Annotated in this window: 40 protein-coding genes, 1 tRNA gene and 1 pseudogene; 15 read left to right on the plus strand and 27 right to left on the minus strand. The window is 60.6% G+C overall.

The window, feature by feature from the left end:
- The 14 genes and pseudogenes from ACR3FF_RS15145 to ACR3FF_RS15210 form a co-directional block, all read right to left on the minus strand.
- Window positions 1-146 (minus strand): annotated as a pseudogene (locus ACR3FF_RS15145) (IS5/IS1182 family transposase); the annotation flags it as partial.
- 512 nt (window positions 147-658) lie between these two features.
- A complete protein-coding gene (locus ACR3FF_RS15150) occupies window positions 659-2,122 on the minus strand; it encodes a flippase (protein ID WP_458188923.1) in 1,464 nt (487 codons plus the stop codon).
- 5 nt (window positions 2,123-2,127) lie between these two features.
- Window positions 2,128-3,933, minus strand: a complete 1,806-nt coding sequence (locus ACR3FF_RS15155; RefSeq protein WP_458188924.1) for a hypothetical protein — start codon at window positions 3,931-3,933, stop codon at window positions 2,128-2,130.
- Window positions 3,934-3,958: 25 nt separating this feature from the next.
- Window positions 3,959-5,011 (minus strand): DUF354 domain-containing protein, encoded by a 1,053-nt coding sequence (locus tag ACR3FF_RS15160; RefSeq protein WP_458188925.1) that lies wholly within the window; start codon window positions 5,009-5,011, stop codon window positions 3,959-3,961.
- A complete protein-coding gene (locus tag ACR3FF_RS15165) occupies window positions 5,011-5,937 on the minus strand; it encodes a glycosyltransferase (protein WP_458188962.1) in 927 nt (308 codons plus the stop codon). The genes ACR3FF_RS15160 and ACR3FF_RS15165 overlap by 1 nt, the downstream gene beginning before the upstream one ends.
- Window positions 5,938-6,083: 146 nt before the next feature.
- The gene (locus ACR3FF_RS15170) at window positions 6,084-7,157 is read right to left on the minus strand and encodes a hypothetical protein (protein WP_458188926.1); all 1,074 of its coding nucleotides are present in this window, start codon (window positions 7,155-7,157) and stop codon (window positions 6,084-6,086) included.
- A complete protein-coding gene (locus ACR3FF_RS15175) occupies window positions 7,154-8,227 on the minus strand; it encodes a lipid II:glycine glycyltransferase FemX (RefSeq protein ID WP_458188927.1) in 1,074 nt (357 codons plus the stop codon). The genes ACR3FF_RS15170 and ACR3FF_RS15175 overlap by 4 nt, the downstream gene beginning before the upstream one ends.
- Window positions 8,228-8,319: 92 nt before the next feature.
- On the minus strand, window positions 8,320-9,213 hold the full coding sequence (locus tag ACR3FF_RS15180; RefSeq protein ID WP_458188928.1) for a polysaccharide deacetylase family protein: 894 nt from the start codon (window positions 9,211-9,213) through the stop codon (window positions 8,320-8,322).
- A complete protein-coding gene (wecB, locus tag ACR3FF_RS15185) occupies window positions 9,203-10,258 on the minus strand; it encodes a non-hydrolyzing UDP-N-acetylglucosamine 2-epimerase (RefSeq protein ID WP_458188929.1) in 1,056 nt (351 codons plus the stop codon). Before wecB ends, ACR3FF_RS15180 begins: the two co-directional genes overlap by 11 nt.
- On the minus strand, window positions 10,255-11,217 hold the full coding sequence (locus tag ACR3FF_RS15190) for a glycosyltransferase family 2 protein (RefSeq protein ID WP_458188930.1): 963 nt from the start codon (window positions 11,215-11,217) through the stop codon (window positions 10,255-10,257). Before ACR3FF_RS15190 ends, wecB begins: the two co-directional genes overlap by 4 nt.
- Window positions 11,218-12,573, minus strand: coding sequence for a nucleotide sugar dehydrogenase (locus ACR3FF_RS15195; protein WP_458188931.1), 1,356 nt, complete (start codon window positions 12,571-12,573; stop codon window positions 11,218-11,220). It lies immediately after the preceding gene.
- Window positions 12,570-13,547: a Gfo/Idh/MocA family oxidoreductase gene (locus tag ACR3FF_RS15200; RefSeq protein WP_458188932.1), complete on the minus strand. Its 978-nt coding sequence runs from the start codon at window positions 13,545-13,547 to the stop codon at window positions 12,570-12,572. Before ACR3FF_RS15200 ends, ACR3FF_RS15195 begins: the two co-directional genes overlap by 4 nt.
- Window positions 13,540-14,628, minus strand: coding sequence for a DegT/DnrJ/EryC1/StrS family aminotransferase (locus ACR3FF_RS15205; RefSeq protein ID WP_458188934.1), 1,089 nt, complete (start codon window positions 14,626-14,628; stop codon window positions 13,540-13,542). Before ACR3FF_RS15205 ends, ACR3FF_RS15200 begins: the two co-directional genes overlap by 8 nt.
- Window positions 14,625-15,203 (minus strand): acyltransferase, encoded by a 579-nt coding sequence (locus tag ACR3FF_RS15210; protein ID WP_458188935.1) that lies wholly within the window; start codon window positions 15,201-15,203, stop codon window positions 14,625-14,627. The genes ACR3FF_RS15205 and ACR3FF_RS15210 overlap by 4 nt, the downstream gene beginning before the upstream one ends.
- Window positions 15,204-15,618: 415 nt before the next feature.
- Here ACR3FF_RS15210 and ACR3FF_RS15215 point away from each other — a divergent pair, with 415 nt between their 5' ends.
- Entirely contained in the window at window positions 15,619-16,170 is a 552-nt protein-coding gene (locus ACR3FF_RS15215; protein ID WP_458188936.1) for a DUF7344 domain-containing protein, read from the plus strand.
- On the opposite strand, the gene ACR3FF_RS15220 is transcribed toward ACR3FF_RS15215, so the two are convergent.
- Together ACR3FF_RS15220 and ACR3FF_RS15225 are read right to left on the minus strand one after the other, a co-directional pair.
- A complete protein-coding gene (locus ACR3FF_RS15220; protein ID WP_458188937.1) occupies window positions 16,171-16,380 on the minus strand; it encodes a hypothetical protein in 210 nt (69 codons plus the stop codon).
- The gene (locus ACR3FF_RS15225; RefSeq protein ID WP_458188938.1) at window positions 16,377-17,855 is read right to left on the minus strand and encodes a hypothetical protein; all 1,479 of its coding nucleotides are present in this window, start codon (window positions 17,853-17,855) and stop codon (window positions 16,377-16,379) included. The genes ACR3FF_RS15220 and ACR3FF_RS15225 overlap by 4 nt, the downstream gene beginning before the upstream one ends.
- 535 nt (window positions 17,856-18,390) lie before the next feature.
- On the opposite strand from ACR3FF_RS15225, the gene ACR3FF_RS15230 reads away from it, so the two are divergent.
- From ACR3FF_RS15230 to ACR3FF_RS15240, 3 genes are all read left to right on the plus strand, one after another.
- Window positions 18,391-20,004, plus strand: coding sequence for an alkaline phosphatase family protein (locus ACR3FF_RS15230; protein WP_458188939.1), 1,614 nt, complete (start codon window positions 18,391-18,393; stop codon window positions 20,002-20,004).
- Complete coding sequence (locus ACR3FF_RS15235; protein ID WP_458188940.1) at window positions 20,001-21,017, plus strand: lipid II:glycine glycyltransferase FemX; 1,017 nt, start codon at window positions 20,001-20,003, stop codon at window positions 21,015-21,017. The genes ACR3FF_RS15230 and ACR3FF_RS15235 overlap by 4 nt, the downstream gene beginning before the upstream one ends.
- A 71-nt stretch (window positions 21,018-21,088) precedes the next feature.
- Window positions 21,089-21,367, plus strand: coding sequence for a hypothetical protein (locus ACR3FF_RS15240; protein WP_458188941.1), 279 nt, complete (start codon window positions 21,089-21,091; stop codon window positions 21,365-21,367).
- Between the two features lie 11 nt (window positions 21,368-21,378).
- Here the strand turns inward: ACR3FF_RS15240 and ACR3FF_RS15245 are convergent, their stop codons facing one another.
- The gene (locus ACR3FF_RS15245) at window positions 21,379-21,948 is read right to left on the minus strand and encodes a metal-dependent hydrolase (protein ID WP_458188942.1); all 570 of its coding nucleotides are present in this window, start codon (window positions 21,946-21,948) and stop codon (window positions 21,379-21,381) included.
- Window positions 21,948-22,967 carry a DUF1616 domain-containing protein gene (locus ACR3FF_RS15250; protein ID WP_458188943.1) on the minus strand — a complete coding sequence of 340 codons (1,020 nt, stop codon included), beginning with the start codon at window positions 22,965-22,967 and terminating at the stop codon, window positions 21,948-21,950. Before ACR3FF_RS15250 ends, ACR3FF_RS15245 begins: the two co-directional genes overlap by 1 nt.
- A 305-nt stretch (window positions 22,968-23,272) precedes the next feature.
- Here ACR3FF_RS15250 and ACR3FF_RS15255 point away from each other — a divergent pair, with 305 nt between their 5' ends.
- Entirely contained in the window at window positions 23,273-23,431 is a 159-nt protein-coding gene (locus tag ACR3FF_RS15255; protein WP_458188963.1) for a DUF7556 family protein, read from the plus strand.
- Between the two features lie 204 nt (window positions 23,432-23,635).
- Here the strand turns inward: ACR3FF_RS15255 and ACR3FF_RS15260 are convergent, their stop codons facing one another.
- From ACR3FF_RS15260 to ACR3FF_RS15280, 5 genes are all read right to left on the minus strand, one after another.
- A complete protein-coding gene (locus ACR3FF_RS15260) occupies window positions 23,636-25,474 on the minus strand; it encodes an FAD-binding protein (RefSeq protein ID WP_458188944.1) in 1,839 nt (612 codons plus the stop codon).
- Window positions 25,475-25,490: 16 nt separating this feature from the next.
- Complete coding sequence (locus ACR3FF_RS15265; RefSeq protein ID WP_458188945.1) at window positions 25,491-26,357, minus strand: succinate dehydrogenase/fumarate reductase iron-sulfur subunit; 867 nt, start codon at window positions 26,355-26,357, stop codon at window positions 25,491-25,493.
- Complete coding sequence (locus ACR3FF_RS15270; RefSeq protein WP_458188946.1) at window positions 26,358-26,723, minus strand: succinate dehydrogenase/fumarate reductase transmembrane subunit; 366 nt, start codon at window positions 26,721-26,723, stop codon at window positions 26,358-26,360.
- Window positions 26,724-27,116 carry a succinate dehydrogenase, cytochrome b556 subunit gene (gene sdhC, locus ACR3FF_RS15275; protein ID WP_458188947.1) on the minus strand — a complete coding sequence of 131 codons (393 nt, stop codon included), beginning with the start codon at window positions 27,114-27,116 and terminating at the stop codon, window positions 26,724-26,726.
- Between the two features lie 244 nt (window positions 27,117-27,360).
- A complete protein-coding gene (locus tag ACR3FF_RS15280; RefSeq protein WP_458188948.1) occupies window positions 27,361-27,672 on the minus strand; it encodes a hypothetical protein in 312 nt (103 codons plus the stop codon).
- A 6-nt stretch (window positions 27,673-27,678) separates the two neighbouring features.
- On the opposite strand from ACR3FF_RS15280, the gene ACR3FF_RS15285 reads away from it, so the two are divergent.
- The gene (locus ACR3FF_RS15285) at window positions 27,679-28,050 is read left to right on the plus strand and encodes a hypothetical protein (RefSeq protein ID WP_458188949.1); all 372 of its coding nucleotides are present in this window, start codon (window positions 27,679-27,681) and stop codon (window positions 28,048-28,050) included.
- 122 nt (window positions 28,051-28,172) lie between these two features.
- Here ACR3FF_RS15285 and ACR3FF_RS15290 read toward each other — a convergent pair whose 3' ends face one another.
- Window positions 28,173-29,249 carry a succinylglutamate desuccinylase/aspartoacylase family protein gene (locus tag ACR3FF_RS15290; protein WP_458188950.1) on the minus strand — a complete coding sequence of 359 codons (1,077 nt, stop codon included), beginning with the start codon at window positions 29,247-29,249 and terminating at the stop codon, window positions 28,173-28,175.
- 134 nt (window positions 29,250-29,383) lie between these two features.
- Between ACR3FF_RS15290 and ACR3FF_RS15295 the strand changes: the two genes are divergently transcribed.
- A complete protein-coding gene (locus ACR3FF_RS15295) occupies window positions 29,384-30,742 on the plus strand; it encodes an ATP-grasp domain-containing protein (protein ID WP_458188951.1) in 1,359 nt (452 codons plus the stop codon).
- A gap of 61 nt (window positions 30,743-30,803) precedes the next feature.
- Window positions 30,804-31,391 carry a DNA-3-methyladenine glycosylase family protein gene (locus ACR3FF_RS15300; protein ID WP_458188952.1) on the plus strand — a complete coding sequence of 196 codons (588 nt, stop codon included), beginning with the start codon at window positions 30,804-30,806 and terminating at the stop codon, window positions 31,389-31,391.
- A 287-nt stretch (window positions 31,392-31,678) separates the two neighbouring features.
- Here the strand turns inward: ACR3FF_RS15300 and ACR3FF_RS15305 are convergent, their stop codons facing one another.
- Together ACR3FF_RS15305 and ACR3FF_RS15310 are read right to left on the minus strand one after the other, a co-directional pair.
- Complete coding sequence (locus ACR3FF_RS15305) at window positions 31,679-32,038, minus strand: DUF7344 domain-containing protein (protein ID WP_458188953.1); 360 nt, start codon at window positions 32,036-32,038, stop codon at window positions 31,679-31,681.
- A gap of 68 nt (window positions 32,039-32,106) precedes the next feature.
- Complete coding sequence (locus ACR3FF_RS15310) at window positions 32,107-33,261, minus strand: acyl-CoA dehydrogenase family protein (RefSeq protein ID WP_458188954.1); 1,155 nt, start codon at window positions 33,259-33,261, stop codon at window positions 32,107-32,109.
- 115 nt (window positions 33,262-33,376) lie between these two features.
- Between ACR3FF_RS15310 and ACR3FF_RS15315 the strand changes: the two genes are divergently transcribed.
- From ACR3FF_RS15315 to ACR3FF_RS15330, 4 genes are all read left to right on the plus strand, one after another.
- Window positions 33,377-35,350: a 3-hydroxyacyl-CoA dehydrogenase/enoyl-CoA hydratase family protein gene (locus tag ACR3FF_RS15315; protein ID WP_458188955.1), complete on the plus strand. Its 1,974-nt coding sequence runs from the start codon at window positions 33,377-33,379 to the stop codon at window positions 35,348-35,350.
- Between the two features lie 123 nt (window positions 35,351-35,473).
- Window positions 35,474-35,548 (plus strand) — tRNA-Glu (locus ACR3FF_RS15320).
- 156 nt (window positions 35,549-35,704) lie between these two features.
- Window positions 35,705-36,805, plus strand: coding sequence for a tyrosine-type recombinase/integrase (locus ACR3FF_RS15325; protein ID WP_458188956.1), 1,101 nt, complete (start codon window positions 35,705-35,707; stop codon window positions 36,803-36,805).
- 422 nt (window positions 36,806-37,227) lie between these two features.
- Complete coding sequence (locus tag ACR3FF_RS15330; RefSeq protein WP_458188957.1) at window positions 37,228-38,220, plus strand: DUF6414 family protein; 993 nt, start codon at window positions 37,228-37,230, stop codon at window positions 38,218-38,220.
- A 256-nt stretch (window positions 38,221-38,476) separates the two neighbouring features.
- Here ACR3FF_RS15330 and ACR3FF_RS15335 read toward each other — a convergent pair whose 3' ends face one another.
- On the minus strand, window positions 38,477-38,713 hold the full coding sequence (locus tag ACR3FF_RS15335) for a helix-turn-helix domain-containing protein (RefSeq protein WP_458188958.1): 237 nt from the start codon (window positions 38,711-38,713) through the stop codon (window positions 38,477-38,479).
- Between the two features lie 177 nt (window positions 38,714-38,890).
- Between ACR3FF_RS15335 and ACR3FF_RS15340 the strand changes: the two genes are divergently transcribed.
- The 3 genes from ACR3FF_RS15340 to ACR3FF_RS15350 all read left to right on the plus strand — a co-directional run bounded on the left by ACR3FF_RS15340 (window position 38,891) and on the right by ACR3FF_RS15350 (window position 40,981).
- Window positions 38,891-39,385 (plus strand): SWIM zinc finger family protein, encoded by a 495-nt coding sequence (locus tag ACR3FF_RS15340; protein ID WP_458188959.1) that lies wholly within the window; start codon window positions 38,891-38,893, stop codon window positions 39,383-39,385.
- Between the two features lie 388 nt (window positions 39,386-39,773).
- Entirely contained in the window at window positions 39,774-40,133 is a 360-nt protein-coding gene (locus tag ACR3FF_RS15345; RefSeq protein WP_458188960.1) for a hypothetical protein, read from the plus strand.
- A gap of 275 nt (window positions 40,134-40,408) precedes the next feature.
- Entirely contained in the window at window positions 40,409-40,981 is a 573-nt protein-coding gene (locus ACR3FF_RS15350; RefSeq protein WP_458188961.1) for a hypothetical protein, read from the plus strand.
- The last annotated feature ends 112 nt before the right edge of the window (window positions 40,982-41,093 follow it).

Below are 41,093 nucleotides of genomic sequence, written 5' to 3' on the forward strand. Positions count from 1 at the left end.
ACAGCGTGCTTCCAGCCGGCAAACCCGTTGCCGGCTGGATGGCTAAGCTGGATGAGAGCCGCGTCAGTAAGCTTTTGAGCGAGTGAAGCCACTTGCTTCACGAAGCGGAAGAGTGTCTTTTGCACAACTGCACTCTCCCGCTTCAGTACACTGATTCTGACGACTTATCCCGCCGTCTTCTGCGGATTCAATTGAGCCGTATCGTCCACTACTGCTCGAGCAAAGCCACGCCCTCACTCGGGCAGTCGCTCGTGGCAGAGCCACTCGCTACTTTTCTCATTCGCCCGTTGTCACCAGGCCCGTAAGTGATTGGTCGGCCTGCCACCGCAGGTCGGTCTATCGGCTTTCTGCTGGAAATCGCCCGGGCGAGAACCCACCGAAATCGGTTAACCGGATTAGAATTGGCCGGATCCGCTGGAGCGCACCTGGCCTGCTGTCCTGGTATCTTGAAAATGCGGCGCGTTTTCAGCGGCAAGGAAGAACGAAGTTTTCCCGAGTGAGGGCGTGACTGAGCACTAGCGTTAGCAGTCACGGGAACTCAGCCTTCACTTTCGGAAGCTACCCCGAGTTCACATTTACTTTCGCGAGTCACACTGCATCCACTCACTCCCCGTATCCTGCCGACGAGAAATCGTCCTCACCGTCACCGTCACGACCGTCAGACCAACACTCGCATCACCCGTCGTACGTCGAGCAGTCCGCTCGCGGTCGCTAGTCCGACCCAGACGCCAGCGCCGAGTGCCACGACGGCGAGCAACGAGAGCAGGCCGGAGACGAACGAGAGCGCGATTATCACGACGGTAGACATGGCCAGCGTGATGGCGCAGACGAAAGCGACGTGTCGGAGCAGGCGCGACAGGGACAGCTCCAGTTCCTGATGGACGACGGCGAGGTTGACCAGCGAGTACGCCGAGTGTGTGACGACGGTGGCCCACGCCGCGCCAACCGCGCCGAAGGTCGGGATGAGCAAGAGGTTGAGGAGGAAGTTCGCCACCGAGGTGACGCCCTTGGCCCACGCCCGCTCCCGTGCCCGCCCGAGGTAGTCCAGCGCGTCGCTCGTAATGAACATCACCGCTTGCAAGACGACGTAGCCCGCGTACACCTGCACGACGGGGATCGCTCCGGCGTACTTCGCGCCGAATACTTGCGTCACGGCAGGGTCGGCGACGAGCACCAGCCCCGCCCCCGCTGGAACGTAGAGCAGGAGGGTGTGCCGAAACGTCGTCTCGTAGAGGCGCGCCGCCGACTCGCGTTCGTCGCCCGCCTTCTGCTCGCCGTAAGTCGGCGAGATGGTGAAGCCGAGCGAGGCCGCCGGAGCCTGCAGGAACGTCGAGATGTTCTTGGCGAGGAAGTAGTGGCTCACCGCGACCGGTCCGACGAGTGCCCCGACGAGGATGGTGTCTATCTTCTTGTCGAGGACGTTCGCCCCCTTCGTCGCCGTCAGCGGAACGCTGTAGCGGAGCACGCGCCGGGAGAGCCCGTCCTCGCGGTCGTCCGGCTCGTGGGTGGTGTAGAACTTCGAGTAGAGCACGCCGATCCCGACGACGGTCGCCAGCGCGTAGCTCACGACGTAGCCGACGAGTGCGCCGACCGCACCGCCGACCAACAATACCCCGCCCACGACGAACACGAGCAGGCTCACGCTCCCCGTCGCCTTCGTCACCGCGCTCCAGGTCACGCGATTGAACCCCTGGAAGACGACCACGGAGAACGTCGAGAGCGAGTGGACGGCGAGATAGGCACCACCGAGCACGAATAACGGGGCGAGTTCAGGCTGATTGACCAGTCGCGCGATGGGGTCGGCGAGGAGAGCGAACGCCGCAGCGACGACGACGATGGCGACGAGTCGGTATCGGATGGCGGCCCGGAGGACGTGCGGAACCTGTCCCGGGTCGCGCTCGCGGTACTCGGTGACGTACCGGGCCGCCGACTTCGCCGTGCCGAGGTCGGCGAACAACCCGGCCACGCCGAGCACCGCGAGGGCACTGCCGAGCAGTCCGTACTCCGCCGGCGTGAGCAGGTATCGAGTGAGTAAGATGACGAGCAATCCGCTTGAAACGACGTGGAGTGCGCGGGCGGTCAGCGTCGCCTTGAATCCTCGGGCGAAGCTCTTCGAGTCCATCGTGGTCACCCCGTCGCGTTCAGGTGGTAAAGCTGAAATTCTCCACCCGACTGCACCCGGGAGACGCGGGGGTTGCTGTCGAGCGTTCTGAAGCCTCGTTTCGGGAATCTGAGTCCGTTGTACACGTCGAGTTCGCGCGCTTTCGCGGAGTCAGTTACCGGCAGGTAGCGAGGGTCTTCGAAGGCAGTGACGAGTCGACGGGCAGTGAAGTTCTCGCCCGTCGCGTTCAATTCACTGCCGTATATCGGTTCCCCCCGGAAGTCGTTTCGTTGGCTCTCGTTGTAGCCCAGGATCGCATCCGAATATCGGTCCCCCGGCGACCGAAGCCCGGTAAAGAGGGCGTCGCCGCGCTGGTCGAACGCCGTCTCGTACCCCGCCATCTGGCTCTCGGAGACGTGCCCCGAGGGCTGGTACATGTACGGCGAGTGAAATAGCGTCGGCACCGAGAGCACGAGCAAGAAGAGGAACACTCCTGCTGTGAACCCCGCGACGGGGTCTGCGTTGGGGAGCCTTCGCTCGACGAGGCTCGTTCCGCGGGCGAATGCGACGCCACCGAGCACCGTCACCGGAACCATGATAAATCCCATCACGCGGAAGTGAAACTGGCCGAGACTCGCGACGAAAAAGACGCCGAAGAGCCCGGTCAGCGGAATCATCCCGATGGCGAAGTACTTGACGAACGCGCAGGTGTCGGTTCCCTTGACCCGGTCGAACAGTCCACCGAGCATGAAGAGTCCGGCGACGACGCTAAAGAGCAAACTTACCAGAAAGAGTTTCACGAACAACAGGCGGATGCTGCCACCGAGTTGCGAGAGGCTGGCGGCGGCCTGTGTCGCGTCGGCTCCCGCCGTCGGGTCGTCGATCAGACTCGAGAGCAGCGAACTGACCGCACCGCCGGACCGTTCATGGAACGGAGTCCACATGAGAAACGTCGCCATGAGAAACAGGGTCTGTGCGTACATCGGTCGGTGACGGGCAATCGCGTGTCCGTCATGGAATAGTCGATAGACGAACTGGACGACGACGACGCCACCGAACAGGAGGATGACGTTGACTGCCTGCTGGGGGTGGACGAGCACCATGGCCAGAGACGTCAGCGCGAGGAGCGTCCCCGCAGCAGTGCCGAACAGTGGCAGCCGCCGCCCGTCGGACGACGTGACGTACTTCGCGACGAGATAGAGGACGAGGGGAAGGAACAGTATCGCCTGGGAGGTCGGATGTGGCATGACAAAGACGCTGATGGCGTTGATGGGGAGCAAGAGAAACCCCGCGAGCGCCGCGAACGTCTCCGCCCGGTCGTCGTCCGTCACGACGCGCACCGTGAGCGGGACGAACAGCAAGTAAACGAGGACAAACGCGGAGACCATCATCAAAAGCGACCGCCGGAGCGACAGCCCCGTCACCTCGCTGAGAACGATAGCAATCGTGTGCGTGCCGGGATAGAGCAGTTCGTAGACGGCCATGTCGCCCGAGATGATATCCTTGGCCCAGCCGAGGTGGGTCAGCGCGTCACCGGGTCCGTAGAAGTGGTAGCCTCGGAGGAGGGGAAGCGACGCGATGGAGAACATCGCCGTCCCGCCGAGGACGAGACCGAGCGACCGATACCAGTCGGGAGACGAAACCGCGACGGCGGTTCCGACGAGGAGTGCGACCGCGGCACCGATCCAGAAGGACGTGGGCGTCGCTCCGTAAATCGACAGTTCGTAGCCGGTTGCTGGCGACTCGTGTGCCACGAAGACCGCCATAGCAAGCGAGCAGAACCCGACGACGAGCGCACTCTTCTCCAGTCGGTGTGTATAGGTCCGTGCCATTCGCTCGTCTCCGGCGTCGGCCGGTTCACCCTTTGTTATGGACTTCCTGATTTCGCCCGGTACGAACGATGAGGTCTGTCGCGTAGCCGGCGACGTCGATCTTGTCGTCGAGGAGTCGTGCTCTCCGGCGTTGGAACGTGTTCGGGTCGGCAGTGTGGACGAGCGATTTCGCCTTGCCGACGGCCTCACGGTCGTCTGCCGTAGAGTAGAGGAGACCGTACTCCGCCAGTTCGAGGAAGTTCGTCATGTCGTCGGCCCCGGCGAACGACTGAGCGCGTACTGCGGGCGTACCAAGGACGGCTGCCTCGGTCGCCATCGTCGCGGAATCACCGACGTAGAGGTCTGCGTGCGCGAGCAGGTCGTGGACAAGGTGCGGCGGCACCGGGAGTCGGTACTGCCTGAACTCGGGGGGAAGCGGGGATTCGCTCGTGACGTACACCTCGCCGTGTTCGTCCAGAAACGAGACGAGGTCGCGTTTGGCCTCGCGCGAGAATCCGTTCTCCCCCACGTCGTGCAGGGCCGACCACTGCCGAAAGCGAACGAGGAAGTATCGTTCGTCCGGGTTCACGCCGTGTTCGCGGAGGCTCTCGGGGGCCGGGCAGAACCGGTCGGGATGGAGGTACGCCAGTTCGTGATAGCCGTCGTACCGAACGTGGTTCGAGCCGAAGTCGTCCCGGAATCGACGCGGAGTGCAGATGACGTGTGCCAGCGGCGTTGTGATTCGGTGTGACTGTGCGCCTTCGTTGTCTATCCAGACTACGCTTTGTGCGCCGACCAACGGCGCGACGTGCGAGACGGCGACGCCGCCGATAGCGGTCATTACGTCCGGGCGAATGCGCAACGCCTCGCGGAGCAATCGCGTCTCGTAGGTGGCCTGTACCCGCGCCAGTCCCGCGAGCGAGTCGGCTTTGCCGGCGAGCACCGTGTGTTCGATACCGTATCGGTCGAGCAGGTCGAGCGCGATGTCCTTGTCACGGGCGAAGACGTGCACTCCGTGCCCTCGGCCCTCTAGCGCGGCGATGATGTGCCGGTAGAAGTGGACGTGCGCCGGGTGTTGGATGGTTACGATGACGTGCATCAGAGGACAGTTTGGTACACTTCGTAGATTCGTTCTCCCATGCGTTCGAGACTCAGGTCGCGGACGTGTTCGCGGCCGTTCGACGGCCGCGGGTCCGAGAGCACGTCCACCAGCCCCGCCACGAGTTCGTCGTCCGAGGAACAGACGTACGAGGGCGATACCCCCGACAGTCTGCTTCGGACGTCGCCGACGTCGGTCGTCACGACCGGCACGTTACATGCCATCGCCTCCTTGACGGAGTTCGGCGACCCCTCACTCTTCGAGGGGAGCAAGAGCACGTCGGCGGCGTTGTAGTAGGTCGACATCTCGTCGTGTGGAACGCCGTAGACGCTCTGCAGTTCGACCGGTCCCGAAACCTGCTCGGCCGCGTTGGCGACCACTCGCTCCGCCCGCGGGAAGTCTTTTATCTCACGCGAGGGAGGGTAGGGAAAAAGGACGTGGGTGCCGTCCCGACTCCAGCCGACCGCCTCGCGCGCCGCTCGCTTCGACTGCGGGGCGAACCGCGAGAGGTTGATGCCGTGGGGGACGACGTGACACGGTGCGTCGAGTTCGCGTGCCATCTCCTCGGACATCACGATGACGGCATCGCAGTGGCGAGCGCACTGTTTGCTCAACCAGCCGTACTCGCCGAGGAGGTCAGACCCCCACAACGAAAGGACGACCGGCAGGCGATGTTGGGCCAGCGCCATCGGTGCGGTGAGTCCGTAGTTGGCGTGAATCAGGTCGTACTCACCGAGGGCGTGCCGGAAGACAGTCGGGAAAAAGCGCAGGTAGTCGGTCGGCGACCGCCGAGTGACGGATTTCCGTGCCCGATGCGTTCCCGGCGGTGAGAGTGTCTCTTCCGTGACGCCGCGTTCACGAAGTACCCGCACTTGCTCCCGAAAGAAGCGAGCGTCGGTGTTCGTCACGAGATTCAACACCCGCATCGAACTGGTGCTGGCGCTCGATTTGATGGTTCCTCTCGACACAGTAGCCGAAGACTCTCCCGAGATAGCCTTTGTTATCCGCCGCTTTATCGGGTCACGACAGAGAATAGGCTGGTCGTACCGCTCGACCGGAAGACGGGTCGCCCTCATCGTCTCGACACCGCCGCGACTCGTTCCATTGGGTCGCCTTCGGGTGTGGCGTTCGTGGCGATGTTCACGATTATCTCGGTGAGGTTCACCTTGTCTGCCAGGTATGCGTCCCGGCGGGCGCGCAGACGGTCGTTCTCCGAATCGTCGGCAAGGATGGTGAGCGACCGTGCCAGTACGTCCTCGAACGAACGCAGGTTGTCGATGAGACCCTCGTGCTCGAGTTCGAGGAAGTTTCCCATATCCGATTCCCCGACGAAGGAGTTCGAACGAATCGCCGGTGTTCCGAGCAGTGCCGCTTCCGTCACCATCGTCTGCGTGTCCGCGACCAGCAGCGACGCTTCTGCGAGCGCGTCGTGGAGGAGGGCGGGATGGAGGTCGAACTGCCGGGCCTCTCCGGGTGCGGGATTCCCACCTTCGTCCGAGACGAACACCGTGACCCGCTCTGCCAGTGCGGAGACGAGCTGTCGCCGTTTCGCTGGCGAGAACCCCGAGTGCCCCACGTCGTGGTGTGACCCGAAGGCGTTGAACCGGACGATGGCGTACTCCTCGTTCGGGCCGACGTCCAGTCGCTCACGAATCGTGGGGTCGGGTTCGTACACCTCAGGGTGGAGGTAGGCGAGTTCTTTGAAGCCGTGGAACTCGTAGTGGTTCGCTCCGAGGTCTTTCCCAAAGGTGTGTGGCGTGAGGAACGTATCGACGAACGGACGGGCCGCGAGGTGGTCGATCGTGGTCGGTTCCGAGTCGGCGACGACGACGACCGGCGTCCGCGAGATAGCGCCGGCATGGGCCGCGTACGAACCCACACCGAAGATGAGGTCCGGGTCGTACCGCCGGGTTCGCCGGAATATCTCAACGTAGTGTTCCGGTAGCTCTCGAAACAGCGAGAATTTCGTCGTGTCACACGTTCCGTATATCTCGTGTGGCAGATCGTAGTACGAAAGCAGGGCACGTGTACAGCCATAATCACGCCCGAGCACGAGCACGTCGTGACCCTTCTCGCGGAGTCGTTCCACCGCGTGTCGATAGAGGTGGACGTGTGCGGGCGTGTTGGTGAAAAAGAGGTATCTCATCCCCTGACGAACTCGTAGGCTCGTTTCGCGGCGTCCATCGTCTTTCCGTTCGATTCCACGAGATAGTACGGGACGAGGTCGGCACCGAACTTCGCTTTGTACCGACAGAGGCGCTCGGTGTTCGCGCCCATCAGGTCGTAGGTCGTCACCGATTCGACCGGCGACCCCTCGACGATGTCTTCGATGATGTGCCAGTGGACGAGGCTGTTCACGCTCGTCCCCTCGTAGACGGCGCGAGCGCCGCCCTGCCAGAAGTACGCCGCGTCGTTCGAGTAGAGGGCGGTGATACCGCTCAGGTAGTCGCCGGACGAGTCGCGGGCGACGTACGTCTGGGCCCGGTCGTCCAGCCCCTCCCAGAGGTCACGGACGTACTCCCACGAGAGACCGAGCGTCTCCCCTTGTTCGTCGTATCGGTCGACGGTGTCCTCGTAGACTTCACGCGCCCCGTCGATTCCCTCGCGGGTGATCGTCACGTCCAGGTCTTTCGCGTCCCGAATCTCTCGTCGAAGACTCTTGCTGAACGACTTCATGACCGCGTCCGGGGTGGTTGATTCGAGGTTCAGGTGGTACGTGAAAAAGGGTTCGACGTCCAAGTCGTCCCAGACGTAGGGGCGGGGGTCTCCGTACTCCGTCCCACAGAGCATTCGAAACAGGGTCAGCCCGGACCCGATCTGTTTCCCGACGCGCTGGGCGACCGGCGAGTCGAACCCCACCTGCGCCAACTGTTCGGTGTAGTCGGTTCGAATCCGGTCGAGCACGCGCTCGGTGAACTCGCGGTTTACTTTCTCCTGTTTTCGCCGTTTCGGACTCGTCGGCATCATTATCGGCCCGAGTCGCGGCACCGCCATCCCTGGCGGCGGCGAAAGAGCGGCAGTCCCGAGCGGCCCATTCCGGACGACGACGGGGAGCAGCGCGATGGCTTGCTGTCCCTTGAACCCCCCGTACAGGCGGAGTTCGCCGGCGGCGTGGCGGTCGATTGCAGCCAGCGCCGCCGACTGATGAAACACCTCGAATCCGCCCGAGGGAAGTGCGTCGTCCCATTCTGTGAGGTCTAGACGTTCGACTCTCATTCGTCCTCTCGTCAGTCGATACTGGTGGTTTTCACTTTGTTATCCCCCACCTGTCGGTGGAACAGTGCGCTCGAAGGCGAATCAGGTGCGGGCTACGACCGCCGTAGGCGCGGCGTACCGGTCGACGTTCGATTCTGTGTGGCGAGCAGGTCGTAGAAGTCACGCGGCGGACCGACCCACGCACCGTTGTCCAGTGCGGTCTCGATGAGTCGGCGATAGAGACGACGGTGACCGGGGAACTCCTCGGAGAACATCCTCGGGTGCCAGAGGACGGTCATCACGGCGTCGTTGTCCGCCGCCTCGGAGAGCAACGTTTCGCAGGTCTCCCACGCGCGGTCAAAGTCGGTGCCGGGGTCGGGAACCGCGATGTCCATCATCGTGAGCGGGAAGACGAGGAAGTCGTCGTCGAAAGGCCGTTTGACCTCGTACCCGTGCTGGAACCCACAGTCCGTGCTCGACCCGAGCGAGGCGTCGTAGTCGAGACCGATGGCGGCGTGGTGTTCCCACGTGGACTCGGCGCGGTTCAGGTGGTGCTGGCGACCGCCACGAACACGGTGGCCCAGCGCGGCCTCCAACGCCGCTTTCTGTTCGCGCAGCGCGTCGCGGTCGTCGTAGGAGTCGTACGACCCGTGGAGACCGACCTCCCAGCCCCCGTCATCCAGGTCGTGAAGCACGTCGAGGATGGCGGTGTCGAACAGGTCGTACCGCCCGAGATGTTCGATCCAGTACCGGGGCGTGAGCCACTTCTCCGGCGGTTTCTGGACGATTGACTCCTCTTGCAGGAAGTAGAACGCAGACCGCACGCCGAGCGACTCCTCGAGTTCCATTATCTCCTCGAACTGCCACCACGGATTGACACCCGGAAGCAGCGACCGCAGATGGTCCGGGTCGCGGTCCTCGAGTGCGTAGTAGAGCGCCTGAAGTCGCTTGTACGGCCGATCGACGTCGTGCGTGAGACAGAGTTCGAACTCGAACTCAGAAAGCATCGGTGAGCACCTCCACGATTCGTGCGGCAGCGTCTCCATCGCCGTAGGGCGTGGGTTTTTCGTCGGGCGTCGTCGCCCCCGCGACGGCGGTCCGAATCGCGTCCCCGTCGGCACCGACCAGCGTGTTCCAGTCGTTCTCGACCGTCTCGACCCACTCCGTCTCCTCGCGGAGCGTGACACAGGGCGTATCGAGGAAGAATGCCTCCTTTTGAACACCGCCCGAATCGGTCGCGACGACCGTGGCCGCATCGAGCAGAGCGACGAACTGGCGATAGCCGACCGGGTCGGTCAGCGTCAGGTTCCGATCGGCAGTTTCGTACAGTCCGAACTCCCGTAGACGTTCGACGGTTCGGGGGTGTGCTGGAAGGACGACTGGCCGTGGGTCGTCAGACAGCGCGTCCAAGATGGCTTCGAGACGCTCTGGGTCGTCGGTGTTCGTATCGCGGTGGACGGTGGCGAGGACGAACTGCTGGTCCGCGACGCCGAAATCCGAAAGCACGCTTCTGTCGGCACGTTTTCGCGCCCACAGCAACGCGTCGTAGCCCACGTCACCAGTGAAGTGGACGCCTTCGGAGATTCCTTCGTCGGCGAGATTGTCCATCGCGTCCGGGGAGGGTGCAAACAGGAGGTCGGCGGCGTGGTCGGTGAGCACGCGATTGGTCTCCTCGGGGATGTCGCTTCCGCTCCGCATCCCGGCCTCGACGTGTGCGAGTGCCGGGTCCATCTTCGACGCCGCTATCGCCGCCGCGAGCGTTGAGTTGGTATCACCGTAGACCAGCACCGCGTCCGGTTCCGCGTCTTCGATTCGCGCTTCGAGACCGGCGAGCATCGCGGCCGTCTGGCGTCCGTGGGAGTTGGACCCGACGCCGAGGTTGCAGTCCGGACGTGGGATGTCGAGTTCCTCGAAGAACACCGCCGAGAGTTCGTTGTCGTAGTGCTGGCCGGTGTGGACGAGCACTTCGTCGTGGTCGCGTCGGAGTTTCCGCGAGACGGCGGCGGCTTTCACGAACTGCGGGCGTGCGCCGACCACGGTGAGCACCTTCATTTGTCGCGCACCTCCAAACCCTCGTTTTCCGCCCTGTCGAACACCATCGCCAGCGCGAGACACATCCCACCGAGCACCATCGCGGTCAGGCCGTCACACCTCTCGCGGCGTCTCCGAAGCATCCCGAGCGCGCTTCCGCCGACACCGACCGCGCCGAGACCGTACAGAAATGTGAGAGGATGGAAGTCCCGAACGACGTACTTCGATTTCAACCGCCGGAGAAACCCGACCAGAAGCAGGCCCGAGAGTTTCGGAACGAACGTTGAGTACCGAATCGAACTCTGTTCGTTGCCGTACACGGCCGGCATCGCCACGTCCGCGACGCGCATATCGTGGACGTTCAACCTGACCAGGAGAGCGTTGGCGAATCCGTAGTCGTCGTAGACGGTTTCGATGTCGAGCGCCGACAGCGCCCGCTGGGAGATAGCCGTGTAGCCGTTCTGCGGGTCGACCATCCCCCAGTAGCCACTGGCGACCTTCGTGAGGAAGGTCAAAAGCCAGTTGCCGAAACTCCGCCACGCCGACATGTCGTCCCGGAATCCGGGCGTCGAGAGGCGATTTCCTTTCGCGTAGTCGGCCCGCCCGTCGACGATGGGCTGGATGATGCGCGACAGCATCTCGGGGTCCATCTGCCCGTCGCCAGCCATCACCGCCGTCACGTCGATGCCGTCCTCGTGTGCGCGAGAGTAACCGGTCTTGATGGCCGCGCCGACGCCTCGATTCTCCGAGTGGCGAATCGGGACGACGCGCCGGTCGAACGAACTCACCGGCCCGCCGTCGGTGACTGGCGCGTCGCGGTCGGCGTGTGCCTGAATCTCCTCCCACGTTCCGTCGGTCGAGCAGTCGTCGACGGCGTACACGCGGTCGACAAAATTCGGGAGCGTATCGATGACGTGGCCGACGAACCCTTCCTCGTTGTACGCCGGAACGACCACGGCGACGGTGTTGCCCTCGTACATTCAACCCCCTCCGATGGTGTAGACGCGGTGAGCAGACCACGAGAGGTCCAGGGCGTTACGTCCGTCCACGACGACCATCGGGTCGAACCCGGCCCAGTCGATGCCCGCGAACTCATCGTGGTCGGTCACGAGCACTGCCGCGTCGAAGTCGTGGTCGCGGAGCGACTCGAGCGGGAGTTTGGTGGCGTCGAATCCCGTCGCGTCGTCCAGCATCGGGTCGACGGCGAACACGTCCGCCCCGCGTTCGGACAGGTCCGCACAGATGGGTCTGGCTGGCGTCGCCCGCGTCTCCTCGACGCCGGGGCGATAGGTCAACCCGAGCACGAGAACCCGGGCGTCGGCGACCGTCTTTCCCGCTTCGGCCAACAGTTCGGCGACTTTCTCCACGGTGAAGGCGGGCATCGAGTCGTTCACCTCCCGGGCAGTCCGCAGGAGTGGAAAGTCGGCGTCGAACTGCTGGATGAGGAAGTACGGGTAGTAGGGAATACAGTGGCCGCCGACGCCCGGTCCCGGTTCGTGGATGTCACAGAAGGGCTGGGTGTTCGCCGTCTCGATGGCCCCGTTGACGTCGATGCCCGCGTCGTCGGCGACGACGGCGAGTTCGTTCGCCAGCGCGATGTTCACGTCCCTGTAGACGCCTTCGAACACTTTCACCGCCTCCGCGGTGGTCGCGTTCGGCACCGCGATGACCTCGTTGTCAGTGAGTTCGTCGTAGACGAGCTTCGCGACCCGAGTGCTCTCGTCGTCGACGCCACCGACGACCTTCGGGTACGCACCCCGAATGTCCTGCAGAGCACGCCCGCTGGAGGTTCGTTCCGGGCAGACGGCGACACCGAACTCGTCCCGCGAGAGGCCGCTTTCGGCCTCCAGTAGCGGGAGCAGTTCGTCGCGGGTCGTCCCCGGTGGGACCGTACACTCGACCACGACGAGGTCTCCGGGTTCGAGTCCGTCGGCGATGTCGCTCGCGACCGACCGGAGGATGGCGAGGTCGGGGTCGCGGTCGTCGGTGATTGGCGTCGGAACGATGACAACGTGAATCGAAGCGACGCGGGCGGCCTCGCTCGGCGAATCGACCGCTCGAAGCGCGCCGGATTCGACCGTCTCGGCGACGATATCTTCGAGACCAGGTTCGCGCTTGACGTGACACTCGCCCCGGTTGATGGTCGCCACGACGTCCGGGTCGACGTCCGCACCGACGACGTTGCCACACGTCTCTGCGTACACCGCGGCGAGCGGGAGTCCCATCTTGCCGAGTCCGTACACGGCGACCGGAATCTCCCCGGTTCGAAATGCCTCGCGCTGGTCGTCGGCGGGGGCGTCGGTGGCGTAGAGCGTCTGGAGTTCTCGCAGACTCACCCGAGACGCACCTCCGTCTCGCGCAGACCGGAGGCCAACCCGTCAATCTTTCGGGCAATTTCGAGCACGCGGAGACCGTCTTCGCCCGTCACGACGGGCGTACCACCCGACTTTACGGTGCGAACGAACGACCGAATCTCGTTTTTCAGCGGTTCGCCGTTCTCGACGGTTGGGCGTTCGACAATGCTCTCGTGGCGGTAGCGCAGGTCACCGTTGTCCTCGATGTACTCCGGCATCGAATGGCGGTGAATCTCGACGGACTGGTCGGTGTAATCGACGTTCACACGGCAGTCTTCTGCCGTGATGGAGAGCTTACGTACCTTCTCCTGGGTCACTCGACTCGCGGTCAGACCGGCGACGACACCGCCGTCGAACTCGATGCTCGCGCTGGCGTATCGATTGTCCCGCGTGCCGAGCGCCGCGACCGAGGCGATGTCGTCGTCGACGATGGACAACAGCACGTCGAGGTCGTGAATCATCAGGTCCATCACCGCGCTCACGTCCACCGCCCGACCCTTCGGTGGCGGGCCGAGACGCTGGGCGTCGATGGCGATGATGTCCAGTTCGGAAACGATTTCCGAGAGCGTCCGAATCGCCGGATTGAATCGCTCGATGTGGCCGACCTGAACGATTACGTCCGCCTCTTCCGCGCGTGCCAGCAGGTCCCGGCCCTCCTCGATATCGGCCACGAAGGGCTTTTCCACGAGGACGTGCACGCCGCCCTCGATGCACTTTCGCGCCGTCTCGTAATGGTAGGGCGTCGGGACGGCGATGGAGACGACGTCCGCGTCGTCGATGGCCGTCTCGAGACTGACCGCCCGCGTTCCGTGGTCTCGGGCGACCTCGGTGGCTCGCGTTTCGTCTACGTCGTGGATGCCGACGAGCTTTACGTCCGGCAGTTCGCTGTAGACGCGAGCGTGGTGGCGACCCATGCTTCCGACGCCGACGACTGCCGCGGTGATTGGTTCACTCATAGCTGGTGATAGCAGATGCGATAGTTTCCACGTCGTCGCCCGACAGTCCGGGATGCACCGGGAGGGAGAGGACCTCCCTCGCGGCGCGTTCCGCGACCGGAGCGTCGTGGTCGACGTGTTGGTACGCTGGCTGTTCGTGGATAGGAGTCGGATAGTACACGCCAGTCCCGACCCCCCTCTCTTCGAGATGGCTCTGAAGTCCTTCGCGGTCATCCGTCCGCACGGTGTACTGGTGATAGACGTGCCGACTGCCGGCCGGTTCGTACGGTGGCTGCACCGCCGCATCTCGAAGGCTGTCGGTGAGGTAGGCTGCGTTGGCATGTCGCGCCTCGTTGTAACCCGGCAGGCGCGACAACTGCACCCGACCGATGGCCGCCGCCATACTGGTCATCCGGAAGTTGTGCCCGAGACGGACGTGATCGTACGAACTATACCCTCCCTCGGCCGTCTGTCGCCCGTGGTTGACGAAACTCGCCGCGCGCTCGGCGACGTCCTGTCGGTCGGTCGTCACCATCCCCCCTTCTCCGGTGGTCATGTTCTTCGTCGGATAGAACGAAAAGCAGGCGGCGTCGCCGAACGACCCCACGGTTCGGCCGGCGTACTCCGCTCCGTGTGCCTGCGCGGCGTCCTCTATCAGCGCGAGGTCGTAGGTGTCGGCGATGTCCTGGAGGTGATCCATCTCGGCCGGAAGCCCGTAGAGGTGGACCGGGAGGATGGCGTCTGCATCGTGTTCGCGGACCGCCTCCTCCACGGCGTCGGGGTCTACGGTGTACGTCTCCGGGTCGATGTCGGCGAACACCGGTTTCGCCCCGGCGAGCCGAATCGCGTTCGCGCTGGCGACGAAGGAAAACGGCGAGGTGACGACGCGGTCACCGGAGCCGATTCCGAGCGCGGCGAAGGCGGCATGGAGGGCGGTCGTCCCGTTACTCGTGGCGACGCCGAACTCGGTCCCACAGAACGTTGCGAACTCGTCTTCGAACGCTCTGACCTCCGGACCGTCCGCGAGTTGTCCGCCTTCGAGACAGTCGACGACTGCCGTTATCTCCTCGTCGCCCATCTCCGGGTCGGCGATGGGAATCAAATCTCGTTCCCTCCCTGTAGCGTCTCCGGCAGCGGTCGATGCTCGGCCGGTGCCCCGACCGCGAGTACACCGGGCGGAACGTCGTCGGTCACGACGGCACCGGCGGCGACGAACGCACCCTTCCCGACCGTGACACCGGGCAGGAGGGTGGCGTTCGCACCGACGGACACGTCGTCTTCGAGCGTCGGCCCTTCGAGGTCCTGTTCCCGACGAATCGGGTAGGGGTCGTTGGTGAAGGTGGCGGCCGGACCGACGAACACCCGATCACCGATGGTGGTGTTCGTCGGCACATAGACGTTCGTCTGCATACTCACCCGCGAACCGACGGTCGTCTGCCCGTCGATGACCGTGTTCGTTCCGACGACGACGTCGTCGCCGATAGTCGTCTCTTCTCGGACGAGCGCGCCGTGGCCGGTCGTGAAACCGTCGCCGATGGTCACGTCGTCGTAGATAACCGTCCCCGAACGGATGGTCGCGTCGTCACCGATGACCGGTGGCGTCGAGTCGTCTGCGTAGGCGTAGCCCACCGTTGCGTCCGAGTGGACGTTCCGGTTTCGACTCTGTGGCTCGGTCACCGACGACCACCCCTGTGGGGACACGAATTGCAGGGCGTGTCAGTGGATGGTAGTGAGTTCATAGGTTGGGTCGTGAATCGCCCGATTCCGCCGCGAACGCGACGGACAGGCGTTATCCCCTCCATGCCTACCAGTCCTCTTTGTTATACGCTCCTTGGCGGACGGTAGTTCGAGGCTAGCCTTCCACTGTCGCTTGAATCGGAGTAATCAACATTACGAAAGTGAAACGTCGGCGTATCCTCCGGTACACCGATTGTATGGTTGCGTTACCCGGAAACAGTACCGGGGTAACAAAGTGGAGAAGAGGTGATAACCGGTGTATGCGGTGGTGGCATTCGTGACTACAGACTGGTCACGTACACGAATGGGGGTGTACTGGTTCCGATGAGTGGGTGTCGACTTCGTTCTCCATCCGATGGCTAGCTCTGGGCTCTCACAAGATCAGGTGTTCGAGGTTCTGAAGAGCCCTCGCCGACGATACGCGATCTACTATCTCCGGCGCGAGGGAGGAACCGTCGACCTCTCCGATCTGACCGACCAGGTGGCAGCGTGGGAAAACGACACGACACCGGCCGGGTTGACGAGCGAGCAGCGAAAGCGAGTGTACATCTCGCTCTATCAGACGCACATGCCGAAACTCGACGACGCTGGCATCATCGAGTACGAACGAGAGGCGGGGAAGGTACACCTCTCGCGGCGTGCTCGGGAACTCGACTCCTATCTCGGTGACGTATCTCGCCCCGAGATTCCGTGGGACCGCTACTATCTCGCCCTCTCGGCCGGGAGCATCTTACTCGTCGTCGGCGTCTGGTTCGAAATCTACCCGTTCACGCTTCTCTCCGGTCTCATGACCGCGACCATAATTCTGGTCGCGTACGGTATCTCGGCAATCTTTCAGTATCTCTACTACTGGCGACGCACGGTGCGTGGAACGCCGCCGGAACTGCGACGTGTCGAAGGGCAGTAACTACTGCCGGTGTTCGACGTTACAGACCGCGTCGGCGTCCGCGAGGATGAACGCGTCGTCACGAAGCATCTCTTCGTCTTTCGGGAGAAACATCAGGTGACCGGTTCCGTTCTTGCGCGCCCGAATCGTCTCCCACTCGTCAAGTTCGTAGCCGAAGTCACCTTCGAGGTCGGGGTCGGATGGAAGCCGTTCCCAGGTGAAGCGGTTCATCGCGAACCTCCCAGTGAGACCCAGACCTGAGCCGTACCGTCGATTTCGAGGCGGTCGAGTTCGCCGGAGAAACGATACGCGTCCTTACCGCCGATGACTCGTCCTTCGACTCGCGTACCGGAAACGGTGTCGAACGAGTTAATCGAGCCGAGGTCCTCGGCCTTCGTGACCGACCCACTCACGTCGAACGAGTACTTGCTGGCGTCGTCGGCGTCGCTACTGCCATCGATGACGATAGTTTTCGGAAGGCCGAGTTTCCCCGGTGTAACGCGCTCGCCGTTGAGGAAGATGGTCGCGTTTCCGTCGAGGCTAAACTTCGTGAGAGTGCCGGAGAACCGATAGCTGTCGGTGCCGCCTGCGACCGTCCCCGCGACGGACTCGTTTTCTAGCGTGTCCTCGTCGTCTTTCGACGCCCCACGGTCGGTCGATTTCGAGACCTTTCCAGAGACCTCGAACCTGTAGCTCGCTTTCTTCGAGGCGTTCGAACTTGAGATGCTTAGCACGTTCGGGAAGCCCTGCGCTTTCGCTCGCTTCTGCTGGATGCGCTGGGTGCGATTGCCCGACTCATCGCCCGAACGTGGTTTCAAACCGCCGTTCGACCGACTGCCAGAACTGCCCCCGCTCGCGGCCTGCTTCGCGGACATCGGAACACCCTTCGGCGGCGTCAAATCAGCGTCGCTGCCGGTTCGCGTGTTTGTCTTCGTGACCGACCCACCCTTGGTGGTGACGATGGAACCGAGGATGTCGCAGTTGCGGAGGTGGGTCTCACCGTACCACGACCAGATGGCGCGGGTGGTCGTCGAACCGGGCGAGGAACAACCGATACGACACGGCTTGTTTCCGCGAGAATCGACGACCGTGTTCGTGACCTGGCACGGTCGTGCTTTTCCGTTGAGTCGGACGTTCGAGATGGTGTTGCCCTTGAAGTACGACGACTCGACGTGGAGGTTCCCGCCGTACCCTTGCGCTCCCGGTCCAGAGCCGTACAGGCCGTTGTCGATCATCCCCGCGACGTGGACGTTGCGGAAGGTGATGGTGCCACGATGCGGGAGGTTCGCGTTGACCCAGACGCCGCCGCTGTCGGAGCCAGCGACCTGCCCGTCGCCCATGTAGACGTTCTCTACAAGTCCGGAACCGTTCGGGTCGGAGACGCCGGGGTTCAGCAGGTAGTGGTCACCCGGGTGGATGCCTTCGAACCCGACGTTGCGGATCGTCCATCCGGAGCCGCTGGTACGCACGAGCGCCGATGCTCCGTCGGCCGTCATGTCGATGAGAACGTTCTCGAACGTCTCGCCGTCGCCGATGTCGATGGTTTTCGTCTCGCCTGCGGGGACAGTAATCGTTCGGTACTCCGCGCCAGTCGCCGTGCCCGCAGCTGCGAAAGTCGCTGCAGTCGCGCCTGCGAACTTCAGGTACGAACGTCGGTCCAGCAGACCGTCGTCTGGTGAATCGCGTGCCGTTTCGTCGCGTGCCATGGATTCAATGCTGTATTACCGATTTAAGTAGATTCCGATTTTGACTCAATGCAACTCATTCAATTTAAATGTAGTTAGTGGCGAGCGGTCTGCAAGAGAACGGGCTGGCGCTCGATGGAAACGAAACCTTACCGAAAGAGGTGAGGCCGATATCGCTTCGGGCGTGCACGAACGCCGCTGTCGGTGCTAGCGTGCGTATCACACCTGTACCGCATTGTCGCGTGCCATCGCGTATTCAATGCTATCTTGCTTATTAAAGTAGATTCCGATTCGCTCCCCGAAGCGGCATCTCGGATTTAAGTGTGGTGGCCGAACTCGACAGCGGACTCGGACGGTACAGAGAGCGCACGGTCGACGTGGCAACCGAGTCGTGTTAAATACCGGCGTTGCTCGTCCTCGAGACACGTCGGGAAACGCGGGCTTGAAACGCAGGTTGGACGAAATCGGCTCCCGTCTAATTCCGCCAGTACGGATGGTCTACGTCGGTCGAAATGAACGCATAACAAAGCCCGCGGGTAGACACTTCGAGGACAGCATGGACACTCAAATGAAGACGCTCCTCGTCGGAATCGACGCTGGCTGTCGGTCGGTTCTCGACCCACTGTTCGAGGACGGGGCGCTCCCTACCCTCCAGTCCATCTTCGACGAGGGGTCGTCCGGGCCACTGGAGTCACAGATTCCGCCGTGGACGCCCAGTGCGTGGCCCTCGCTGTACACCGGGGTCAACCCCGGCAAACACGGCGTGTTCGGGTTCCTCCACTTCGACGGATACGACTGGGACGTGATAAACGCCAGCCGAATTCACGAACACACGCTCTGGGAACTGCTCGACCAACACGGCTTTTCGAGCGTCGTCGTCAACGCCCCCGTGACACATCCACCGCGAGCGTTCGATGGTGCGATACTGCCGGGGTACACCGCACCCGAGAATCCGACCTGCCATCCCGACGGACTGTTAGACGACGTCCGGAACGAAATCGGTGGATACCGGGTGTACGCACCCCGGAACCTGCCCGAGACTAAGTCAGTCGAGTGGTACCGCCGCCTCGTGCGAATGCGGGGCGAAGCGTTTCGGTACCTTGCAGACCGCTTCGACCCCGACTTCGGGTTCGTCCAGTTTCAGAGCACGGACACGGTGTTTCACGAACATCCCGGCGAGGACGACGTCGTTCGGACGGTGTACGAGGGGGTCGACGAGCAGGTGGGACGAATCGTCGACGAGTGTGACCCCGACACCGTCCTCGTCGCCAGCGACCACGGCATCGGCGAGTACGGCGGCTACGAGTTCCGCGTCAACGACTTCCTGCGCGATGAGGGGTACGTCGAAACCGTCCGGGGTGGTGAGGGGATGCCCTCGTGGTCGACCATCGCGAACGACCAGTTACAGCGAGGCGAGGAGAGTTCGCCTCGCGAGTTCGGGGTAGCGGAGCGCGGATTCGCGCTCGCCGCGCGGGTCGGCATCACCAGCCAACGAATCGGCGGCCTGCTCGAACGCGCCGGATTGGACGAGTTCGTGGCGAAACACGTCCCGGAACAGTTCATCCGCGCCGCCACCGAGCAGGTCGATTTCCAGAACTCCGTGGCCTTCATGCGCGACCGAATCGAGTGCGGTGTCCGCATCAATCTCCAAGGGCGCGACCCGGCGGGCGTCGTCACACCCGAGCGATACGAGGACGTCAGGTCGGAACTTGTCGAGAAACTCCAGGGCGTTCGCACGTCGGACGGTCACCCGGTCTTCGAGACTGTCGCGCCACGCGAGGCGTTCTTCGAAGGCCCTAACAGCGAGAACGCGGTCGATATCGTCACGGTTCCCGCCGACTTCGACCATTTCCTCTCGGCGCAACTGCGCGGAAAACAGTTCGGCGCGCCGCGTGAGCCGTGGAACCACAAGCTGGAGGGAATCTTCGCTGCGGCAGGCAGTGGAATCGACCTCGACGCGGACTGCACGGACGCCCACCTCTTCGACGTGGCACCGACGGTTCTGGCGACGTTCGGCGTCCCCGCGAGCGACCGGATGGACGGGCACACTCTCCCGGTGGTCGAGTCGGCAGGCGAGCAACGCTACCCCGCGTTCGACGCGGGTGAGACGGTCGAAACGGACGACGAGCGCGTGGAAACGCGACTCGCAGACCTCGGATATCTCGAATGAGCATCACGATAGAGAACGACGGCATCAGAGTGGAACGGGCGGACGATCTCGAACGCTGGAACGACTACGTGGAGCGGTCGCCACAGGGTGACGTGTTCCACCGACTGGAGGCGCTGGAAGTCCAGGCCGAACACACTGGTGCGACCTTCCATCCCCTCGTCGGGTACAAGGGGCAGGAACCGGTCGGTCTGTTTCCCGCTTTCACCATCTCGAAAGGCGGCGTCACGACGGCGTTCTCGCCGCCGCCGAACCTGTGGCTGCCGCACCTCGGCCCGGTGTTGTTGAACATGGCGAAGCTGAAACGCCGGAAGGCCGAGCGCAGACACCGCCGGTTCATCGACGGCTGTCTGGACTGGCTGGACCGCGAGGCCAGCCCGAAGTACGTCCACGTCCGGACGGGTGGCCGGTACGAGGACATCCGGCCCTTCGAGTGGAACGACTTCGACGTGCTGCCGCGTCACACCTACGAAGTCGACCTCACGCCCGGCGAAGAGAGCGTGCTGTCGAGTTTCAGCAGCGACGCCCGGAGCAACACCCGAACCGACGAGAGTCGCTACGACATCCGCGTCGGCGGGCCACGGGCCATCCGGCGAATCATTCGACAGGTCGAGGCTCGTCACGACGAACAGGGCGAACCGTACCGCCTCTCGGCCGAGTTCGTCGTCGACCTCTACCGAAACCTGCCAGGGGGTGCGGTTCGTCCCTACGTCTGCGACGTGGACGGCGAGTTCGCGGGGGGAATGGTCGCGCTGGCCGACGACGAACGGATATACCGCTGGCAGGGCGGCGCAAAACACGACCACGACGTTCCGATAAACGACCTCGTAGACTGGGCCATCATGCGCGACGCTATGGACGAAGGCATCCCACGCTACGACCTCGTCGGCGCGAACGAACGCCGACTCTGTGGCTACAAGGCGAAGTTCGACCCCGAACTCGTGCGCTACTACAGTCTGGAGCGTGGAACGCGGATGATGAACCTGCTGACGGACGTGTACAAGCGGTTCAGATAGAGTCGTGCTGTCGATGAGATAGTATCTGTACTGCGGAGAAGATTTTTATCGCTCAGGCCCGCGCGAGACGCATGGACGAATCGCTGGTCGAAGCGGGAATCGTGCTGATGGCTGCGGCGGTCGGCCTGTTCTTCGGCGGTGCCATCGGCGTCTTCGTGGTCGGATTCGTTCTCGTCATCGTCGGACTCGTGTTATCCGACGACAGACACGACACTGACGGGCGACACGACGGCGGAAAGCGAGTCGAAGGAGACGGTGAGCACGAGACGAGTTGTCCCGACTGCGGTGCGAGAAACGACCACGGCCGAACCACCTGTTACTACTGCGGCAGCGGTCTCTCCGAAGTGTGAGTATCGGCCGATTACCGCCGAGTAACGGCAATTTTCCGTGGAATCCCCGGCATCCCGTCGACCAACCAGAGGACGAGCACGGTGAACAACAGGCCGAGTTCGAGCGCGAGATACCCCCTCACGGCGGGGTCACCGAGATACACGAGGTAGTCGCCGAAGTACTCCCGAAACCGCGCCAGAAATCCCATCTTCGACTGGTCGGCCGGGACGCGAACGAGCGGCCACAGGAGGTATCCCGGAGAGGGCTCTTTGCCGACCGCGACCGGGTAGATAACGTCGCCAGCGAGGTGCGAGAGGTAGCCGACGACGAACGCGACACCGACGTCGCTCCGGCGTGCACGGTGTGCGAGCGCGAGCGCGAGCACCGAGAGCGGAAACGCGGAGAGAAGCGAATGCGCCAGCGAGTGGCCGCTCGGCAGAACCGCGAGCGACCACGCGAGCGGCTTGTCGACGAGGTCGGGGAGCTGGGTGGCGACAGCGAGCACGACCACGGCGTCGCTCCGTGGCGACCGACCAGTCCCGACGTGGCGCAACACCGAGTAGAGGAGATACCCGAACGCGAGGTGTTCCCACGGCCACATTATACTGCCACGTCTATCCAGATGTACGCGTGTTCGTCTGCGTTACCTGTCGTCGGGTCGGTCGGGGGGTCGCCCTCGTAGAGTAGAAACACCACTCGCAGGTCCTCTCCGGCCATCGTCGGCCCGATGTCGTACCGCGTTCGCCACGACTCGCCGGCCGCCACGCGATGGCTGAACCGCCCGATTTCTTCCTGTTCGACGATTCGTGCACTCCCTCCCGACCGTTGTTCGACGCGCTGGAGTTCGACGACGACGGTGTACTCGACCGTCTCGTCTTCGTGATTTCCGATGGAAACGTACACCGGTTTCTGCTCGCCCGGGTCGAACGATTCCGGATAGCCTTCCGTGACGAACTCCCCGCCGGACCGCGTGAGCAAGGAGAGCTGTGAGAACTGCTCGCCGTCCTGCGGCGCAGTGACGGCGTACCCCACCGCGGACAGCGCGAATACGACGGACAGCGCGAGCACGACGTTCAGGACGACGTCGGCACTCGATTCGGTGTCGAAGAGAGCCCCGTACAGTTTGGAACCGACACCGCGAAAGGAGACGCCGAAGCGATTTTCAGGGGGGACGCTAGTACGCCGAACCGCCGCGGGAACGGAGAGGACGAGCGTGACCGAAAAGATGGCGACGACGACGGAGAAGGGTTCGAACGGAACGCTGGCGAGCGAGAACGCGATGCCGATGATGGGAACGAGCGCAAGACTGACGCCGAACGACAGCCCAGCGCGTTCGCCCGGTGTGATTCCTCCCCGCTGGAACCGCGTCGGACTCGACCAGCCAGAAGGCCGTGACGGGCCAGACTGCGGAAACAGGAGCGAAACGAGGCCGTATCCGGGGGCGAACAGGACGAACGGAAGTCCCAGTGCGACCGCCAGCCAGGTTCCGCGCACCATCGGCCGGGAGACCACGACCGAGACGACCGCGGCCCCGACGACGAGTCCCACGAGGTCGGCGGGAAGTTCGAACACTGGCCGCGTCATCCGCCGCCACAACGACTCCGTCGTTTCGTGACTCATACGAACCCCGCCGTCGCCGAGTGGTGGTCGGCCGCTATGTGTTCTCCGAGAGACATCGAAATCAGTCCGTGAACGACGTAGTCTGGAGTGGTACTTTGTTATCCTGCGCGTACCGCTCCCCCCGCCGTGAACTCGGCGCGTATACGGTCGTTGACCCGACCAGAACCCGCCGGTCGCGGAGACAACGCGCGACTACTCCTCCGGAAGGCGCGACATAACAAAGAGGGTTTGCACCCCAGAATGGGGCGTGCCCTGACGAGGGTCGAGTCGAACGACGGTGATTAACTCTGAACTGGACACGCGCAATCAACGACGGAGAAGCACAGGTACCCGACGACGTCATGTTCGCCGTCGACGAAGACGAAAACGGTGGAAAGCTGGCCGTCATCGCAGACGTGACACGAGACGGGGCGTGGATTTCGATGCCGCTCTCGGCTGCCCGGACACTCTCACAACACCGCTGAAATCGGAACGACTTTTCCGTCGGTTTCTCCGGCGCTTTCGGCGAACCTCGTACCGACGGCTCTAGCACCGCTGGCCGGACTGCTCACCGTTCGTTTCACTTCGTCGGCATCCCGATTTCGCCCCACCAAAACTCCCCGGTCTGATGGGCATCGTCGGTCGCTCTCTTTCTCGACCACTCGAAAGAGAGACGAAAAAAGTCGGCGTTAGTAGCTTCGAATCTTCGGCTCGTACTCTTTTTCCTCGCCTTCGAGTATGACGGGCTTGAACCAGAGTTCCGGCGTGCCGTCGTTCCACGAGAGCAGGGTGTGTTTGAGCCACTGCTCGTCTCTCCGCTCCTGGTGGGCCTCGCGCCAGTGGGCGCCACGGAACTCGTCGCGGGCAAGCGCACCGAGCGTGATGGCTTCTGCGAGGTCGATGAGGTTCTCCATCTCGATGGTGTGGATGAGGTCTGTGTTGTACGTCCGCGAGGGGTCGTTGACGTACACGTCCTGATACTCTTCGCGCACCTCGCGGATGTCACGAAGCGCCTGTTCGAGGCCCTCTTCGTTCCGGAAGACGTTGACGTTCTGCGTCATCGACTTCTGGAGCTTTTCGCGCAGTTCGGCCTGCTGGATTCCCTCGTCCTTTTCGAGGAGTCGCTCGACGCGGGCACGTTCCGCTTCTAGCGCCGATTCGACGGTCTGGGTCGGGTCGGCGAGCGTGGCACCGCTTCCGTCGGCCACGGCGTCTTCGTCCGTCGCTTCGACGGCACCGGGTTCGACGGGGGTCTGGAGTTCGCCGACTTCCGTGTCCTCGGTCTTACCGGTTGATATCTCGGCCGTACCGAGGTCCGTCCCCGCGGCGTGCCGCCCCGCGCGCGCGCCGAAGACGATGAGTTCCGGGAGGGCGTTGCCGCCGAGGCGGTTCGCGCCGTGGACCGAGACGCAGGCACACTCGCCTGCGGCGTACAGTCCGGCGATGCAGGTTTCGCCGTTCTCGTCCGTCTCGACGCCACCCATCGCGTAGTGCTGGCCGGGCTTGACCGGCATGGGTTCTTCGAGCGCGTTGACGCCCTCGAAGTCCTCTGCCAGGTGGAGGATGTTCTCGAGGCGGTCGATGATACGCTCTTCGCCAAGGTGACGCATGTCGAGGTGGACGTACTCGTCGTTGATTCCCCGACCCTCGTTCACCTCGGTCAGTTCGGCGCGGGAGACCACGTCGCGGGAGGCGAGTTCGCCGACGTTGTTGGCGTACCCCTCTTCGAACATGAACCGCTCGCCGTCCTCGTTGTAGAGGATACCACCTTCACCACGCACGCCCTCGGAGATGAGAACCCCGGTCGAGGGAAGCGTCGTGGGGTGGAACTGGATGAACTCCATGTCCTCCAGCGGTACACCGGCGCGGTAGGCCATCGCGGCCCCGTCGCCCGTGTTCGCCACCGCGTTCGTCGTGTGGTCGTACACCTGTCCGAGACCACCGGTCGTCAGAATGACGCCGTCTCGGGCGACGAATCCCTCGACGTTGCCAGACCGGATGTCGTAGGCGATGACGCCGTGGCACTCGCGTTCCTCGGGGTCGTCTTCGTTCGTGACGGCGAGTCGGCTGACGTACCACTCGTCGTACACCTGGATACCGCGTTTGACCACCTGCTCGTACATCGTGTGGAGCAAGTGGTGACCGGTCTCCGCCCCCGCGTAAGTCGTCCGCGGGAACGAGAGACCACCGAACGGTCGCTGGGACACTCTCCCGTCGTCCTCGCGCGAGAACGCCATCCCCCAGTGTTCGAGTTGGACCGTCTCTTTCGGGCTATCCTGACAGAGCGTCTCGATTGCGGGAGCGTCGCCGAGGTAGTCCGAGCCTTTCATCGTGTCGTAGGCGTGAGACTCCCACGAGTCGCCCTCTCGGAGCGCCGCGTTGATGCCGCCTTCTGCCGCGCCGGTGTGGCTTCGCACGGGATGGAGCTTCGTGACGAGGGCGACGTCCGCACCCTCCTCGTGGGCCGCGATGGCCGCACGAAGTCCCGCACCGCCAGCACCGACGACGATTACGTCGTGTTCGTGCATTGTCTGTGAGTTTGGCTTACCAGAACTTGAGGTTGTTCTTCACCGCTTCCCGTTTCAGTTCCTGGATGTGGTCGGTTAGCGGGATGTCTTTCGGACAGACGTTCGTACAGGAAAACTGCGTCTGACAGCGCCAGACGCCGTGTTCCTGGTCGAGAATATCGAATCGGTGTTCGCGCATCGCCTCGCCTTCGCGTTCGTCCATGGCGAAGCGGTAGGCCTTGTTCAACGCCGCCGGGCCGAGATACTGGTTGTCGCCCGCCGCGATGTTACACGAGGACATACACGCGCCACACCAGATACAGCGCGTGGACATCTTGACCTTCTCGCGGTTCTCGCGGGACTGGCGCTGTTCTTCCAGTTCGTCGCTCGGCGTGTCGTCGGTCTGGAAGTACGGTTCGACGGCGTGCATCTGGTCGTAGAAGTGCTCCATGTCCACGACGAGGTCTTTGACGACTTCGGCGTGCGGAAGCGGTTCGATGCGGACCGGTTCGTCCATCTCGGAGAGCTGTGTCTTACAGCCCAGTCGCTGTCGACCGTTGACGAACAACGCGTCACTGCCACAGATAGCCTGCCGACAGGAGTGACGGAACGTCAGCGTCGTGTCGAAGCGGTCGCGTGCGAGCATCAGCGCGTCGAGGACGGTCATCCCCTTCGTGAAGGGGACGTGGAAATCGTCGAACCGGGGTTCACTCTTCCCCTCTACCTCGGGGTCGTAGCGGAACACCTTGAGGTGAACCGTCTCCTCGTCCGCCTCGGCGGATTCTTGCGCCCCGGCGGATTGGCGCTGGCGAGACCGCTTTTCTGCTCGCCTGCGGTCGCCGGGGGTTTCGGTTCGCTCCGACTCGGTCTCGGTCTCGGATTCTTCGGGTAGTTGCGTACTCATTTAGATCATCCCGTTCATGACGAGTGCGACGTAGGTTCCCTGCGCCGCGAGCACCACGCCAGCGACGACGAGTACCCACTTCACGGCGGTCTTCTGTCCGCCGGAGAGTCCCTGATTCACGAGTGCAGCGTAGACGCCGTTCACGCCGTGGAACGTCGCCGTCAGGAGGAATAGCGTCATCGTGAGGAAGTACCCCCATTCGGACATTCGCGCCTGCGTCCCAGCGAACTCGATTTCGGACGCGTGGTTGACGAAGTGGAGCAGGAAGAAGTGGAACGCCAGCACCACGACGAGGAACGCCGCCGTGACACGCTGGAGGAACCACGTGAGACTCCCGCTCTGGAACGACGAGTATCGTTCCGCCATCTAGAACGCCCCCTCCATGAACGTCGGAACGCTCGCCAGCACGATGACAGCGGTCACCACGAGCGAGGCATAGAAGCTCTTGTCCTGCGATTCGAGTCCCACGCCGAGGTCGACGAAGAGGAGCCTGACGCCGTTCAAGATGTGAAAGACAGCGACGGCGAGCAGGCCGACCTCACCGACCCGGACGATGAGAAGACTTTCGAGGCCCTGAATTGTATCGGTGTAGACCGCATTACCCGCGGTGGCGGTGCTCAGAACGGCGATGTGCGTGAACAGGTAGCCGATGAGCACCCACCCGGTGAATTTGTGGAAAATCCAGGCCCACATCCCGGCCGTGAACTCGCGCCAGCGGCCGAAGTCCTCGATGAGGCCTCGGTTGTACGATTGACTCATACCAATCCGATGGTCGGTACCGGGGACAAATAGAAGTTACTACCTGTCCGCGTTCTCATCCGGAGGTCCGGTCGCGATGGGGCCGGGTTCGTTCACGTTCGTTTGAACGTTCCGTCGATAGAAATAGATTATAATTCCTCGGTGAAGGCGTAAATGTTCGAAATATATTGGAAATTAATATTCTCCAATGGAATATATTTCATAGACAGGCCAGTATTTTTACTAAGATAGGGCAATTGTATTTCTACGCATCCGGCGGATTGATGTGGTGTTTTGAAAGAAAGAGCACGACCAGTCTCCGGAAGATTCGGTTCGACGCACAGTTCTCAAGGCGTTCGCAGCGACAGGCGCTATCGGTACCGGTGTCGCCGGCTTCGGCGGCAGCGCCGCTGCCGAGCAGCCCGGCGGGAAACTCCTGAAGAAACTCGACGTCAGTGGTACCCTCTCCGAGACGGCCGAGAAGTCCGTCGGTGAGGCCTTCGAGGGAGGGACGTTCGAGGGGACGCTGACGATTACGGAGTTCGTCGTCGACGAAGCGGCGGCAGAGGGCGAGCAACTCGCTGTGAGCGGCGTTCTTAAGGGAACTGCGTTCGGTGATGGCGGGCAGAAACAGAGCATCAAACAGTCGTTCGAGGGGACTCCACTCGCACTCTCAGAGGGAGGCTCCAGTGGAGCGAGCGTGCAGGCGACGAAGACGTGTTCCATCCTCGACCTGGACCTCGGACCCATTCATCTCGACCTCCTCGGATTGGTCGTCGACCTACAGGAAGTCAACCTCGACATCACGGCCGAGACGGGCGAGAGTAAGTTGCTCGGGAACTTGTTGTGTGCTGTCGCTGGTCTCCTCGACCCCTCCACCGGCGGAAGCCTGTCAGACCTCCTCGACATGCTCGGTGGTCTGCTGGAGGACCTGTTGAACAACCTCCTCGGTTGAGACGCCGGCCTTCCTTTTTTGCGGAACCAACCGCCCGACGGGTGAACAAGACCGTCGCGAACCGTTCGGTCGGCGAGGAGTCGTTATCTGGTAACCCGAACAGAAAACGAAAGGACGAAGCGTTACTGCTCGGCCGGTTCTGGCGTTCCGACATACGCTGGTGGTTGCACGTCACTCTCAGTTTCCGCCCGCGACCGGTCGCGTTTCAGTGCCCGTCGGGTGTCAGCGTTCAGTCCCACGATGTGACAGATGGGGTTGCCGGGGTACACCACCGGGTTCTCGAGGACGCCGACGAGGAGACCGGTGAAGGGTGCTTCGACGGTCTCGCTCTGGGTCTTGAACGGGTTGGTGATGGTACAGATGGGGGTTCCCTCGTAGACGAGCGAGCCACGGTCGTAGTGCATCTCCACCAGTCCACCTGCGTCCGCGCGAAGCCACGTCTTCTCTTTCTCGTCGTCGATGACCGTCCGCCAGCCCGGCCACTTCACCGGACTCTCCGGGTGGAGGTTGTACTCCGCGAAGACGCTCATCACGCCTTCGAGAGCCTGGTCGATGAAGTGACGCTGGAAACGGTGGGCCTCGCCCATCTCGATGGTGATGGTCGACGCGCCGGCTTCACTCGCCTCCCGGCGAAGCGTTCCGGACGGGCCGGTCGAGGAGATGATGACATTCGACCCGAACGCGCGGGCGAGTCTGGCGACGTCCGGGTCGCCCATGTCCGCCCGGACGTGGAGCATGTTCGTCCGGCCGCGCGTCGACGTGTGGAAGTCGATGCCCATGTCACACGGTTCGATGAAGTTCCGGTAGATCTGGGCCGCCATTCGTTTCGCGCTCGTCGAATCCTCCCGGCCGGGGAACGAACGATTCAGGTCGCGGTCGTATATCGGCAGGTAGCGTTGCTGTGCGAGGAATCCGGGGACGTTCAACACGGGAAGACAGACGATGGTTCCGTGGAGGTCGTCGTGGTTCCACTCGTGTGCCACCTCGCGGACGACTTCGATACCGTTGAGTTCGTCGCCGTGGGCCGCAGCAGAGAGGAAGACAGTCGGTCCGGGATGTTCGCCGTTGATGATGGTAACGGGGATGCGCACTGGATCGCCCAGATACGTCTCGCTGATTCCGTATCGTATGTTCTGCGTTTCACCTGGCTCGACGATGCCGCCGTTGTACGTGAACGCGTCCCCCCTTGTCCCAGTCATGCAAACCACTCGGAGGTCACTCTATAAAAACATGCCACTACATATGTCCACGGTCGAAATTAATCAGCACGATTTCATTCACGCGCCAGTCGACTGGAAACGATTTAAGACAGAACAGACGAAACGTGATATACATGGCTGCAGATGGCACACCTGTTCGCGTTGGGGTACTCAGTCTACACAACAGTAAAGAAACGAAGGCGATTTGTAATGCAATCCAGGACCTGGGCCACGAACCGGAGTGGCTTCGTCAGGAGAACACGGCGGTCGACATCCGAGATGGTGAGATCGTACTCGAACCGGACATAGACGTCGTCGCCAACCGTCTCCTCCTCTCGAACACGGAACAACCGTCTGAAGCACTCGGTCTCGCCAATATCTACGACTCTCTCGTTCCCGTTCTCAACCGACCGTGCTCGGTGATGACCGCGATTCACAAGTTCTCGACCGCGTCGAGTCTCTCCGACGCCGGTATTCCCGTTCCCGACGCGTTGCTCGCACTCGACAACAACCGCCTGAACGACGGCCGGTCGCAGTTCGGCGACGAAGCCGTCTACAAGACCGCCATCGGGACCCACGGTGGCGGAACGTGGAAGGTGGGTGCGGACGAGATGGTCAACCCGCGCGTCGGGGAGCGACAGGCGTTCTTGCAGGAACTCATCGAACGTGACGACGAACGCCACAAAGACCTCCGCATCTACGTCGTCGGCGACCAAATCGTGGGCGCGATGAACCGGTACGCACCCGAAAACGACTGGCGAACCAACGTCGCGCTCGGTGGCGACGTCGAGGACATGACCGACACCCTCCCCGACGAAGCGGCCGAAATCGCTCGCAGAGCGACCGACATCATCGGACTCGACTACTCCGGTGTCGACCTCATCCAGGGCCACGACGGCTGGTACGTGCTCGAAGTGAACCCGACGGCCGGCTTCAAGGGGCTGTACCAAGCGACGAACCGGAGCGCCGCCCCGTACATCGCACAGGCCGCCATCGAACGAGCGGGTGGCGAGGTGGACCGCGACCGCGTCAAAGAACTCGCCGCCACGTTGGACGATTCGGTACCGGACTGCAAGCCGACCAGCCAGAGTCCGGATCCATCCGACCCCATCGTCATCGGATACACGGAGAGTGTGCTCGTGAGTGGAACGAGCGGTTCCGAAACGGTGGTCGCCAAATCCGACACGGGGGCGACCCGGTCAAGCATCGACACGAAACTCGCGGCGCAGATCGGTGCCGGACCGATAAAGAGCATGACTCGCGTGAAATCCGGCAGTCGGAAATCGAGTAAGTCACGGCCCGTCGTCGACGTGGTCATCGGCGTCGGCGGTAACCGTCACACCGTCACCGCGAGCATCGAAGACAGGGGTCACATGGACTATCCCGTCCTGCTCGGCCGAGACATCCTCGAGAACTATCAGGTCGACGTCCGGCGACGAGTAGACAGCGACGACGACGAGCGAGAGGAAGAAGAAGAAGAGATGGAAGGATAACAGCTTTTCTCGTTCGGCTTCCTACGAACGTTCGAACGGTGACCACGCCCAACCAGTAGCTATGAACGACGACGCAGAATCCACCCTTCGAGACGACCCCGTGATGGCGACGCTCCTCGACGAGCACGAGCCGTATTCCGAGTCGAATTGGTCGGAGTACGAGCGTCTCTGTATCTCTATCATCAACCAACAGCTCTCGACGGCGAGCGCGCTCGCTGTCAAGAACCGGGTGTTCGACCTGCTCGGTGACGTGACTCCGACGTCCGTGTTGGCCGCAGACGAAGACGAACTCCGAGACGCTGGCCTCTCGCGCACGAAAGTCGAGTACCTGAAGAACGCGGCCCGCGCCTTCCAGCAGCACGATTTCACGAGAGAGGCGTTGGCCGACCACACCAACGAGGAGGTGGTCGAACTGCTGACCGAAATCAAAGGTGTCGGCGACTGGACCGCTCGGATGTTCCTCCTGTTCGTCCTCGAACGAGAGGATATCCTCCCACTCGGTGACCTCGCGGTCCGACGAGGAATCGAGCAGTTGTACGGCGATGGCGAGGAACTGACCCGCGACGAGATGCGCGACATCGCCGAGGCGTGGCGGCCCTACCGCTCGATTGCGACGCGATACATCTGGGCGGAGTACGAGTCGGACTGACTTCGAACCCGTGGATTCGCGAGCAGCCCTCGGAGTTTCGCGGCCTCGAAATCGGTCACATTACGGCGGTCGGTCGACTGCTCTCACGTCCGGCGGACCTAAACGGGCGGGTCGGCCCACCCACCGACTTTCGGCCGACCGTCTCGAACCAAAAACGTTCCATCGGTCGGTTCGGACCGTTCTGACGTGGACTTTCGACCGGGTGTCCGGGACACGGCAGCGTGGTCGAATCGGACGAGGGAAAAGCGGTGCTAGATGGGTTCGAGTGGCACTTATAAGGGGGTCGGTTACGACGTCCGTTCCATCCGGGCAGCGAGATCGAGATAGGGGGCTATCGAACTCACGGACTCGCGCAGACGTATCTCGTCTCCGTCTCGGCCGATGATTCCGACCGCTTCCATCTTCGGCAGGTGCTTGTGTCGAAACTCGGTTTCGAGACGCGCGTGATCTGTCTCACCAGATGCGTCGCTCATCTCGGCGATTCGACGAACGAGTTCGCCGACGGTGACCGTCTCCCCCGATTCTCGGAGAAAGTACAGCGTTTGACGACGACGCCGGTCCGCCAGCAGCTCCATCAACGAATCGAGTTCGTCTGACCCTCTGGTACTCGCTTTTGAATCCGGTGTCTCGGACGAGTCGGGGTTCATCCATTTTACACAGTACAAACACGACAAAAAGACCAATGCCTAATTGATTAGGCACTCGGAGAGAGGGGTCAGAATCCCTTCCCGAGCAGTTCGCGGGCGATGATGTTCTTCTGAATCTCCGTCGTTCCCTCGTAAATCTGAGTGATTTTCGCGTCACGGTAGAACCGTTCGACGTCGAAGTCGTTGACGTACCCCGAGCCCCCGTGAATCTGGACAGCTTCGTCTGCTACTTCGACTGCCACGCGGGAGGCGAACTCCTTCGCCATCGACGCGAGTTGCGTCAACTGGTCGTCAGTGTTGGTCACGCTCCACGCCGACTTATATGTGAGGTTGCGTGCGGCTTCCGTCTGCGTATGCATGTCGGCCAGTTTGTGCTGGATGGCCTGGAAGTCGCTGATGGAGCGACCGAACTGCTCGCGCTCCTGTGCGTACTCCAGGGCCTGCTCGCAGGCACCCTTGGCGATGCCGACACCCTGCGCGGCGACGGCCGTTCGGGTCTCGTCGAAAAACTGCATGAGCTGGAGGAAGCCCATGCCGCGCGTGCCGACGAGGTTCTCCTCGGGGACGCGCACGTCGTCGAAGATGAGTTCGGCGGTGTCGGAGGCGCGGATGCCGAGTTTGCCGGTGATCTTGTCCGCTTCGAAGCCGTCCCGGTCGGATTCGACGATTATCTGGGAGAAACCGGAGTAGCGGTCTTCGGCCTCCGGGTCCGTCTTGGTCATCACGACGAAGAAGTCGCCGACCGACCCGTTCGTAATCCACATCTTGTTCCCGTTGATGACCCACTCGTCGCCGTCCTTCTCGGCGGTGGTCGAGACCGACGAGACGTCAGACCCCGTGTCGGGTTCGCTGATGGCGGTTCCCATGATGGCCTCGCCCTCGGCGACCGGCGTGAGGTAGTTTTCTTTCTGCTCCTCGGTCCCGAACTCGCGGATCGCGTCCCCGCCGAACGCGGTACTCGTCACACAGAGACCGATACCGGGGTCGACGGCGAACAGTTCCTCGACGATGATGGCGACTTCCAGTGGGGAGTAGCCCGCACCGCCGTACTCGATGGGGATGTTCGCACCCGTCAGCCCCATCTCTGCGGCCTTGTCGATTACCTCCCAGGGATACTTCTCTTCCTGGTCGTACTCTTTCGCAATCGGTTGGATTTCGTTCTCCGCGAACCGGCGCACTTCGTCACGGACTGCCTGCTGTTCCTCTGTCAGTTCGAAGTCCATGACAGAGCATTACGGGGCCACCAATAAATCGTTTTGTAACCGGCTATAAACTCGTTGCAAGTTTATTATCCCGAAGAGAGAAACCTTGAAACGCCCTCGTGTTGACCCTTCGTGCATGGAGCTCGAAGACATCAACACCATAGCAGTTCTCGGAGCAGGGAACATGGGTCACGGTATCGCCGAAGTCGCGGCGCTCGCGGGCTACGACGTTCGTCTCCGCGACATCAAAGACGAGTTCGTGCAGAACGGCTACGACCAGATCGAGTGGAGTCTCGGCAAGCTCGCGGAGAAAGACCAGCTCACCGAGGCGGAAGCCGACGCGGCGCTGGACCGCGTCACCCCGCTCGTCGATTTCGAAGAGGCAGTCTCGGACGCCGACTTCGTCATCGAGGCCGTGCCGGAGAAGATGGACATCAAAAAGGACGTGTACGGTGAACTGGAGGAGTACGCGCCCGACCGCGCAATCTTCGCTACCAACACGTCCAGCCTCTCGATTACAGAACTCTCGGAGGTCACCAACCGTCCCGAGAAGTTCTGCGGGATGCACTTTTTCAACCCTCCCGTCCGGATGCAACTCGTCGAAGTCATCACGGGCGCGTACACGAACGAGAGCGTCCTCGACCTCACCGAGCAGTTGGCCGAGGAGATGGGGAAGTCCCCCGTTCGCGTGCGGAAAGACAGCCCCGGTTTCATCGTCAACCGCGTGCTCGTTCCCCTGATGAACGAGGCAGCGTGGCTCGTCTACAACGACGAGGCCACCATCGCCGAGGTCGATTCAACCGCGAAGTTCGACATGGGTCTCCCGATGGGGCTGTTCGAACTCACTGACCAGGTCGGTCTGGATGTCGGCCAGCATGTCCTAGAGTATATGCACGACGTACTCGGTGACGCCTACAAACCCTGCCCGCTCTCTCAGGAGAAGTTGGAAAATGAACACTTCGGAAAGAAGGCTGGAAAGGGCTTCTACGACTACGAGGACGGCGAGGGTGCGACAGTTCCCAGCGACGCCGGTCAGGCGTTCATCGAGACGCGACTGCTCGCCATGATGGCCAACGAGGTGGCGAAGCTCGTCGGTAACGACGTCGCCGACCCCGACGACATCGACGAGGCGATGATGCTCGGTACTGGCTTCCCCGATGGTCCGGCCCGGATGGCCGACGAGGCCGGACTCGACACACTTCTCGAAACGCTCAAGAATCTCCACGAGGAGACCGGTGCGGCCCGCTACGAGCCAGCCGACTACCTCCGAGAGGCGGCCGAGGAGGGCGGCTTCTACGAACAGGACGAGGAAAGTGACCGGTACGACTACGAGACCCTTCGCATCGAAAAACCCGGTGGAATGGTGGGGAAAGTCGTCCTCGACCGCCCACACCGGATGAACACCGTCAACGAACAGAAACTCGACGAGCTCTCTCACGCCGTGGACGAACTGACCGACGACGAGGACGTTCGCGCGCTTCTCATCGTCGGGGAGGGAGACAAAGCGTTCTCGGCCGGTGCCGACGTCCAGAGCATGGCCGCAGGCGGCGGCGACCCCATCGAGGCGATCGAACTCTCAAAGAAGGGTCAGGACACCTTCGGAAAACTCGAAGCCTGCCCGATGCCGGTCGTCTCGGGTATCGACGGCTACTGTCTCGGCGGGGGAATGGAACTCGCAACGTGTGCGGACATGCGCATCGCCAGCGAGCGCTCAGAGTTCGGTCAGCCCGAGCACAACCTCGGTCTCTTGCCCGGTTGGGGCGGGACTCAGCGACTCAAACACATCGTCGGCGAGGGACGTGCGAAAGAGATAATCTTCACCGCGGAACGCTTCGACCCCGAGACGATGGCCGACTACGGCTTCGTCAACGAGGTCGTTCCGAACGACGAGTTCGAAGACCGCGCGCTCGAACTCGCCCGTGACCTCGCTGCCGGACCGCCGATCGCCCACAAGTTGACCAAACGCGCGATGCTCGCAGGACGCGACGACACCGACGCCGGTCTCGAAATCGAAGCACAGGCGTTCGGCCACCTGATGAGCACGGACGACCTGATGGAAGGCATCACGGCGTTCATGGGCAAGCGCGACCCCGAGTTCGAAGGGAAGTAACCGCCCTGACTCTCCCCCATCAGGGATGGCACCGATTGACGCAGAATCCGGGCGCTGTCGCCCGATAACGGAAGGTTTAAACTAGTCCCGGCAAAATGAATTGATGCGCACCAAGTGCGATACGCTCGGTTGGTGTAGTCCGGCCAATCATCTTGGCCTTTCGAGCCGAGGACAGGGGTTCAAATCCCCTACCGAGCACTCCCTTCGGGATGCCTTCTTGTAATTTTCATACGTGGCATAGCATGGAGACAAACCTATGCCATACGCCGATACGATTCAAAGGAACACCGACACCGTCGCCGTACAGCGATTAACAATTGTCAAAGCCGAATCAGTAAATCGGGGGTGTCAGTAATGGATTTTGACGGTATCCCTGTCGTCACACAGAAGGCCGAGAGCCAACTCAACCAAAAGCAATTGCTGGATTACCGAGAACACCGTCAAGACTTTCTTGGGTGGCTGCTGGCAGTTGGGAAGCACCCAGAGACGGCTACAGGCTACAGTCGTGCCACTGTCCGAAGGACGGCGTACCGGACTGACCAATTCAATCGATGGGTTTGGAGTGACGAAAACCGGTATACGATGAGCCTCGGACACGCGCACGCGGATAACTACATGAAAAAACTGGCCTATGGAGAGCAAAGTAACTCCCATAAGTCCAACACACAGAAATCCATCAAGCGGTACTTCAAATGGCAGCAGCAGGAACGTGGCGGGAAAGAGTGGAAACCAACACATTCATTCTCAAGAGCGAGTGCAACCAATCCACGGGACTATCTCACTGTCGATGAGCGGAAACAAATTCGGGAAGCAGCATTGGAGTACGGTTCAATCCCTGCCTATGGGAACCTCTCGCCCGAGGACCGGAACCGGTGGAAAGGCCATTTAGCTCAGCGATTCGGGAAGCCGAAATCGGAGGTGACACCCGACGACTGGAACCAAGCAAATGGCTGGAAATATACGTCAATGACTTGGGTGAGTTTGGATGCAGGGTTACGCCCTATAGAAGTAGAGCGGGCGACGACCAAGTGGGTTGATATCGAGAATCGGGTGCTTCGTATCCCGAAAGAAGAATCGAGCAAGAATACAGAGAATTGGATTGTCGGTATCACTGACCGGACTGCCGAAGCTCTTGAACACTGGCTTGAGGAACGGGAAGTTTACGAGCGATACCAAGGGACAGACTCACTCTGGTTAACCCGAGAGGGAAACCCCTATCAGACAACTTCACTCCGGAATCTTCTCAAGCGCCTCTGTGACCTTGCCGGGATACCGACCGAAAGCCGTCAAATGTCTTGGTACGCGATTCGACACTCTGTTGGTACCTACATGACCAGAGAAGAGGACTTAGCTGCTGCACAGGCTCAGCTTCGCCACAAGAGTGAACAGACGACAATGAAGTATGACCAGACGCCTGTAGAAGACCGAAAAGACGCACTCAATCGGATGGGATAGTTGACATAGAAAAGGCTCGAAGACGGCTTTCCAAATTATATCTTCAATCTTAGACACGAGTAGATGTCCGTCCTCGGTTAGTCCCCATGCGATTCGGAAAGGGTCAATCACTCACCATCGGAACAATGGTTGGCCAGCAAAGGCAGTTAGTGACCGAGCAAACGTGAGTCAGGAGGTCTTGGATAAGCACTATGACAAGGGGACGCCGAGCCAGAAGCGGAAACGACGAAAAGAATTCCTGAAGAAATTATGACAAAGTAGCAGATAGCACCTATTAAATTACATCTTAAATTTTATTAATTATAAGAGTCAAATTTAATGTTTAAACAATCAGATGATTATAATTTATTATTGTTATTGTATAGGGGAGTGTATGGAAGATATGGTACGATTTATCTAGCTCTATGAGTATTGATAATATTATGGCCAACAACGATACCGAAGAAGAGACTGCTCCTGAATACATTCCTGGGTTTGTCTACCTTGATATGGACCAAGTAAAATCCATTTCAGCGCGGATGGGAGGCGGTTACATAAAGGAACAGATTGAAGGACATGAAGAGTTGGAACAAGAGTCGGAAAGTCTCCGAGCAAGAGTGATGGCTTCGATTTTCAATATTGGTACAGATGTCGAAGGTCAAGTAACGAGTACCGAAGCAGACACATCTCGGTCTGAATCTGTGAAAGGACTCCACCACTACCATTTTACTCTACTTGAATCGGAACTGGAAGAAGCCGAAGGAGACTGGTTTCATGATTTAGCTTCTGTCCTGGGCGAATCTGAGATGTCTAACGACTCTGCAAGAGAGCGAATGTATACTAGCGTATTTCGAGACCGTATCTCAGAGGGCGACATCATTCGAGTAGAAGGAGATATGGTGCTGTCTGACGTGTCTACCAGTTTGGATATGTTCGATGGGTTTATATCATTAATGGGTAATATGGGCGAGCATGACTATTTGGGAGTCGAATCGTTTGGTATGGGTAACACGTTCGACGATGATTCAGAATTCGCAGAGATGGACTGGGAAACCCGTGAGAAGACATTTAGACTGATGCTTGACCTTATCTCGGGTATTCTGCCAGAAGAGTACGAAAATATGATTATTGCAGAGTTATTTCCTGTTGAAGGAATATCTGAACATAGCATTTGGTCAATACTACAGAGCGACAAACTCGAAGGTAATCCGATTGAGCTCATGGCGAAGTATGAAAAACGAGATATTCCAAACTGTACATTCATCGCTCGGATTGATACTATTACAGATGACCCTACCAACTTTGATGATATGGATGAACTTGGTTCCGACCAAATTGGGATGCTACATCATCTCGTGGATGACTTTGCTTCAGAAATGGGCCTAAAGGTCTCTTATCCATCTATTTCTGTTACACCTATTGCTATCTATCGATGAGCAAACAAAGCAAACATTAGAGGGTTACTTATCAATTCGGTCGGGATTACACTCATTATTCACTAACCTCTGAAAGTGCTTAGACGGCAACCAGTGTTATCCCCAAAACAGGCACGAAGGCGATTGGCGAACGCAACCCTCCAATTATAGCCGAAATTCCGGAATTTTCTCGCGCCGGGCTACCATCTACACGACCCCTCCCCCCTTCTCCCAATGTTCTAACTGTAGCACTTGTGCCAGACCGCTTGTATCCACGCTACCGTTCCAGATGGATATAGACCGCTGCTCGTGCCCCGACCTTTTTCTTATGTAACTCTCCCTGTTCTACGAGGGTTTCGAGTTTATTGTAGGCCGAAGGCCGAGAGCAGTCCAATTCGTCGGCTACCTCAGTAGCTGTCAAGACCGGAATCTCGACGTCCTCAAAGACAGAAAGCACGCTCTCAAGAGTTACCTGCTCAGTGTACTGCCCGCTTTCGTCGCGCTCTTTTTTCATACGACAAATGCGAAGGCCGTCGATATAACTCCTTTGACTACGTGGTTAGAGAACAAGATTTAATACCAATAACTACGTGGTTACTGGTAGAGGGTCGCCGTTCCTCGGGGCGTCAATCCATGAAACGCCCGAGTGCTGGAACACTCGGACTGTGGCCTTCTGTGGAGCCAGAAAGCCATGTCAGACCAGACTGCAACATCGGAAAAGAGTATCGTTGACCAACTGTCGTTTGGAGCGAAGACTGTTAAGCGTGTAACGTGGGAAGCATGGGAATTCACCATTGTTGGCCCATATCTGGTGGAAGTGACCAACGCCAGTTACGGTTTCGAGAAGGACGACCATGCCTACGCAGTTGGCGTTGAGAAACGTAACGGGCTCATTGTCCCGTCTGAGTGCGAATGCCCGGCAGACCTTCATCAGGACGACGACTGTAAACACAAGGTTGCACTCGCAGCTATTGGTGGGAAGACTGTCCTCGATGCGGCTGTGAATTACTCCACTCGAGAACGAAATTCTCTAACCAAATCAATCACAGTGAGAGACAAGCTCCGGACAGACGGAGGTAAGTCAACAAGAGAAAAGCAATGTCCAAACGGAGATTCAATGTGTCCGGGTCCTAATCCAGATGATGACGAACTCCCATGTTTCGATTGCTACATGATGGGTGTGTAGTACGAAAAACGCTAATCAACGAATTGGAGCTGTCCCGGATTAATTCTTTATCCCAACTGTGAATTCAGAGTAACGGTACTCCAATAGGAGTTTTCCTCAAGAATGGCTCGAAGCGAAACTCTCGATAAATTTCATCGTTTAGTTGGAGAAATCTTTATAATTGTCAAATACTATAAAATAGCTTTAAATATCTGCTTCGCGTCATATCTGATGTAGAGAGTTTAAATCCTGTAGCGGTTGGTTTTTCATGATGACGTAGTATCAGTTACTGCCGAGTGCTAATTACGCCATTTACTCGCGATAGTAACCGGTGTTCCCTACTATTTGAACTCTCTTACCCATACAAACACTCCAGAGACACTTCTCTGGCAAAACCGATTGACAACCTATGTCAACAACACAAAAAGCACAGATAGATTGTATCGACATCATCGGCCAATGTGGCGAAGACCCGACCCGAGAGCCGCATGAGAAAGAAACTTCACTCCATGTGGAGGGGGACGGCACCCACTTTTCAGTCACGTCGTTCAAAAGGGTGGTCTTTGAAAAGCTACTTCAGCGGCCTGAGTTCGAAGTTAAGCACCTCATCGTTCAGGACCCTGATGGTCAAGAGCGTACCATAGACTCACTCGATGAGGTCAAAAACTCTTCATTGACCATCATCGGTGTAGTGGGTCTACTTCCGGTTGGTTCCGTGAATATTGGAACGTCTCGGAGTAGTGACAGCCATGCAGACATTGTGAAATAGGGATTCTACAAGGAAGGCTATCCGACCGGAGTGACAACTATGTCTCTCCTCACTTAGGTACCTTCCCAGTACTTCCTATCACAGTACCCCCCACACACGAACCACCTATGTTATGGTGCGAGAAACGCATGATGGCGGCGAGTTACACTGAATGAATAATATATGAGTATATAAATGAGTTTGGGAGTCACCATATTCCCAGATTCTCCGAACAAGCAGCACTGCCTCGGCGAGAAAACGCTTCCCACCTGAACTATCCCTTAGATGATAAAACAATGAGCAAAACAGCCAGTCACGACTCTGCGAACAGCACCAGCACCAACACCACGACCGTCCCCGATTGGGACAAACTCCCTTGCGTTCAGTACGGCTTCCCCGACGGGAAGGGACCAGCACGCGCTCCGAAACTCCGTACTATATTCGACCCCATTCCTGACGGAGCTACGACCGCCAGTCCTATGTACATCTTGACCCGCGACCAGTTTGAACGCCAACAGCGGCTTGAGAGCGGCTATGAAGTCCAGGGTGAATATAATTCGATTGCCACCGAACTACAAGACGAGTGTGAGGCCGACGACCGCGTACTTTATCCCGTCCATATCGAAAGCGACGTGTACCACAAAGAAGACCCAGCAACTCTCATTGAGTGGTTCCGTGAGTTCGTTGAAGACTACCTTGACGTACCATTCCACACTTGTACGTTGTACTTCTCGGGTAATCGTTCGATTCACGTCCACGTCCCGCGTTTCGTCTCGGGTGAAGACCAGCGGGAACAACTCAAAGAACAGGCCGAGACATTCTGCGAGGAGACTGGAGCCGAGTTAGACTGTGGCCTCTACTATCGGTAGTTCCCATCGTTCCTGATTACTGACTCGGTTTCTGGGGCGAGACGAGAGTAGCTGGCGCGGATGAGCGAATGATTCAACCAAAGACGGCGGTCTCACTCCAGTGAGAGCGCCG

It is taken from the genome of Haladaptatus ordinarius, from assembly GCF_054177595.1.

Excerpts from the sequence above, each read along its gene's own strand:
- ACR3FF_RS15150 (WP_458188923.1), bottom strand. The coding sequence starts at position 2,122 with ATGGACTCGAAGAGCTTCGCCCGAGGATTCAAGGCGACGCTGACCGCC.
- ACR3FF_RS15155 (WP_458188924.1), bottom strand. The coding sequence starts at position 3,933 with ATGGCACGGACCTATACACACCGACTGGAGAAGAGTGCGCTCGTCGTC.
- ACR3FF_RS15160 (WP_458188925.1), bottom strand. The coding sequence starts at position 5,011 with ATGCACGTCATCGTAACCATCCAACACCCGGCGCACGTCCACTTCTAC.
- ACR3FF_RS15165 (WP_458188962.1), bottom strand. The coding sequence starts at position 5,937 with ATGCGGGTGTTGAATCTCGTGACGAACACCGACGCTCGCTTCTTTCGG.
- ACR3FF_RS15170 (WP_458188926.1), bottom strand. The coding sequence starts at position 7,157 with ATGAGATACCTCTTTTTCACCAACACGCCCGCACACGTCCACCTCTAT.
- ACR3FF_RS15175 (WP_458188927.1), bottom strand. The coding sequence starts at position 8,227 with ATGAGAGTCGAACGTCTAGACCTCACAGAATGGGACGACGCACTTCCC.
- ACR3FF_RS15180 (WP_458188928.1), bottom strand. The coding sequence starts at position 9,213 with ATGCTTTCTGAGTTCGAGTTCGAACTCTGTCTCACGCACGACGTCGAT.
- wecB (WP_458188929.1), bottom strand. The coding sequence starts at position 10,258 with ATGAAGGTGCTCACCGTGGTCGGCGCACGCCCGCAGTTCGTGAAAGCC.
- ACR3FF_RS15190 (WP_458188930.1), bottom strand. The coding sequence starts at position 11,217 with ATGTACGAGGGCAACACCGTCGCCGTGGTCGTTCCGGCGTACAACGAG.
- ACR3FF_RS15200 (WP_458188932.1), bottom strand. The coding sequence starts at position 13,547 with ATGAGTGAACCAATCACCGCGGCAGTCGTCGGCGTCGGAAGCATGGGT.
- ACR3FF_RS15215 (WP_458188936.1), top strand. The coding sequence starts at position 15,619 with ATGGCTAGCTCTGGGCTCTCACAAGATCAGGTGTTCGAGGTTCTGAAG.
- ACR3FF_RS15220 (WP_458188937.1), bottom strand. The coding sequence starts at position 16,380 with ATGAACCGCTTCACCTGGGAACGGCTTCCATCCGACCCCGACCTCGAA.
- ACR3FF_RS15225 (WP_458188938.1), bottom strand. The coding sequence starts at position 17,855 with ATGGCACGCGACGAAACGGCACGCGATTCACCAGACGACGGTCTGCTG.
- ACR3FF_RS15230 (WP_458188939.1), top strand. The coding sequence starts at position 18,391 with ATGGACACTCAAATGAAGACGCTCCTCGTCGGAATCGACGCTGGCTGT.
- ACR3FF_RS15235 (WP_458188940.1), top strand. The coding sequence starts at position 20,001 with ATGAGCATCACGATAGAGAACGACGGCATCAGAGTGGAACGGGCGGAC.
- ACR3FF_RS15240 (WP_458188941.1), top strand. The coding sequence starts at position 21,089 with ATGGACGAATCGCTGGTCGAAGCGGGAATCGTGCTGATGGCTGCGGCG.
- ACR3FF_RS15245 (WP_458188942.1), bottom strand. The coding sequence starts at position 21,948 with ATGTGGCCGTGGGAACACCTCGCGTTCGGGTATCTCCTCTACTCGGTG.
- ACR3FF_RS15250 (WP_458188943.1), bottom strand. The coding sequence starts at position 22,967 with ATGAGTCACGAAACGACGGAGTCGTTGTGGCGGCGGATGACGCGGCCA.
- ACR3FF_RS15260 (WP_458188944.1), bottom strand. The coding sequence starts at position 25,474 with ATGCACGAACACGACGTAATCGTCGTCGGTGCTGGCGGTGCGGGACTT.
- ACR3FF_RS15265 (WP_458188945.1), bottom strand. The coding sequence starts at position 26,357 with ATGAGTACGCAACTACCCGAAGAATCCGAGACCGAGACCGAGTCGGAG.
- ACR3FF_RS15270 (WP_458188946.1), bottom strand. The coding sequence starts at position 26,723 with ATGGCGGAACGATACTCGTCGTTCCAGAGCGGGAGTCTCACGTGGTTC.
- sdhC (WP_458188947.1), bottom strand. The coding sequence starts at position 27,116 with ATGAGTCAATCGTACAACCGAGGCCTCATCGAGGACTTCGGCCGCTGG.
- ACR3FF_RS15290 (WP_458188950.1), bottom strand. The coding sequence starts at position 29,249 with ATGACTGGGACAAGGGGGGACGCGTTCACGTACAACGGCGGCATCGTC.
- ACR3FF_RS15295 (WP_458188951.1), top strand. The coding sequence starts at position 29,384 with ATGGCTGCAGATGGCACACCTGTTCGCGTTGGGGTACTCAGTCTACAC.
- ACR3FF_RS15300 (WP_458188952.1), top strand. The coding sequence starts at position 30,804 with ATGAACGACGACGCAGAATCCACCCTTCGAGACGACCCCGTGATGGCG.
- ACR3FF_RS15305 (WP_458188953.1), bottom strand. The coding sequence starts at position 32,038 with ATGAACCCCGACTCGTCCGAGACACCGGATTCAAAAGCGAGTACCAGA.
- ACR3FF_RS15310 (WP_458188954.1), bottom strand. The coding sequence starts at position 33,261 with ATGGACTTCGAACTGACAGAGGAACAGCAGGCAGTCCGTGACGAAGTG.
- ACR3FF_RS15315 (WP_458188955.1), top strand. The coding sequence starts at position 33,377 with ATGGAGCTCGAAGACATCAACACCATAGCAGTTCTCGGAGCAGGGAAC.
- ACR3FF_RS15325 (WP_458188956.1), top strand. The coding sequence starts at position 35,705 with ATGGATTTTGACGGTATCCCTGTCGTCACACAGAAGGCCGAGAGCCAA.
- ACR3FF_RS15330 (WP_458188957.1), top strand. The coding sequence starts at position 37,228 with ATGGCCAACAACGATACCGAAGAAGAGACTGCTCCTGAATACATTCCT.
- ACR3FF_RS15335 (WP_458188958.1), bottom strand. The coding sequence starts at position 38,713 with ATGAAAAAAGAGCGCGACGAAAGCGGGCAGTACACTGAGCAGGTAACT.
- ACR3FF_RS15340 (WP_458188959.1), top strand. The coding sequence starts at position 38,891 with ATGTCAGACCAGACTGCAACATCGGAAAAGAGTATCGTTGACCAACTG.
- ACR3FF_RS15345 (WP_458188960.1), top strand. The coding sequence starts at position 39,774 with ATGTCAACAACACAAAAAGCACAGATAGATTGTATCGACATCATCGGC.
- ACR3FF_RS15350 (WP_458188961.1), top strand. The coding sequence starts at position 40,409 with ATGAGCAAAACAGCCAGTCACGACTCTGCGAACAGCACCAGCACCAAC.